Origin of the sequence: Paraburkholderia sp. EG304, assembly GCF_046543485.1 — a bacterium.
GTDB lineage: Bacteria > Pseudomonadota > Gammaproteobacteria > Burkholderiales > Burkholderiaceae > Paraburkholderia > Paraburkholderia youngii.
The window spans coordinates 1-57085 of sequence record NZ_JBKGUA010000030.1 but is presented as its reverse complement, the minus strand read 5'-3'; the positions used below and the strand labels follow the sequence as shown (position 1 = coordinate 57085).

Sequence of the window (57085 nt, the reverse complement as noted above, 5' to 3'; positions counted from 1 at the left end):
CGGCGACCTTGTGCAGCGACGCGCGCAACGCCTCGGCGGCCTGTTCGAGCGTGTCGGCCGCCGGCGCGCCGACGATCACGTGTACGCGCACCGCCGGCGTCGCGACCGCCGCGTGCGCACGACGTCGCCATGCGAGCCCGAGCGCATCGGCGAGCAGCGCCACATGACCAAGGCCGAGCGCGCAGGCGGCCGAGCCGAGCCGGTAGGCGGCGTCGCCCGCCTGCAGCGCTTCACTCGGGTCGGCTTTCTCCGGCTGATCGGCCGCGCGGGCATGGGCGGCGAGCGCCTCGATCGATGCTTCGGCGGTCTGCAGGAAATCTTCGTATGCGTTCGCGTTGACGCTCAGCACGCCGAGATCACGCGTGTGCGGCAGCGACTGCGCTTCGAGCGCGCGCGCCTCCCACAGCGCTTCCGACGACTGCGTGCCGGCGACGTGCCAGTCGACGGTCAAGCCGTAATCGTGCAGCACCTCGACCTGGTCGGCGTCTTGCGCGGCCGCGCCGAACAGCGCGTAGTCGCGCCACAGCAGCGCGAGCGTGGCGCGCACCAGCGAACGCGGCGCGCGCTCGATGCCGCGCGCGTGATCGGCGAGCGCCAGGTTGCAGCGCGCGTAGAAGCGCCGTGCGTCGATATCGCGAATTGCATGGCCGCGCGCGCGCAGCGCCTTCGCGCAGGCGCGCGCGAGCCGCCAGAAGTCGTAGGGATCGGGGCCGGCGAGTTCGGCGAAGACGGCGTCGAGCTCGTCGAGCGCGGCGTTGGTGACCGCAAGCGCCACCGCGCTACCCGTGTCGGCCTGCGAGCGCAGCACCGGCAGCAGAGCGCGCTCGTAGCGTGCCCGCAGATGCGCGAGCTGGTCGGCGGATTGCGCGTGCAGCGACGCGGGCGGCACCGGCCGCGCGCACAGCGCGAGGTCTTCGAACGCGACGGCGGCGCCCGGCGTGGGTTCGACGAGTTGCGCGCACAACTCGCGGTAGTGGTTGAACAGCGTCGGCGAGCAGCTGAGCTCACGCAGATTGTGACGTTCGAGCGCCGCGCGGAAGTCATGCAGCGCCGCGCCGAACACCGGCCGGGCGCTTTGCGCTTCGGCCGACTCGTCGCTCGCGAGCGGCGAGAGCCGCACCAGCGCGTCGGCGAAACGCTGCGCGCTGAGCCAGCCCGCCGTGCGCAATGCATGCGAGGCGCGCAGCAGCGCGGCACCGCTCTCGTGGCGCTGCTCGAATGCGAGCGACGCCTCGGCGAGCGCAAGTTCCGCGGAGCGGACAGCGCCGCCGCGCGGATTCGGCAGTGCATCGATGGAAACGGGTGCAGCGGATCGAAGAGTCATGGGCAGGCGACACGAAGCTGACGGCGCCGTCGCTTCGCGCCGCGTGCCGAGTGAGCGGCCACCGCGCGAACCGGCGACAGGACAATGACAGACTACCGTTGCGACACGACGCGTCCGGCGATGTTCCGCGCTAGCGCGCTCTGACAGGCGCCGGGCGCGCCGGACGCATCAAGCGATTGCAGCAATTGTGCGGTGGAGACACCGCTCACCTTCGGGATTGAAGCTCAGGGTTCAGGTTGGGTTGGGGACCGAACCTCGGGACCCCGTTTGGAGGCCGAAGCTTGCGGCGGCTTGCCGTGCTTCAGATCTGGACCATTTCGAAGTCTTCCTTGCGCGCTCCGCACTCAGGACACGTCCAGTTGATGGGCACGTCTTCCCAGCGCGTGCCCGGCGCAATGCCTTCGTCGGGCAAGCCGGCCTCTTCGTCGTAAATCCAGCCGCAAATCAGGCACATCCAGCTTTGATATTCCATTCTTTTGTCGCGTCGTTGAGTCCGTGGAAACGGGAGCCATGATGGTACCGTGTTGCCGCCCCCATGCCTAGCAATCGAAAACGCGCAATCGTAGCGTGGACCGGCCTTCGGCGGGGCGCCCACGCGCCGTGCCGGCGCCGCTTGCGGCGTCTTGCCACGCGTTGGGCGGGTGCCAGCGGCACCGTAGAGTGGGCCCTCGGGCAAGCTGCGCGAAAAAACGCCCTGTCAACGGTTTAGGCCGCATAATTGAGCCACTTGCGCACTGTGCGCCGAAATCCTGCTTTCCTCATCCATTTTCATGCCCAGCGACACGCCTCCGATCGTCCTCACCTTCGGCCTCTCCGATCCCACTGGCGGCTCCGGCCTGCAGGCGGACCTGATGACACTTGCCAGCATGGGCTGCCACGGCGTCTCCGTGCTCACGGGCTACACCGTGCGCGACTCGGCGAGCTGCGATGAAGTGACCGGCCTCGACCCGGACATCGTCGCGACGCAGGCGCGCATGCTGCTCGAGGACATGCCGATCGCCGCCTTCAAGGTCGGCGCGTGCACGCGCGCCGAAGTGGTCAGCGCGATCGCGGAAGTGGTGGCCGACTACGACGATGTCCCGCTGATCCTCGCCCCGGACTTCACGCTCGACGACGAACACGTGCTCGCCGCCGACGAACTGCGCGAAGCCATCGCCGATCTGCTCGCACCGCAAACCACACTGCTGGTCGCCGACGCGTCGACGCTGCTCGCGCTTGCGCAGCCCGACGGCGACGCCGAGGCGCCGAGCCTCGACGCCGCGATCTCGCACCTGCTGTCGCAGGGCTGCGAATACATTCTGTCGACGGAAACCGGCACGCACCGGCTCGTCAACACGCTCTTCAGCGAGGACGGCCAGTTGCGTCAGGACATGTGGGACCGCGCGCCCCATCGGCTGACAGGCCTGACCGATACGCTCGGCGCAGCGATCGCCGCGCTGCTCGCCAACGGCCAGGAGCCCGCGGAAGCGGTGCGCGAAAGCCAGGAGTATCTGTACCAGGCGGTGCGCAATGCGTTCCGACCCGGCATGGGGGCGTACATGCCCGACCGGTTCTTCTGGGCACGCAGCAGCGACGACGACGAAACCCCGCCCGCGCAAGGCAAGGGAGCAGCGCCCGGGGAAGCGCGGCACTGACCTGGTCATTCATCGGTAATCGATCGCGGATTCCACGGAACGCCTGCACAACGCTGGCACGTCGCGACAAGGCTGGCACTGCGAGTGAGCCAGAGGAGTCAGGAGAACTTTTACATGAAAGAGCCGCCCAGCTTCGTGCAACGCTTCCCCGGCAAGATCGCGGCGCAGGACCGCCTGCGCATATTCGATCAGACGCCCGCCACGATCTGGCTGACCGGCCTGTCCGGCGCCGGTAAATCGACACTGGCGTTCGCGCTCGAGGAGCGGCTGATCGCGCTCGGTCATGCCTGCTATGTGCTCGACGGCGACAACATCCGCCAAGGTCTGGCGAGCGATCTGGGCTTCGAGCGCGACGACCGGCGCGAGAACATCCGCCGCGTCGCGCACGTCGCCCAGTTGATGAACGACGCGGGTTTGATCGTGATCACCGCGCTGATTTCACCGCTACGCGAAGACCGCGCAATGGCGCGCGAGATCATCGGAGCAGACAAGTTCGTCGAAACCCACGTCTCCGCCTCGCTCGCCACCTGCGCGAGCCGCGATCCCAAAGGTCTTTACGCGAAGGCGAGGTCAGGCGAGATCAGCTCGTTCACCGGCGTATCGGCGCCCTATGAAGCACCGATCGATCCCGACCTGCACGTCGACACCGGAGCGCTGAGCCCCGCGCAAAGCGTCGCGCAGATCTTCCACTACCTGCGCGAAAAGTGTCTCGGAAGATCGGCTCAGCGTACGGCTCACGCCGCGGGCGCCTGATCCGAACTCAGGGCGTCCGGAAGCGCTCGCCGGCCGCCACATCAACCCCGACGCCCAAACGAAAAAACCCGCCTGAGCGGGTTTTTTCGTTTGGGGAAACGCCTCGCGGCGCACTCCCCCTCATGGACTTCCAACCGGGCCTCGTCCGTGATCCAGACGCGCGGCAATTCAACCACGCGACCGGACCACGAGGCCCGAGCGGAATTACATGTCCATGCCCATGCCGCCCATGCCGCCGGGCATGCCGCCAGGCATCGGAGCATCTTCCTTCGGCAGTTCGCAGACAGCTGCGTCGGTCGTCAGCAGCAGGCCAGCAACCGAAGCTGCGTTTTGCAGCGCCGTACGCGTCACCTTCGTCGGGTCCACGACACCTGCGTCCACCAGGTCGACGTACTCGCCCGTCGCTGCGTTGTAGCCGTAGTTGCCGTTGCCAGCAGCAACCGCTGCCACGACGACGCTCGCTTCTTCGCCACCGTTGGTGACGATCTGGCGCAGCGGCTCTTCCATTGCGCGCAGAACGATCTTGATACCTGCGTCCTGATCGGCGTTAGCGCCCTTCAGGCCAGCGATCGCCGTACGTGCACGGATCAGCGCGACGCCGCCACCAGCGACGATGCCTTCTTCCACAGCTGCGCGCGTTGCGTGCAGTGCGTCTTCGACACGTGCCTTCTTTTCCTTCATTTCGACTTCGGTCGCAGCACCGACCTTGATCACTGCAACGCCGCCTGCCAGCTTGGCAACGCGTTCTTGCAGCTTTTCCCGGTCGTAGTCCGAGGTCGCTTCTTCGATCTGCTTGCGCACTTGCTTGACGCGAGCTTCGATGTTCGCTGCTTCGCCAGCGCCGTCGATGATCGTGGTGTTTTCCTTGCCCACTTCGATACGCTTCGCCTGACCCAGTTCAGCCAGCGTTGCCTTCTCGAGCGTGAGGCCGGTTTCTTCAGCGATGACCTGACCGCCGGTCAGGATCGCGATGTCTTCCAGCATCGCCTTACGACGATCGCCGAAGCCCGGTGCCTTGACAGCAACGGTCTTCAGGATGCCGCGGATGTTGTTGACCACCAGCGTTGCGAGCGCTTCGCCTTCGACGTCTTCAGCGATGATCAGCAGCGGACGGCCAGCCTTCGCGACTTGTTCCAGAACCGGCAGCAGATCACGAATGTTCGACACCTTCTTGTCGTGCAGCAGCACGAACGGGTTGTCGAGCACGGCAACTTGCTTGTCCGGGTTGTTGATGAAGTACGGCGACAGGTAGCCGCGGTCGAATTGCATACCTTCGACGACGTCAAGTTCGTCTTGCAGCGACTTGCCGTCTTCGACGGTGATCACGCCTTCCTTGCCGACCTTGTCCATTGCTTCAGCGATGCGCTCGCCGATCGACGAATCGCTGTTCGCCGAGATCGCGCCAACCTGGGCGATTTCCTTGTTGGTCGTGCACGGCTTGCTGATCTTGCGCAGTTCTTCGATTGCGGCTGCAACAGCCTTGTCGATGCCGCGCTTCAGGTCCATCGGGTTCATGCCCGATGCGACGTACTTCATGCCTTCGCGGACGATCGATTGCGCGAGAACCGTAGCGGTCGTCGTGCCGTCGCCTGCGTTGTCGCTGGTCTTGGAAGCGACTTCCTTGACCATTTGCGCGCCCATGTTCTGGAGCTTGTCTTTCAGTTCGATCTCTTTTGCGACCGACACACCGTCCTTGGTGACCGTCGGGCCGCCGAAGCTGCGCTCGAGGACCACGTTGCGGCCCTTCGGACCCAGCGTGACCTTCACGGCGTTGGCGAGAATGTTCACGCCTTCGACCATCTTGGCACGGGCGGAATCACCGAATACGACGTCTTTAGCTGCCATCTTCTAACTCCTTGAATACTTTGGATATAACCGGGGAAGTAGCGACGTTGCGCTTACTTCTGCACCACGGCCATGATGTCTTCTTCGCGCATCACAAGCAGTTCGTTGCCGTCGACCTTGACGGTCTGGCCTGCGTACTTGCCGAACAGGACGCGGTCGCCGACCTTCACGTCGAGGGCGATCGCTGCGCCCTTGTCGTCGCGCTTGCCCGGGCCGACTGCGAGGATTTCACCTTGATCCGGCTTTTCCGCTGCGGCTTCGGGGATCACGATGCCCGACGCGGTCTTGGTTTCCTGATCCAGACGCTTGACGATCACGCGATCATGCAAAGGACGAAGGTTCATACATACTCCTCTCTGATTGAGACTGAAGAACGCTGAGAAAACCCGGCTGGACGAGCCAACCGGAGATGTTGTTAGCACTCTCGTGCAGCGAGTGCTAATTATATGGACGGGTAGTGACAAATTCAAGAAGTGCGGAGCAGCGACACCGCGGGCGGGGTTTTGCCCGACCGGCGGGGTGCGGGCGCATCGGCGCGGTCATGCGCGTGAGCTGCGAACCCGAGCAAAAACAAATACTTGCAGCGAGGTTCACGGCCTGTCGCCGCACCGAGAAGGGGCGGTATCGCAGACAAACAACAACCGCGCACCGTACTCCATCCCGTCGGATCTCCTATTTCCAGGGAAAACCCCCGTCCGGTCGAGCATAAGGTCGCAAGGCCCGTACGGCCCGCGACACCGACCGGCTCATCCGGTTCGACTCACTTCTGCGCAGGCGGGCGCAACGCATTACCTGCCATCCACTTGAGCCGTTCGCAATTGACCTTGATGCGCGCTGCGAATTCCTTCGGATCTCGCTCGCGCAGTGCGTTCATCCGGCTATTGGTGTCGTCGGCGCGATGCCAGCCCGCGTCCCAGCGCTGATCGAAATCGGTCGCTCCGGTCAGCACCTTTCGGAGCCGCTCCTTATAGGCGCCGATCCGCTCGGGCGACGCGCCGCAAAACGCCTGCGCGAAATTCGCCCGCTCGCCCGCCGTCTCCGCGCTCATGTTGGCGTCGCTCGCGCCGCTCGCGAGCGGCGCCGCGAGCGACAGCATCGACCAACAAAGCGCAGCGCAAAGCGGTCGATAGCGATACGATAGGTTCTTCATCTTCGACTCCTGACGATCCTTCGTGGCGACCAGGGATTGTCCCGATCTGCAACGCCGCCTTGCCGATTGTGTCCTGATTGCACTGCACGATGGCGTTTTCGCGCGCTATTCGATGCATCGCGCGGCCAAGCCGCGGTGCTACGCTCGTTAAAGCGGCATTCGCGACGTGCCCTTCCGGGGAGCCGTGGCACGAGCACCGCAACGCCACGGCCTATCGGCAGGCCGCGACAGAAACACGAGCGCCAGGCATCAACAACAAGCTCGAAACGACACGAAATCAAACACAAAAAGGCGAGACATCGCTGCGGGAGTGACTGCGATGGCATTTAAAACATATACCGTACTGACGCTATTGGTGACGAGCACAGCCGCGTTCGCGTGGCGGCCAGTCACCTATCCGATCCGAAGTCAGAGCCCTTACGAGCGCAGCATCGATAACGCGATGTGCTACGCCGAGGCGAACCGCGTGACCGGGGTCAACATGGCCCACGAGTCGCAGATTCCGCCGCGTCAGCCGCCGGCGGCCAAAGGTGCGTCGACCGGCGTACCGTCGAAACCCCCGCTTCCCCCCAGTTCCTTCTCGGCCACGCCGCTGCCGTGGAACGCGAGCGCGCCCGAAGCCGCGAGCGCGCCGCTCGCCGGCGCGCAAGCGCCTGGCGGCGCAGCGTCGGCGAAGCCCGTGAACGAAGCCGCGGCCGGCGCCAGCGCGCCTGGCGCGCCGGCCACCGCGGCGGCGAATGCACCGCCGAACGCATCGGCGGCGGCACCGGGCGCAACGGCGGCACCCGGCGCATCGGACGGAGCGGCCGCTTCGACGCAGGCCAACGCGGCGTCGAACGTGAAGCTGCCGCCGCTGCCCGCGCCCGAGCCTCCGATGACCCGCTATTGGGCCGCCTACGGCGCGTGCATGCAGGCGCGCGGTTACGTCGTCCAGTAGTTCGGCCGACGCCGCCTGCGAGCGTCGTCGCATTCATTCTTTTTGATGGCGCCGGCCTTCGGCGCCAGTGGAGCGACACGGCCATGCCGCGCGACTCGACTTCCGACCAGCCGTTTTTCCATCACTGCGCATACTGCGGCGTGCCGCTGCCGGGCCGTTTTTCGCCGTGTCCCGCATGCCATGCGCTACCGATCGATTCGTTCGATACCGACGACAAGCCCGGCGAGCGCGCCGCGCGATCCCGGGCGCTGAGCACATCGCGCGCGCAACTCGACCCGCTGCCAGCGGCCGCGAGCTTGCCCGCGGACCGTGCGTCGCGACGCTCTGCGCAAACGAAGATGAGCCCCTACGAACTGCTCGACGAGGCCACGTTCGAGCCGGGCGGGCGTCGACGGCGGCACCCGCTCGCGCTAACCGCGGCCGCGCTCGCGACGCTCGGCGCGGTGTATATCGGCTTCGCTCTTCTCGACGACGATGCGAACGTCGACACGCCGGTGACGGTCTTCGGCACGGTGCACCCGGACAACCCTAGGCAAGTCCCTGCGCAGGACGTTGCGCAGAATGCGGCGCCGCAGGTTGCCGCGGCGCCGACGCCCGTGGCGCCGCAGCCCGCGTCGATGGTCGCGCAAGCGCCGCGTCCTGTTGTCGTCGCGCGGCAGCAACCGGCGAACGTGCGGGCGCCTGTCGCGTCATCGGCGCCACAGGTCGTGGCGACCGCGCCTGCCGTGGCGCCCTCGGCATCGTCCGTCGTTTCGAACGGGCCTACCGTAGTGCGCTCGTCAACGCCAGTCGTGGCGGCGGCGCCGAACGTGGCGCCATCCTCGTCGCCCATCGTTGCGACGGCGCCGACCGTCGCAGCAACCTCACCGCCCCTCACGGCGACCGCGCCAACCATGACGCGGTCGTCCCCGACCGTTGTGGCGACCACGCCGACCGCCGCGCCATCCTCACCGCCCGCCGTGACGACCGCGCCGACCGTGACGCGATCGACGCCGACCGTCGTGGCGACCACGCCGACCGTCGCGCCATCCTCAACGCCCGCCGTGACGACCGCGCCTACCGTGACGAGATCGTCGCCGACTGTTGTGGCGACCACGCCGACCGTCGCGCCATCCTCAACGCCCGCCGTGGCGACCGCGCCTATCGTGACGCGATCGGCGCCGACCGTCGTGGCGACCGAGCAGACAGCAGCGCGCTCGGCACCGCCCGTCGTCGCGTCCGCGCCTACCGTGAGGCGCTCGGCACCGCCCGTCGTCGCGTCCGTGCCCACCGTGACGCGTTCGTCACCGCCCGTGGTGGCGACCGCGCCCACCGTCGCGGCTTCCTCATCACCCACCGTAGCGCGCTCATCACCACCCGTAGTCGCGACCGCACCCGTCCCAGCGCGACCGTCAACGCCAGTCGTTGCGACCACGCCGCCCGTCGTGCCATCGTCTCCGCTCGTCGTCACGACCGCACCCACCGCAGCACCAACGCCGAAATCGAGCGCGGCCGTCGCCGCGCCCACGCCGCGCGGTACGGCGGTCGCGTCGATCAACACCAACCCCAGCAGCAACACCGACACGATGGCCGCCCCGCTCACGCTAGCCGACAAACAGCGCGCCGATGCAGAGCGCAATCTGATCGCCGCGCGCGGCTACCTGCAACGAGGCAATCTGTCGGCGACCAAAGTGCGCATCGCGGCGGCCATCACCGCGCAGCCCAATAATCGCGACGCGCGCCGCATGCGCGCCCAGGTGAGCACGCTAGAGCAGCAGCGCGACGCGTTGCTGAGTCTCGCGCGCGGTTGCGGCAACGTCGGACATTGGGAGTGCGCGTCGCGCAACGCCAACGAAGCGTTGCGGATCGATTCGAGCAGCAAGGCCGCGCAGCGGCTCGCCGCGCTCGCGGCGAACGAGTCGGCGTGGCAGACCATGCAGCCGACGGCGGAAGAATCGCGCGCATTGCGCAATCTGCTGCGCCACCACTAAGCTAAGGATTGCAAGGGATCTCGCGAGATGGCGGCACGAAGATGCCGCCAATCACGCCCGCCCGCACGACACCCCAAAAAGACGCGCCGCGCGGTCGGCCGTGTCAGCCGGCGATGCTGTCGTAGCCGTAATAGCCGCCCTGATACCCCGAGCCGAGGAACGCGGCTTCCTGCGGCACGTCGGTGAGCAGCACGCCGCGCAGGCCGACGCCACCGTTACGCAGTCGTTTGGCGGTTTCGATGATCTCGTGCAGCGGCTGACGCCCATGCCGCACGACGAGCAGCGACGTCGCCGCGTATTTGCCGATCAGCGTCGAATCGGTCACGGCGAGCACCGGCGGCGTATCGATGATCACGACGTCGTATTGCGGCTTCAGCAGCTCGAGCATCGCCTCGAAGCGTCGGCTCATCAACAGCTCGGCCGGGTGCGATGGCAGCGTGCCTTTCGCGAGCACGTCGAGGCCGGGCAGCACGTCGCGCTGGATCATCGCATTGAGATCGCCGCCGCACAGCACGTCGGACAGTCCCGGCCGATGGCTGACGCCGAAATGCGAATGCACGTCGCCGCGCCGCATGTCGCCGTCGATGATCAGCACGCGCTTGTTCGCCGACGCGACCAGCGTCGCCAGATTCACCGACAGGAACGACTTGCCCGCATCGGGCCGCGATCCGGTGATCATCACGACGTTATTGGCCGCATGATCGAGCGACAACTGCAGCGACGTGCGCAGATTGCGCACCCCTTCCACCGCGAGATCCTCGGGCGCCTGCTGCGCGAGCACATGCTGCCCGCGCTGGCGCAGCGACACCTTTTCCTGCAGGCGCAATTGCGTCTGGCTGCGCGGCACCACCGCGAATACCGGCACGCCGAGCATCCCCTCGAGTTCGTCCGGGCGCTCCACGCCGCCGCGCATCGCGCGCTTCAGGAACACCAGCAGCAAGCCGAGCACGAGGCCGCCGCCGAGCGACATCAAAATCACCAGCATGCGCTTCGGCCGCACCGGATCGTCGGGCGTCTCGGCGAAGTCCACCACGCGCACGCCGCCCACCTGCCCGGCCTGCGCCACCCGCAGTCGCTGCACGCTGTTGAGCAGGTTCGTGTACAGATCGGTGTTCACGTGCACGTCGCGCTGCAGACGCAGCGCGGTCTGCTCGGTGTCGGGCATCGTCGAGACGCTGCGGTTCATCGTGCTCTGTGCGCCCTGCAACGCGGCGATCTGCGCATCGAGCGCGGCGACCGTCGGATGGTTCGGCGTGAACTTCTGCAATAGCTCCGCGCGCTGCTGCTGCAAATCGAGCAGCTTCGTCTTGTTGTCGACGATCTGCTGCAGCAGCAGCTTACTTTCTTCGCCGAGATCGACGGTGCCATGGGTATTGCGGAACTTGCCGTAGCGCTCTTCCGCATCGTCGAGCGCCTTGCGCGCGGCGGGCAGTTGCTGCTCGAGATACGCGAGCGTGTGATCGGACTCGCTCGAACGGCTCGCCAGATCCTGGCGCACGAACTGGCGCGCCACGTTGTTGACGATCGCCGCGGTCAGCGCAGGGTCGGCGCCTTCGAGGCTCACGCGGATCACGCCGGAGTCCTCGGCCGTCTCCTGCACGACCATCGTCTTCGCCAGCCGCTCCACCGTGCCGAGCGTCGAAGCGCGCGTCAGTTCGAAACGCGAGCCCGGTGCGCCGACCAGTGTGTCGACGTGCAGCGTGATCGGCCCCACCGCGGTGTCGGTCCGCACGGTCTCGCCGACGCGCCCCGACAGAATCGCGCTGCCGTGAGGATCGCGCAGCATGAAGGTGTTGCCGGCGCCCGCAATCAGCGTGAAGGTCTCGCCATACAGGTCCTTCGACACGTCGAAGCGCGACACCGCGATGCTCTCGTTGCCCCACGCGAAGCCGCGCAGGTTGATGAACGACGGCAGCCGGAACCACCAGTGCCCGTTCACGAGTCCCGCGATCTTGCTGCCGATCACCGGCAGATAACGCGGCTTCGCCGTGATGTCGAGGTGCAGCGCGCGGACCGCTTCCTCGGTGACGAGACGCGACTTCAAAAGCTCGATCTGCGCCGCGGTCGACGGCTTCGAGTCGTACGCGCCGGGAAGCGGCGATGCCGCATCCCGGCCGTTCGCATTGACGTTCGCCGCGTTCGCCGTCCTGTCCTGAACGTGAAACAGCACGTCCGAACGATAGACCGGCGGCGTGAGGAACGCGTACGCGCTACCGAGCGCGAGCGCGATCAGCGTCACGATGAGGATCGTGCGCCAACCGCGCACGACCGTGCGCACGTAGTCCGACAGATGCAACTGCCCCGGTTCATACACGCCGGCGTAGCGATTTTCGTAATTGATTGCCATGTTTTTCACCCAACAAGGCCTGCCGGTTCAGATATCGCGTCAAACCTGCGTCACTTCGACACGACGACTCCCGTCACCGCCGCGTTGATCGCCGGCAACAGCAGGTTCAGCACGCGGTTGAAGCGAACGAGACCGCCCTGGCCGACGTACACGATGTCCTTCGGCTGCAGCTCGAACTGGTTCGCGAGCAGCATCGCCACCGGCGAGGTCGCATCGAGGTGATAGATCTGCGGCGACTCGCTGGTCGAATTGCGGATCACGAACAGTTGCTGCCCCGAGGCCGTGTTCGAGTCGAAGCTGCCGCCGTCGGAGATCGCCTGCGACAGCGTCAGCGAGCCGTTGCGCAGCGGCAGCACCGTGGCCGGCTTGTTGACTTCGCCCATCACGTAGACGCCGCTGTCTTCGCGCGCATTCACGCGCACGGTATCGCCCGGCTGCAGATAGATTTCCGACGGATTGCGGCCGCGTTTGACGAGGTCGTCGATGTTCAGCCTATAGGTCGTGCCGTTGCGGATCAGATCGACGCGGCTGCGATCCGCGGTCGTGGTGAAGCCGCCGCCCAGGCCGATCGCGTTCGTCAGCGACATCGGGACGTCGTTGATCGATTGCGTGCCCGGCGTGCGCACTTCGCCATCGACATAGACCGTCGCGTTACGGAACGACGCGACGCGCACCGTTATCTCAGGCTTCTGGTACACCTTGCTCAAACGCTGATTCAATTCGCGCTGGATCTGCGAGACGGTCTTGCCCACGACGTGCAGTGTGCCCGCATACGGAAACTGGATGTCGCCGGTTTCATCGATCAGGAAGCCCGGCATCGCATCGCTAGGGCGTGAATTGCTCGGCGGCTGGCCCAGAGCGGCCGCGAGTTCCGGGTGATCCCACACGACGATCTGCAGCACGTCGCCGGGGCCCAGCTTGTACGGCGCCGGCTTGCCGAACAGTCCCGCCGTCTCCGGCGGCAGTTGGGAAGCCTTCTGATCGGCACCAATCTTCCTCAGCAGTTCCAGATTGATATCGGTGATCGGAATCTGCTTCTGCTGCGAAGCTTCGGTACTGAATTCGCCACCCGTGTCCTGAATCCCGGCCGGCGTGATCATCCGTTGTCCCGGCACGATTTGGCATCCGGAAAGCAATACTGCTGCACTAGCGAAAACCACAAGACTTCCTGTGCGAAAACCAAGTGAGCTCATGATCTTTACTCCTTCGCCCCGAGGCGTTGTTATGACTTTCTAATAAGCGTTTCGATGCACCAGTCCGGCGACAATCGTCGCGCCGATGATCCGCATATCGAGTGCGAACGACCAGTGACCCAGGTAGTACAGGTCATGTTCGACGCGACGCTCCATCTTCTCGATGCGGTCGGTTTCGCCACGGAAGCCGTTGATCTGCGCCCAGCCCGTGATTCCCGGTTTGATCCGGTAGCGATTGATATAGCCCGCGACCACCTTCTGATAGAGGTCGTCGTGCTCGAGTGCATGGGGACGCGGTCCTACGACCGACATGTCGCCACGCAACACGTTGAAAAATTGCGGCAGTTCGTCGAGGCTCGTGCGGCGCAAAAACGCGCCCACTTTCGTCACGCGCTTGTCGTTGCGCGTCGCCTGGCTCAAGGTGCCCTTCGCTTCGGTATGCACGCGCATCGAGCGGAACTTGTAGATCGTAAACACGCGGCCGTCCGCGCCCTTGCGCTTCTGTTTGAACAACACCGGTCCGCGCGACGAGAGCTTCACCGCGATCGCGATGCAAACGAGCAGCGGCGCGAGGGCCACGATCGCGGTGGCCGCGAACAGCCGGTCGAAAATTTCCTTCTTCAGCATCGCGTTGGCCGACAGCGGCGAGGCGACCAGATTGATCGCCGGCATGCCGAGCAGATCGACCACGCCGCTGCCTTCGAACAGCGCATGGCTGCGCACGTCCGGCATGAAGCGGATATTCACGAGGTCGTCGCGGAACTCGTCGATCAGCGCGCAGATCAGCGGCTCTTCGGACAGCGACAGCATCAGCCATAGCTCGTGCACGTCGTTGGTGCGGATGTAGTCGGCCAGCAGATCGACGCGATCGAACACCGGCACGCGCGGATTCGTCACGCCGGAGTCGTCCGGGCGCGTGTTGTAGACGGCGGTCGCGCGAAAGCCCGCGCTCGGCGCCGACTCGATGCGGCGCAGGATCGCATCGCACTGCGAGCCGCTGCCGACGATCGCAACCTGATGCAGGTTCATGCCCGCGCCGCGCGCCCGCGCGAGCACCGCGTGCGCGATCACCCGATTCGCGATCAGCAGGCCGCCCGTCGTCGCGGTCCAGTACGAGAACCACAGCCGCGACACGATATCGATGCGATGCAGCGAGTACATCAGCACGAGCGCGCAGGCCTGCACGATCAGCCACGCGAGCGACACCTGCCCGGCGAGCCCGAGCTTCGAGCGGCCGCGCCATGATTCATATACCCCGAACGCGGGGAAGATCGCGAGCGCGAACGCAGCCGAAAACATCACCAGCGCCCAGTAGAAACCCGACTGGCCGAGATAGTCGAAACGGATCCGCGACGCCACGGTCGCACCCGCCAATACCAAAGCGACATCGAAAATCCGCGCGAGCAGATCCTGAAACTTGCGCATTTTCCTTACCTCGTTCTGCCTTCCTGTACGCAAAAAGGGTGTACATGGGCTGCCTACGGGCAGCGGCCGTAGTTGTCGTCAAACCTCACGATGTCGTCTTCGCCGAGATAGGTACCCGACTGAATTTCGATGATTTCGAGCGGCACCCTGCCCGGGTTTTCGAGCCGGTGACGCGTGCCGAGCGGAATGTAGGTCGATTCGTTTTCGCTGAGCAGGAACTGCTCTTCGCCGCGCGTGACGAGCGCAGTGCCGCGCACGACCACCCAATGCTCGGCGCGGTGATGATGCAGTTGCAATGACAGCTTCGCGCCGGGCGTCACGACGATGCGCTTGACCTGGAAGCGCTCGCCGCGATCGATCGAGTCGTAGAAGCCCCACGGGCGCCGCACCTTGCGATGCGCGTCGGCCTCCGGCGCGTGCTGCGCCTTGATGCGCGACACGAGCCCCTTGACGTCCTGCACATGCGAGCGATCCACCACGAGCACCGCGTCGGCGGTCTCGACCACGACGACGTTGGCGGTGCCGACGCACGCGACGAGCCGCCCTTCCGAATGCGCATAGCAGGACACCGCGCCTTCGAACGTCACGCGGCCGCGCCCGGCATTGCCGTTCGGGTCCTTCTCCATCGCGGCCCAAACCGCGTCCCACGAACCGAGGTCGGACCAGCCGGCTTCGAGCGGGATCACGACGCCGGGCGGCATGTCTGCAGCCGGGCTTCGCGCTTGCGTCTCGCTCTGCGCCGCGCCTTGCGTTTCAGCGTTGCTCGCGCTGTCGCCTTCTGCCGGCGGCGGTTCGGTCAGGCGCTCCATCACCGCGTAGTCGATCGAATCGGCGGGCACGTCGAGGAACGCGTCGTGCGACGGCCGGAACACGTCGCCGTCCTGCTTGCCGCTCGCGAACGCGCTCGTGCACGGCGCATGCATGTCGGGCCGCAGCGACGCGAGCGTGTCGAGCCACACGCGCGCGCGCACGATGAAGATGCCGCTATTCCACCAGTAGGTGCCTGCCGTCAGGTATTGCCGCGCGATTTCCTCGGCGGGCTTCTCGACGAAGCCGTCGATCGCGTGGCCGCCAGCAGCCAATGCCGCGCCGATGCGGATATAGCCGAAGCCGGTGTCGGGACGCGTCGGCGGCACGCCGAGCGTCGCGATCGCGCCCTCGCTCGCGTGATGCGCCGCGCACGCCAGTGCGCGCTGCAGCGCGGGCACGTCGGCAATCGCGTGATCGGCCGGCATCACGATCAGGATCGCGTCGTCGCCGGCGGCGCACGCGAGCGAGGCCGCGAGTGTCAGCGCTGGCGCCGTGTCACGGCGCGCAGGCTCGACGATCAGACGCGCGTCGACGCCGTTTTCATGCAACTGTTCGGCGATCACGAAGCGATGCTCCTCGCCGCACACGACGATCGGCGATGCGTCGATGCTCCAGCCCGCCGGGAAGCCCTCGAGCCGCCGCGCGGTCGCCTGCAGCAGCGAGTCGGAGCCGACCACGTCGATCAGCTGCTTCGGAAAGTTTTCGCGCGACACCGGCCAAAGCCGCGTGCCCGAGCCGCCCGCGAGAATGACCGGGACGATGTGCGCGCAGCGCGCGCCAGCAACCCCGGCGCTTGCGCCGTTCGGCTCGACGGATCGGGCGCTCACACCTGCCTGCGTCAACATGTCTGGAATCCTCATCGGTCTGCAAGGTACAACGAACAACGGACCGGTCCCCGCCTGCACTGCGCGGTGACCGGGCTGGCTCCGTCGGCGCTACTCGCCCGCCATGCGGCGGCTTTGAATCCTGAACTCGGTCGGCGAAATCCTCATCCGCTTGCGAAACACTTTCGCGAGCCGGTCGCCGTTGCCCATCCCGGTGCGACGGGCGATCTTGTCGACCGGCAGTTCCGATTCGGTCAACAGGCTGCACGTCACCGCGAGGCGCTCGTGCAACAGGAAACTCGACGGCGTGATACCCATTTCCATCTTGAAGCGACGCAGGAAGTTGCGCTCGCTCATCGCCGCGAACTGCGCGGCATCCGCAATCGAAATCGCCTGCTGGCAGTTTTCCTGCAGCCAGCGCGCCGCAGCGCGAACCTTGTCGCCGGGACTCATGCCGCCGTCCTCGCCGAGCAGCGGCGCGAGGTTCGTGCACGAGTCCGACAGCAGCCGTTCGGCAGCCGAGCGCGCGGTCGCGTTGCCCAGATCGCGCTTGATCATCGCGAGCGCACTGCGCATCGATTCCAGCCGGTCGCTCAGTTCGACGGCGCCCTGCTCTGCGGGGCCCGCACCATTCCTCGCCACAGTTGGCTGGCGCAGGTCGCTGCCATCCTTGTCCTCGGGCAGCGCCGCCGCGTCGAGCACCGCGCGCCCTTCGGCGATCGAGCGGATCATCGAGGTGTTGCGGCGCACCCGGCGCAGCCATCCGAGCAGCCGCTCATCGCGCGCCGCCGACGCCGCGCCCTTGCCGCCCGCCACATAGAGCGCATCGAAGCCGACGTAATGGCGCGCGTCGAGTCCGTCGGTCCATACGCGCAACCCCGACGACGAACTCACCATGCCGCCGTCGGCGGATAAAAACGAAACGTCGTACAGCCACGCGCCCGAACCGGAAGTTGAGAGCTCGTTGGCAGCCTGGAACACCTCGGCGATAACTCCCGCTCCTTGCAGCGAGCAGTCGTTGAACAACAGAATCGCGACACGACGCACGCCCTTGTTCGGCGCATGCACCCAGCGCAGCATTGCAGACTCGAGACTCGCGCAGGTCATAGTCATCCTCTCGACAGAAAACGATCAACTACACCTTTTACGATCACGCACAATGCGAACTCCGCGCAGTGCATCATAGCGACGACCTCCGGCGCTCTGCCGCCATGTCCGAAAGTGCAGACATATTGGCACTATGACTACGTGATCGGCCAGTGCAATTCGGCTCAATACCGAAACGACCGTCTTTTCAATGGATTAATCGTCTATCCGCATATGGTTGAATATGCACTCGTGAATCTTAATGCAATTTAAAAAATGAATGCGTACGCCAGCGCACACTGCGGGGCTACTCGAAAAACGGCGTGTCTCCGCTTAATCCACCTGGCAGAGCGTATTTTAAAAGCGATTTTTTGCCGGAAGTCGCCGGCGATGAGTGGAACAAACTCCACCCTCTCATGTGAGGCCGGCTTCTCGGCAAGCTCCCGTAACCCATCGACGCAAGCACGGCGCGACCGCCCGTTCCACCGTTCAATACAAGCACTCAACGCGCCAGAAAAAATTATTTAAATCATTTTTATTGACGGCCGGAATATAAAGACGGCGATTAACGTTTCAGACCTGAAACATGGATATCGGACAACTTTAGCGTCACCGCAATAGGCGCGCCAATGGCGAAATACATCGGGTGCGACCGGGTGCATTTCCGCCAACCGATTGCGGAAATGCACTGTTCTTCGAAAGGATGGTCGCGGACAGCGAACGAAGTCCGCTTTCCCGTTACGCAACGACGGTGACACCATCGAGAACGCGCCGCGTCATGGCACGTTGCGACGATAGTTCGGCGTCGCCTGACAGGCTTACGGCGGGCAAGCGCACATAGATGTGATGTTGAACGGGTTACGATGCCCCCGACCAACGCGCTGGAACCGCACACATGAACGGCATTTCATGGATCACGCTGATACTTGCCACGATGATCGGCGGGTTCCTGTTCGCGATGATCGGCGTCGTGCTGCTTGCGCTGCTGCTCGGCAACGTGTCGGACCGGCTGTCGAGCAACGACGAGACTCGCCAGGACTCCTAAGGCCTGTCAGACCCGGGCTACTTCGAAATATCCTCGAGCGCGACATCGCGCGTCTTCGGCCCCAGCGTACCGATCGCGACCATGACGACCGCCATCGCCGCCGAGATGAACACGAACACACCGTTCACGCCGAAGCGGCCGAGGCAGGCGGCGATCACGAACGCCGAGAACATCGCCGAAATCCGGCTCCACGAATAAACGAAGCCCACCGCGCGCGCCCGGATGCCGGTCGGAAACAGCTCGGCCTGGTACGCGTGATAGCTGTACGAAATGATGTTGCCCGCGAGCACGAGGCACACGCCGAGACTCACGAGCAGCACCGTCTCGCGCGCCTGGCTGAACGCGAGTCCGCACACGACGTTGACCGCCGCCATCCAGATGATGACGCTCTTGCGCTCGAAGCGATCGGCGATCAGCAATCCCAGCAACGGCCCGAGCGGCGCCGCAATCGCGATGATGCTCGCGTACATCAGACTCGTCGTCACCGTAATGCCTTGCTTGATCAGCAGCGTCGGAATCCAGTTCGCGAAGCCGTAGTAGCCCATCGTCTGGAACACGTGAAAGAGGATCAGCATCAGCGTGCGCTTGCGATACGGCGGCACCAGCAGATCGCGAAACGCCGCCCGCGAGCGCACCGGTTCGGGCAGCGCGGGCTCGGGCAACGGCAGGCCGCATTGGCGCTGATACTCGCGCGCGACGCGTGCTTCGAGACGCGTCATCACCGCGTCGGCTTCTGCGAGGCGGCCCTTTTGCGCGAGCCAGCGCGGGCTCTCCGGCAAACCCCTGCGAATCCACCACACGACGATCGCGCCAATCGCGCCGATCAGCACGACCACACGCCAGCCATCGAGACCGAACACGCGTTGCGGCACCAGCAGATATGACAGGAACGCGACGATCGGCACCGCGCAGAAGCCGACCGCCTGCGAACACGCCGAAGCGCGCCCGCGAATCTGCTTCGGCACGAGTTCGGAGATATACGTGCCAATCGTGACGATCTCGACACCGATGCCGATCCCCGCGATGAAGCGCCAGCAGTTCAAGCCGAGCGCCGTGTGCTGGAACGCCATCACGACGTTGGCCGCCGTGTACCACAGCAGCGACCACGTGAAGATCGCACGGCGGCCGAAGCGGTCGGCGAGAAAGCCGCACGCCGCCGTGCCGATGAACAGGCCCGCGAACAGCGCGGCGATGAAACTCGCGACGCCGCTCGTGCCGAACAGACCACGCGTCGTGGCGGTGAGCAGGCCGCTGTGCACGAGGCCCGGCGCGATGTAGCCGGAGTACATCAGGTCATACAGTTCGAAGAACATGCCGAAGCTCAGCAGCATCACGAGCTGCCAGATCGTGCGGGTCGCGGGTAGCCGGTCGAGCCGCGCTGAAATCCGCGCGCCATCGAGCGCGATCGCGCCGGCGCGGTCCGGCGCTGACGCATCGGCGCCCGCGTCCGTGGGTGAGTCATCGAGCGCGCCGGCCGTCTCGCCGAGCGCAGTGGCGTACATCGCCTGATTCGACGATTTCATCGTCCGTCTCCAGAGTTTTTGGTCTATTGCCTGTTGCAACGGGTGCGGCGCGGCACGATGTTCATGCAACCGCTCATGCAGCCGCGCCCGGCGCCCGCGATTGCTCGGCACCGCTCAGCTCCGCGATCCGCGCGTCGTCGAAGCCGAGTTCGCGCAGCACGCCGACGGTGTGCTCGCCGATCTTCGCGATCGGCTGGCGCGGCCCGAGACGCGCACCGTCGAGCGAAATCGGCAGCAATGGCATCGCGGTTTCGCTGCCGTCGTCGAGCGTCAGCGGCACGAGGCCGCCGCTCGCATTCAGGTGCGGATCGTCGAACAGTTCTTCGGGCTTCGTGATCGACGCGAACGGAATGTGATTGCGCTCGAACAGCGGCACGAGCGTCGCGCCGTCGAAGCGGCTCAGGCTTTCGCCGAGCGTCTGCAGCAGCCAGCCGCGCGCGAGCACGCGGTCGTTGTTGGTCGCAAGGCGCGCATCGGCGAGCAGATCGTCGCGCTCGAGAATCGCGCACAGCGCGCGCCACTGCGCGTCGCCGGTCGCGGCGATGAACATCTGCTCGCCATGCGCGAGCGTGAACACGTCGTAGACGGCCCAGGCGCTGATGCGCTCGGGCATCGGCGCGGCGGCCACGCCGGTCGCCGCGAACTGCTGCATGTGCTGCGCACTCAGCAGCACGCAATTCTCGAACAGCGCGCTCTGCACCTCCTTGCCGCGGCCGCTCGCGTGCCGCTCGTGCAGCGCGGCCAGCACGCCGATCGCGCCGAACATGCCGCCCATGATGTCGTTGACCGAGCTGCCCGCGCGCAGCGGACGGCCCACCGGCCCGGTCATGTACGCGAGGCCCGCCATCATCTGCACGACTTCGTCGAGCGCCAGACGATGTTCGTACGGACCATTGAGAAAGCCCTTATGCGACACGTAGATCAGCTTCGGATTGCGCTCGCGCAGCGTCGCGTAATCGAGGCCGAGACTCGCCATGCGGCCGGGTTTGAAGTTTTCGACGAAGACGTCGGCGCTATCGACGAGTTGCTTCAGCGCGGCGAGACCGGCTTCGCTGTCGAGATCGAGCGCGACGCTTTTCTTGTTGCGGTTGAAGGTGCGGAAAAAGCCCGCGCCGGTGCCGAGCAGCCGGCGTGTGCTGTCGCCGCGCGGCGGCTCGACCTTGATTACTTCGGCGCCGAGGTCGCCGAGAATCATGCCGCAGGTCGGGCCCATCACCATATGCGACAACTCGATCACGCGGATGCCCGCGAGCGGCAACGTGCCTGGCTGCGGCGAAGACGTCGAAGACGAAGCGGAGGTAGCGGAGGAAAGCGGAGTCATTGCGGCACCTGCGGAATGGAACAATGGGGATCACGTACAGATTCGGAGGACCCGGCGGATTCGCGCGCGGCCGGTTGCGCGTGCGCGAACTGCTTCGGCAATCCCGCTCGCGCGAGATAGCCATACAGCGGTTCGCCCGGCAGCGCCTGGGCGAGCACCGCGCGCGAGGCGAGCAGCCGCGCGATGTCGATACCAGTGTCGTAACCCATGCTGTCGAGCATGAACACGAGGTCTTCGGCATTGACGTTGCCGGTCGCACCCGGCGCATGCGGACAGCCGCCGAGACCGGCCAGCGACGCATCGAACTCGCGAATCCCGTGCTGCAGCGCGACCAGCGTGTTGGCGAGACCGAGGCCGCGCGTGTCGTGGAAATGCAGCGAACGCAGTTTGTTGCCCGCGACGTCGCGCACCAGCTCGATCACCTCGCCGACCTGGCGCGGCGTCGCCTCGCCGGTCGTGTCACCGAGCGCGATCACGTCGGCGCCGGACTGCATCGCGGCGCGCGCAATCGCGGCGATATCCGCGTACGGCACGGCGCCTTGCAGCGTGCAGCCGAACACCGTCGACAAACCGGCGATCAACTCGACGCGGCGAGCACCAGCCGAAGACGCGCGATCGATCAGCTCACGCATCGCGGAGAACGCATCGATCATCTCGGCGGGCGTCTTGTGCACGTTCGCGACGCTATGCGCGACGCTCACCGAAATCGGCACGACGATGCGCTGTACACCGGCATCGAGCGCGTGCTGCGCGCCCTTCAGGTTCGGCACGAGCGCCGTGACGCTCAGATCGTCATAGCTACGGGCGTGCGCGACGACGGCGGCGGCGTCGGCCATTTGCGGCAGCAGCTTTGCCGGCACGAACGACGCGACTTCCATATGGCGCACGCCGGCCGCATACGCGGCGTCGATCCAGCGACGCTTGTCGTCGGTGGACATGATGCGGGCAATGCTTTGCAGACCGTCGCGCAGACCGACTTCGGTCACGACGACACGCTCGCGGGCGTCATTCATCGGTTTGAATCCTGGATGTGGACGCGGGTTTCGGAGACCCGCTGGGTACAAGTGATGCGCTAACTGGACCACAGCGTGCCCGCGTGCCGGCGCGCGGCAAAGTCTGCATTGACGACGCCCGACATCGCCGCTCGCGATGGCCGCCCAGGCCGAGGCGGCGGGCTTTCGCGCCCGCCTGGGTGAAATGCTTAGGGGTTTGTCTGGAGAGGTGAGGAAGGGCGTCGCCCCGGGGGTATCAGGGACTGTCGGTGCGAGTGACCGGGTGGGCTGTCCGTCTCACCTGGCGCCCAGTAAATGCTCGAGCAAACGCGCGGCCGCCAGCGTCAACGCCGCGCGATCGCGCATGCAAATAACGAAGCGCCGCTCGGCCCACGCCTCGCGCAAGGGCACGGCGACGATGCCGTACTCGTCGGCGGCATGGCGCGGCAGAGCCTCGCGCGGCAGGATCGCGACCGCGAGTCCCGCCTGAATGAAGCGGTAGGCGGCATCGAACGTCGATACATAGGTGCGGTAATTCAACTCGCCGCCCTTCTCCAGCGCGATGCGCTGCATCAGCGCATTGACCGACGCATTCGAGGCGAGCCCCAGATGATCGAATCCGAGCGTCTGCTCAAAGCCGACCTGCGTCTCACCCGCGAGCGGATGCGCACGCGGCACGATCAGCGCCAGATGGTCGGCGCGATACGGCAGCGTGTCGAGACTGCCGAGCGGCACCGTGTCGCGACAGATGCCCAGATCGGCGACGCCCTCTTCGAGCCCGCGCACGATGTCCGCGCTGACGCGCTCCTCGACATCGACCCGGATCGCCGGATTCGCCTGCAAAAACGCGGACAACGCCTCGGGCAGAAACTCCACCATCGACGATACGTTCGCCAGCACCCGCACATGGCCACGCGCGCCGGCCGCGTATTCGCTGAGTTCGGCCTGCAGGCGTTCGTGGCCGCGCATGATGAGCCGCGCGTGGCGCAACAGCGCTTCGCCGGCGGCGGTCGGGCGCACGCCGCGCTGGCTGCGCGACAGCAGTGCAACGTCGACGAGCGCTTCGAGATCGGCGAGCCGCTTGCTGACCGCCGACGGCGCGATGAACTCGCGCTCCGCCGCGCGCGCGATCGTGCCTTCCTCGCACACGGCGATGAACAAGCGCAGCGTGACCTGATCGATTTGCCACATCGGCGGAGCGGATTCGGGAGTTGGGAGTGGGGGAATTATGGTTCATCGCGGAAGGCCGTGGAGGGCTTCTGTCGCTTGCGGTGCGGCTATAACCACGGCTTGCCGGGCAGAAACAAGCAGTTGACGCTCGAATGGAAAGCCTCGCAAGGCGAGGCGACTCGTTTGAGGCGCGGTCGCCTTTCCTTAGCCTTCAGTGCTCTTCAGATCACTTATCCGCTCTTTCGTTATGCGCGCCATGCAATCCCAAAACGTCACATAACGCATCGATGCTTCGCCTAATGAATAGGTCTCAGCGTAACACTGATTGTCGCGATATTCGACCCATGCCCTTTGTCCATTCTCAAAGTAAGGCAATGCGACAGGATTGTTATCGGCCTTCAAATCAACATCGCCTTTGCTCAACTCAGCTTCCGACGTTTTGATTGTGGAATTCAATTTTGCGTAAATTTGCTCGAAATTCCTTTGGCTGCAAACAGCGATATCGGCAGTTGATGCGTGCTCACCAGTCCTGCAGAGGCGGTCGATCTCGTCGTTACTGCTGCTCAAAGCGCATCAGGCATTACACCACCTCTCTATGACCATATAACCTCTTTTGATTTCCCGAAAAATACCTGGCGAATTAACCATGCAAACAGAGGCGCGGTCACCCCCTATAATTTGAGACAAAATTTTCTTGACAGACATTAACGATTGCTCTGGCCATCTCATTTTTTGACGGATTTTTACGATATAACGACAAATCAAAAAAGGCGGCATTGAGCTGCAATACCGTTCAGTTGAACAACTCAGCGGCATTGTTGCTTTTCTCTGGCTAAAACCGTTGTAACCGACGCGGCGATATTAGCTTTCATCGCCATGCTGGCCGATCCGCTGAAGCGAATCATCGCGCGGTGAGTCTTACCCTCCACCCTTGCCCGCGATTTCCGGTCTGGCTATGCTGGAGAGTGCGCCCGCAGCCTGCAGGCGACTGCCCCAACCAGAACAACCGCTCGAGAACCTGCTCATGTCCACGACCAGTTTGTTTTTCACCGCTGCAGGCGTCGGGCTGGCGATCGCCGCGCCGGTCGGCCCGATGGGCATGCTGTGCATTCGTCGCACGCTGACCGGCGGCCCGCGCGCGGGACTCGCGATTGGCTTCGGCATCGCGAGTGGCGACGCGGCCTACGGGCTGATCGCCGCGCTCGGCCTCGTCGGCATTTCGCAGTTCATGCTCGCGTACGACCGTCCGCTGCATCTGCTCGCCGGCCTGTTCCTGCTGTATCTCGGCGTGCGCGCACTGCTGCAGAAACCGCCCGCCGAAAGCGCCGACGGCAACGGCAACAGCAATGGCAAGCTCGCGCAGATCGGCCGCGCCGGCGCACTGCGTGCGTACGCGAGCGCGCTGCTGCTGACGCTGACCAATCCGCAGACCATCATCATGTTCGCGGCGCTGTTCACGACGCTCGCACCGCGCGGCGCGTTCTCGCCAGCCATCGCGCTGACGACGGTCGGCGGCGTGTTCGCCGGTTCGATCGCGTGGTGGTGCTGTCTGGTGACGATCGTGTCGCTCGCGCGTCATGCGATCGGCAGCAGGCTGCGCCACGCGATCGATCGCGTGGTCGGCCTCATGCTCGCGGCGTTCGGCGTCGTCGAAATCCGCCGCGCGCTCTGAGCGGCGCCTCGCACCCGATGCGGCGCACCCGCGCCGTAGCCACCGAACGCGGCCCGTTGCCGGCCGCGACGCGCTCCCCTGAGTAAGTGCCGCACGCGGGCGCGGCAGTTTTGCGACAATAGCGCCTTTCGCCCCTCAGGCGTCGGCCGACGCGGCCGTGCAGCGCACCGCACACCGCCGCCGCCAGCCGCCCGGCGCGTCCGCCGGCCTTGCCGCCCAACCCTTCACCCGCGCTGCGTCAGCTGTCCGCTTAATGGCACTTCCCCACATCGATCTGCTGTACTCCGTCTCCGGCCTGTTCGTCGGCTTTCTGGTCGGGCTGACGGGCGTCGGCGGCGGCTCGCTGATGACGCCGATACTCGTCCTGCTATTCAACGTGCACCCTGCCACCGCGGTCGGCACCGACCTGTTGTACGCGGCCGCCACCAAGGCGACCGGCACGCTGGTGCACGGCCTGAAGGGCTCGGTCGACTGGCTGGTCACGCTGCGCCTCGCCGCCGGCAGCGTGCCCGCGGCCACCATCACGCTGATCCTGCTGCATCGCTACGGAATGGACACGCCGCGCGCGGGCCGGCTGATCCAGGTCGTGCTCGGCGCGGCGCTACTGGTTACCGCGATCGCGCTGGTGTTCCGTCCGCAGCTTGCGGCGCTCGGCGCGCGCAAGCTACGCGCGCCGAGCCAAGGGCGCACGCTAGCGCTGACGATGCTGACCGGCGCGATCCTCGGTGCGCTGGTGTCGTTGACGTCGGTGGGTGCGGGCGCGATCGGCGTGACGGTGTTGCTGCTGCTGTATCCGATGCTGCCGACCACACGCATCGTCGGCTCCGACATCGCGCACGCGGTGCCGCTGACCTTGCTCGCGGGTGCCGGACATTGGCTGCTCGGCTCGATCGACTGGTCGATGCTGCTGTCGCTGCTGGTGGGATCGCTGCCCGGCATCGCGATCGGCAGCTTTCTGGCGTCGCGCGCGCCGGAAGTGCTGCTGCGCAATCTGCTCGCGGCGACGCTGACGCTGGTCGGCGTGCGGCTGGTGTTGTCGTGAGCCGCCCGTTGAAGACGCGTCAAGCGCGCACGCGTGACCGGTGTCTATTTGAAAAACCGGCTGGTCAGATCCGCCTCGAACTGCCGGACCCACTGACCGTGGCCATCGCGATACGACCGTGACCAGTCGACACGCCGCACGGTGACGACGCGTTCGTGCGCCGGCTCACCGGGCGCCGCGCTCGCGCTGATGTCGAAATGCGCGGGCGCGAAACCGTGTCTTGCGCACACCAGTTCGAATGCCGCGCGATCGCCGATCGGCAGATCGATGTAGCGAAACTGCGTGGTTTGCATAAGCTTGGCTCCCCATTCCCTCCTCGTCACAGTACGCCCCGCGATGCGTCGGTACTGTGCCGCAGCGCACGAAGCCGGGACAGCCGCGCCTCGATCAGCACCAGTGAGTGCGGCAAGCCGCATTGCTGCGGTCCCGCAAACGTCGCAAGTGCCGCGCCCAAAACTGCGCACGAAAAAAAAGCTCCGGCGAAAATGCCGGAGCCTCCGAACTGATTGATAGACCTTCCGACGCGGGCCTTACGGCGCCGCGCTCGCGCGCACCGCTTACTGTTGCTTCGCCGTCAGCTTGTTCGTCACCGACGTCACGCCCTCGACGCCCTTGGCGGCTTCGCCGGCCTTCTCGGCCTGCCCCTGGTCCGGCACCGTGCCGGTCAGCGTCACTGCGCCGCCACGCGCGCGCACGGCGATGTGCGACACGTCGAGACCCTGGGTCTTGGTCAGCGCGTGGCGCACCTTACGGCCAAGTTCATGATTCGCTGCCTTGCCGGCCTTGACGGTGGCTGCCGCCGACGCCGTATCCGGAGCGTTTTGGGCGTAGACGCTGCACGCCGCCACCATTGCCACGACCGCACCCAGTGTTTTCAGAAAACCGACCGTTTTCATAGCTCTCTTCTCCTTGGTTTCACATTGGACCGCATCAACAAGCGGCTTCGTTACGACTACGGGCGGCCGTCATCGCGCGAATGCGCGCGTGCGCGACGGCCGTCAACGGTTGACACGATGTGCAAGAGACGAGAGAGGCTGATTACCGGTAATCGGCAAACCGCGAAGTCCGCCGACGTGCCCGGTTCTTGTCCGTCTTGCCGGGATATCGCCGCAAACGTTGGATCGCGGTAACGATGCACAATTTAATCTAGCCGGCACAGAAGCGCAAAGGGTTTAGCGCGCGGCGTGGCGCACCGACAGCGGGTGCGTCATGCTTGCCGGATAAAGACGGACACGCTACGTGGTCGCGCAAATTTTGCATGGACGTCATGCTGGCGCGCACCCGCGACGCTCACCATTTGTTACGCGTTTGTCGGCGTGACGGGCGGCTACGCGATTCGCGGCCGTGCCAATCTCAGGTACCATCGGCGCGACGCGTGCTGGCGCGCCGCCCAAGCCGCCTGCGCGCTTTCGCGCCCGACCGACCGCCGTTTTCAGAAGATCCGATGAAGCCTGACACCGGCCGCAGCCGCCCTACCCATCTCGTCGCCCGTTTTGTCGCGATCTCGTGGCGCGACCTGGCGGTCTCGTTCGGCCCGCTCGTGCTGCTCGTGATCGTCGGCATCTGGGCCGCCGTGCGGCTGATCCAGCCCGCTCCGCCGAATACGCTGACGATTAGCGCCGGCCCGGTCGGCAGCACGTTCTGGATCGCCGCGCAGAAGTACAAGGCGATCCTCGCGCGCAACCGCATCACGCTGAACGTGCTGGCCTCGCAGGGTTCGCAGGAAAATCTGAAGCGGCTGTTGGACCCGAAGGCCAACGTCGATGTCGGCTTCGTGCAGAGCGGCATCGTGCCCGCCGCGGTCGACAAGGACAAAAGCCTGATGTCGCTCGGCAGCGTCGCTTACGTGCCGCTCGCGATCTTCTATCGCGGCGCGCCGGTCGACTGGCTGTCCGGCTTCAAGGGCGAACGCCTCGCGATCGGCCCCGAGGGCAGCGGCACGCGCGAGCTCGCGCTCGCGCTGCTGAAGGCCAACGGCATCGTGCCGGGCGGCCCGACCCGGCTGCTGCCGCTGACGGGCGACGCAGCCGCCGACGCGCTGATCGACGGCACGATCGACGCAACCTTCCTCGCCGGCGACTCGGCGCAACCGGCCGTGATGGGCAAGCTCTACCGCACGGGGAATGTGCGCTTCTACGATTTTTCGCAGGCCGACGCGTACACGCGCCGCTTTCCGTACCTGACGCAGCTGAAGGTGCCGATGGGCGCCTTCGACCTCGGCAAGAACCTGCCGGCGAACTCGATCAGCATCGTCGCGCCGACCGCCGAGCTGATCGCGCGCGATTCGCTGCATCCGGCGCTGTCGGATCTGCTGATCGAAGCCGCGCGCGAGGTGCACGGCGGCGCGACGACGATGCAGCGCGCCGGCGAATTCCCCGCGCCGCTCGCGCACGATTTCCCGCTGTCCGACGACGCCGCGCGCTACTACAAGTCGGGCAAGAGCTTCCTGTACCGGACGCTGCCGTTCTGGATCGCGAGCCTCGCCGACCGCCTGCTGGTGATCGTCGTGCCGCTGATCGTGCTGCTGGTGCCGGCGCTGCGCGTCGTGCCGGGCTTGTACGCATGGCGCGTCAAGTCGCGCATCTATCGCTGGTACGGCGCGCTGATCGCGATCGAGCGCAGCGCGCTCAGCGAACACTCGCCGGCCGAACGCGCGTCGCTGATCGAGCGGCTCGACGCGATCGAAGACTCGGTCAACGGCATGAAGATGCCGCTCGCATACGCGGACCAGTTCTACGTGCTGCGCGAGCACATCGGCTTCGTGCGGCGGCGGCTCATGGCAAGCCGCGACACGCCGGCCGGGCTGGACGAAGCCGACGAGCAGGCGGCCGATCAAGTCAAAGGCTGAGCGCGCCGGCGACACCGCCTGAACCCGCACCCGCCGCCCGCCACCAGGAGATATCGACCGGTGCAAGCCGGGAGCGCACCGCGTAAGATCGCTACAATTTTGATGAGATAACGGACCCACCCTCCGCTCCGTCCGACACAGGCAATCCGGGAGACCTTTATGACCGTTGGCATCGACGCCCAACAGCCGCTGTGGTTTTACGATTTCGTCTCGCCGTTCACGTACCTGTTGCTCGAGCAACACGACAAATGGCCCGGCATGGACTTCGCATTCACGCCGGTCGTGCTGAACGATCTGTATCGCCACTGGGGCCAGCGCTCCGCGTACAGCGTGCCCGCCAAGCGCACCTTCATGTACCGGCATGCGCTGTTTCGCGCGGAGCAGCTCGGCATTCCGTACAAGATGCCGCCCGCCCATCCGTTCGATTCGATGAAACCGCTGCTGCTCGCAACCGCCGCGAACGGCGACGTGCAATTCGTGCGCGAGATTTTCCGCTTCATCTGGCGCGACGGGCGCGACCCGTCGAGCGACGAAGCGTTCGCCGAGCTGTGCGAGCGCGTCGGCAGGCCGGACGGCCCCGAGCTGATCCAGGACGAAGCGGTGAAGGCGCAACTGCAACGCAATACCGCCGATGCGATCGACCTCGGCGTCTATGGCGTGCCGACGTTTCGTCTGAACGATCAGCTGTTCTGGGGCGAGGACGCGCTGCCGATGGTGCTGTACTGCGCGCGCACGCCGAACTGGCTCGAATCGCGCGAAGTGAAGCGGATCAGTTCGCTGCCGTGGGGCCTCGCGGACAAGCCGGCACCGGCGCCATAACACGGCGGCGGCGGGCCGCGCTGCGGCTGCCGCTTCGGCCCGAGCGAAGCGCCGCCGGCACGCGCCGCGCTGATGCCGGCCATACCGCGCCCGCTATGCCGCCGACGCGCAAACGGGCCTAAGGTTATAAGCTTTCGCACCCCACGCGCGCGCCGCGCGGCGAGCCGATCGGCGGCGCCCGCGTCACCACGCTTCGACCATGGACGACACCGCCGCCTCACTCGATATCTGGCTCGTGCGCGTGCTGCGCACGCTGCTCGTCGAGCGCAGCGTCACGCAGACCGCGATGCGGCTGAACCAGACCCAGCCCGCGATCAGCACCGCGCTGCGCAAGCTGCGCGATACGCTCGGCGATCCGATTCTGGTGCGCGGCAAGTCGGGCATGGTGCCGACCGAATACGGCGAGTCGCTGCTCGCGGCCGCGCAGCGCGTGCTGCGCGATGTCGATTTCGTCGCGACGCCGCACGGCGATTTCGACCCGGGCCGCTCGCGCCGCACGTTTCGCGTCGCCGCGCCCGACTATCTGAACGACTTCTTCATGCCGACCGTGATCGCGCGATTTCGCGAGGCGGCGCCGCATGCGCGGCTCGAAATCGAGTCGCTGGGGCCGCTGCTCGATCATTCGGCCGCGCTCGACGCCGGCGAACTCGATCTCGTGATCGGCAACTGGCCGAAGCCCGATCCGCGCTTCGAGCGCAGCGACCTGTTCGCCGATACCGTCGTGTGCATGATGCGCGCGGACCATCCGCTGACCCGCGAGCCGCTCACGCGCGACGCCTATCTGGCCGCGCCGCATCTGGCGCCGACCCCGTACAGCGGCACGCGCGGCGGGGCGATCGATACCGGCTTCGCGCGCGCGAAGGCGAGCCGGCGTATCGTCGCGACGCTGCCCTACTTCGGGCTCGTCGCGCAGACGCTGCTGCAATCCGATCTGATCTTCACGACCACGCGGCGCTTCGCGATGCACTACGCGAGCATGCTGCCGCTCGCGGTCGTCGATGTGCCGATCGCATTTCCGCGCATCCGCTGCTATCAGTTGTGGCATCCGCAGCCGGATCGGCCGAGCGATGTCGGCTGGCTGAGGACGTTGATGTCCGAGGTGTCGAGTGAGCTGGTCGCGCGCAAAGCGCCGCGCGTGAAGACGCCGCAGCGGGGCCAACAACGAGTGTCCAGCGGCAAATGAAGAAGGGGGACGGCGCATGAGCCCCGTCCCCCTCGAACACTCGCGCAAGCCGTTGCGCCGTGTGGCCTAAGCCATGATCTGCTCCGTTGCGCGGATCTGGCTCGCGGCCCGTTGTGCCCTCAATCGCAGCAGTTGCGCGCACACCGCAATCGCGATCGCGGCGGGCGCCTTGTCGACGATGCCCTCGACGCCGATCGGGCATGTCATGTCCGCGAGCCGCTCCAGCTCCACGCCTCGTTCGAGCAGACGCCGCTCGAATTTCACGCGCTTCGTCTTCGAGCCGATCATGCCGAAATAGCTAAAATCGCGCCGTCGCATGATGCGCGCGGCCAGCGAAAAATCGAGCGCATGGTTGTGCGTCATCACCAGAAACCACGCGCCGGGCGGCGCCGCGTCGACGATCGCATCGGGCGTGTCGGTCGCTTCGACCTGCACGTTGGGCGGCGTTTCGTCGGGGAACAGCTCGTCGCGCTCGTCGACCCACTGGACCACGCACGGCAGGCTGTCGAGCAATTGCACGAGCGCATGGCCGACATGTCCCGCGCCGAACAGCACGATATGCATCGGCGCGGGCCGCGGCGCCATTTCGGATGCGACGCTACGCCGGCCGATCCGCACCGGCGCGCGGTCGTCACTGGCGCCGGTGCCGTTCACAGAATTGTTCAGGCGTACTTCCATATCGCGCTCCCGCTCGTCCGCCATTCGCATCAAGCCTGCCGCGCGGCCGTGGCCGCGGTGCGCACCGCGCCGACCGCCTTCAGGATTTCCTCGCTGGTCGCGGGCGCATTGAGCGGCGGATTGACCCGGTGGCCGCCCACCGCCGACACCGCGTCGCGCACTGCGAAGAACACCGAGAACGGCAGCAGCAGAGGCGGCTCGCCGGTCGCCTTCGAACGATGGATGCTGTCCTCCACGTTGCGGTTCTTGAACAGCTTCACGTTGAAGACCGGCGGCACGTCGTTGACGGTCGGAATCTTGTACGTCGACGGCGCGTGCGTCATCAGCTTGCCGCCCGCGTTCCACCACAGTTCTTCCGTGGTGAGCCAGCCCATGCCCTGGATGAACGCGCCTTCCACCTGGCCGACGTCGAGCGCCGGATTCAGCGATGCGCCGACGTCGTGCAGCGCATCGGCGCGCAGCACGCGCATTTCGCCGGTCAGCGTGTCGATCACGACTTCCGATACCGCCGCGCCATACGAGTAGTAATAGAACGGCCGGCCTTGCAGCTTCGACTGATCCCAGTAGAGCTTCGGTGTCGCATAGAAACCGTCGGACCACAGCTGGATGCGCGCGAGATACGCCTTCGCGATCACTTCCTCGAACGGCACGGCGACCTCGCCGACCACCACGCGATCATGCGCGAAGCGCACGTCGCGCGCGTTCACGCTGCCCGCGCCGTAGCGTTCGGCCGCGAAAGCGCCGAGCCGCTCGCGCAGCTGGCGCGCGGCGTCCTGCGCGGCCTTGCCGTTCAGGTCGGAGCCGGTCGACGCGGCCGTCGCCGACGTATTGGCGACCTTGCTCGTATCGGTCGCGCTCACGCGAATGCGCTTGAAGCCGACCCCGAGTTCATGCGCGACGACCTGCGCGACCTTGGTGTTCAGCCCCTGGCCCATTTCGGTGCCGCCGTGATTCACGAGCACCGAGCCGTCGGTGTAGATATGCACGAGCGCGCCGGCCTGGTTGAAGTGCGTGACGTTGAACGCGATGCCGAACTTGACCGGCGTCAGCGCGAGGCCCTTCTTCAGGATCTCGTTGTTCGCGTTGAATGCGTCGATCTCCTTGCGGCGCGCGCGATAGTCGCTGGTCGCTTCGAGTTCGTCGATCAGCTCGTGAATCACGTTGTCTTCGACCACCTGGCCGTACGGCGTCTGATTGCGTTCGGTCTTGCCGTACAGATTGCGGCGGCGCACGTCGAGCGAATCCATGCCGCACGAGCGCGCGACGTTGTCGAGGATGTACTCGATCGCGAATGCGCCCTGCGGGCCGCCGAAGCCGCGAAACGCGGTGTTCGACTGCGTGTTGGTCTTGCCGCAGAAGCCGTCGATCGATACATCCGACAGCCAGTACGCGTTGTCGAAGTGGCACAGCGCGCGCGTCATTACCGGGCCCGACAGGTCCGCGGAAAAGCCGCAGCGCGAGGTCATGTCGACGGCGACGCCTTCGATCACGCCGTCGTCGTCGTAGCCGACTTCGTACGTGTAGTGGAAATCGTGGCGCTTGCCGGTCACCATCATGTCGTCGTCGCGATCGGGGCGCAGCTTCACTGGGCACAGCAGCTTCCATGCGGCGAGCGCGGCGCAGCAGGCGAATAGCGCTGACTGCGATTCCTTGCCGCCGAACCCGCCGCCCATGCGCCGGCATTCGATCAACACGTTATGTGATGCAACGCCCAACGTGTGCGCGACGAGGTGCTGCATTTCGGTCGGATGCTGGGTCGAGCAGTAGACGTGCATGCCGTCGTCGTCTTTCGGCACCGCGTACGAGATCTGCCCTTCCAGATAGAACTGCTCCTGGCCGCCGAGCAGCATCGCACCGGTCTCGCGATGCGCGGCGCGCGCGATCTTCGTGCCGGCGTCGCCCCGCGCGAGCTTCATCGGCGGCAGCACGTACTGGTTCGCGGCGCGTGCCTGCTGCGCGGTCAGTACCGCCGGCAGTTCCTCGTAGACCACCTCGGCGCGCCGCGCGCCGAGACGTGCCGCTTCGTGCGAGCTCGCGACCACGATGAACATCGGCTGGCCGACGTATTGCACGACCCCGTCGGCGAGGATCGGATCGTCGCCATGAACGATCGGGGCAACGTCGTTGACGCCGGGGATGTCGTCGGCGGTGAAGACCGCGACCACGCCGGGCGTCGCGCGCACCTGGTCGAGTCCGATCGACACGATCTTCGCGTGCGCCTTCGACGACAGCCCCAGCGCCGCGTGCAGCGTGCCGGCGAGTTCGGGGATATCGTCGGTGTAGGTCGCGCGGCCGCTCACGTGCAGATGCGCGGACTCGTGCGGACGCGACACGTGCACCTGGGTGAAGTCGTCGAGATCCTCAAGCTCTTTCAGGAACGGTTCGGCTTGCTGGTTCATTGTTGGGTTCTCCGTATCCGTGGACGCGCGGCGCTCAAACGCTCGCGCCGGCCGGCGCGACCGCGCGCACATCGAGTGCGCTCTTCGGCAGCGGCTCCCGCGCGCGCGTTTCGAGCCAGAAGCGGTACAGCGTGTTCTTCGCCGCTTCGAGGCGGTAGTCGCTGCTCGCGCGCATGTCGGTGAGCGGCGCGTAGTCGTTGCCGAGCGCGAGCATTGCGGCCTGTGCGGTCGCCTCGTGCCAATCAGCATCGCGCAGCACGGCTTCGGCATTGAGCGCGCGCTTCGGCGTCGCGGCCATGCCGCCGAACGCGATACGCGGCTCGCGGATCACGTCGCCGTCGGCGATGAACGAGAACGCCGCGCACACGGCCGAGATATCCGAGTCGAAACGCTTCGACAGCTTGTAGGTGCGAAAGCGCAGGTTCTTGCGCGCGCCGCCGCGCGCGGGCACCTTCAGGCCGACGACGAACTCGTGCTCGGCCATGTCCTTCTTCTGATATGCGAGGTACAGGTCTTCGAGCGGCATCTCGCGCTCGATGTCGCCGCCGCGCACGATCACGCGCGCGCCGAGCGCGATCAGCCCGGGCATCGAATCGCCGATCGGCGAGCCGTTCGCGATGTTGCCGCCGAGCGTGCCGGCGTTGCGGATCGGCAGCGACGCGAAGCGCTGCCACATTTCGGTCAGCTCCGGATACTGCTTCGCGATCTCGGCGTACGCTCTTTCGACGCTGACGCCGGCGCCGATCTCGATCCAGTCGTCATTGGTTTCGAGCTTTTGCAGCTCGGCGATCTGCCCGACGTAGACGAGGTTGCCGGGCGCGCGCATCTGCTTGGTGACCCACAGGCCGATATCGGTGCTGCCCGCGAGGATGCGCGCGGCCGGTTCCTGCTCCTTGATCTGCGCGAGCGCCGCGACCGTGCGCGGCGCGGCGAAGCGCTGGCCCGCGTGCTCGTACTCGAACGTGTCGCGGCGCTCGAGCGTCGCGAGCGTGTCGGCGAGCGCCTTCACGTCGAGCGGCGCTGTCGGCGCGGGCGCGTCGAACATGCGCTCGGCCGCGTCGACGATCGGCCGGTAACCGGTGCAGCGGCAAAGGTTGCCGGTCAGCGCATTGCCGATCGCCTCGCGCGACGGCACCGTGCGGTTCGCGCAGCCATGCTCGTGGCCGTGCTTCTCGTAGAGCGCCCACATCGACATGATGAAGCCCGGCGTGCAGAAGCCGCACTGCGAGCCGTGACAATCGACCATCGCTTGCTGCACCGGATGCAGCGAGCCGTCCGGCTGGCGCAGGTCTTCGACCGTGAAGAGCGCGCGGCCGTCGAGCGTCGGCACGAACTGGATGCAGGCGTTGACCGCCTTGAAGTCGACGCCGCCCGCCGCGTTGCGCTCGCCGATCACGACGGTGCAGGCGCCGCAGTCACCCTCGGCGCAGCCTTCCTTGGTGCCGGTGCAATGCGCGTCCTCGCGCAGATACTGCAGCACCGTGCGGGTGATGGGCGCGTCCTGGATTTCGCGGATCGCGTTGCGGTGATAGAAGCGAATCGGCTCAGTCATGTCTCGATGCTCTCGTCTGTTCTGTGTTCGCGCGGACCCGCCGCGTCGATGGTTTGAAAGCTATCACCGTCAATAAACGCAACCCATAGCGTGAATCGCATGGGGGACATATTCGTCGCGCGATATGGAGATGGACTTGCGCGTGGCAACGCTTATGTTGATCGGACGTTTTTGCCGTTTTTTTAGATGTTTTGCAGGTGAAGTGACATGTCTTATCCCTGCAAGCCGCGCGAAACCGGACCTTTACCAAGTCGCGACCCGCCATTTATTCGTCCCATTTTTTAAGCAAGCCCTGCAAGGGAATCGGTTCCATGGGAGAATCACGGCTCTTCGCCGATTTCAAGTCTCGTTTTCCCGATGTCCACCGACTCCGCGCCCGCCTGCAGCGAATTTGCGACGACCCTGCAGATCATTCCAGTCGTCTTTTTCACCTTCCTTTGCTACCTCGCGATCGGAATTCCGCTCGCGGTGTTGCCCGGCTATGTGCACGGCGACCTCGGCTACAGCGCGGTGCTGGCCGGCGCGGCGATCAGCGTGCAGTACCTCGCGACACTCGCGTCGCGGCCGCTCGCGGGCCGTTCGGCCGACACGCTCGGGCCGAAGCGCACGGTATCGATCGGTCTGCTCGGCTGCGGCGCGAGCGGCGTGCTGCTGCTGCTCGCCGCGCTGGCCGATCAGTGGCCGGTGCTGAGCCTCGCGCTGCTGGTGTGCAGCCGCCTCGTGCTCGGTTTCGGCGAGAGCCTGTGCGGCACCGGCGCGATCCTGTGGGGGATCGGCCGGGTCGGCACGTCGAACAACGCCCGGGTCATTTCGTGGAACGGCATCGCAACCTACGGCGCGCTCGCGATCGGCGCGCCGCTCGGCGTGATGATCTCGCGCTCGATCGGCTTCACCGCGCTCGGCATTCTGGTGATCGCGCTCGCGGGGCTCGGCTATTACCTCGCGCGTCTGATCGCGCCCGTGCCGGTCGTGCACGGCGAGCGGATGTCGTATCGCAGCGTGTTCACGCGCGTGCTGCCGCACGGCATGGGTCTCGCGCTCGGCTCGGCCGGCTTCGGCTCGATCGCGACCTTCATCACGCTGTTCTATGCGGCGAAGCACTGGCCGAACGCGGCGCTGTCGCTGACGCTGTTCGGCACGCTGTTCATCGGCGCGCGCCTGCTGTTCGCGAACACGATCAAGACCTACGGCGGCTTTCGCGTCGCGATCGCATCGTTCTCGTTCGAATGCGCGGGTCTGTTGATGCTGTGGCTCGCGCCCGAGCCGCATTTCGCGCTCGCGGGCGCCGCGCTGACCGGCTTCGGCTTCGCGCTGGTGTTTCCAGCGCTCGGCGTCGAGGCGGTCGGGCTGGTGCCGCCGGCGAGCCGCGGCGCGGCACTGTCCGCGTACTCGGTGTTCCTCGATCTGTCGCTCGGCATCACCGGGCCGCTGGCGGGGTATATCGCCGGCGAGTTCGGTTACGGCTCGGTGTTCCTGTTTGCCGCGCTCGCGGCTGCCGCGGCGGTCGTGCTGTCGACGGTGCTGTATCTGCGCAACGCGAAAGTGACCAATCTGTCCACCGCGCAGTAAGCACCGTTCGCCTCGGCGGCTAATCCCGCTCCGCCGCCATCTCCTGCTTGATCGCCGTCTGCGAGCGCACCGCGATCTGGCCGTGATTGATCCGGCTCGCCACGTTGTACACGCCGATCAGCATGAACAGTTCGGTCGCGGCCACCGAGCACGCGGTGCCGACACCGCCCCAGAAGTAGATGCTGATCGGTGCCTGCACCAGATGAAACAGCGCGCCGTAGATATAGATCCGCTTCAGCAACGACTGATTGCCCGACGCGATCACCGTCAGCATCACCTGGGTCGTCGTCATGCCGACGATTGCCGGCACGAACACGAGGACGCGCAAAATGCGGAACGTCTCGCCGAACGCCTCGCCGAGAAAACGTCCGACGAACCATTCGCCGAGCACCGTGAAGCCGACCAGGATCAGCACCGCCGACGCCGCGAACGCGAGCATGAAGCCGCGGTTGACCTTGTGGATATAGCCGAAGTCGTTGCGCTCGTACGCCACGCAGATCTTCGGAAAGAACGCCTGGATGGCCGGCGCCGTGCACGCGCGCAGCGCGTTGGTCAGCCGCTCGGCCGCCACGTAATAGCCGACCGCGCCCGGGCCGCTGATCATGCGCAGCATGATCACGTTTGCGTACATGTACACGGACGTCAGCGCCGAGCCGAGGAAGATGTGATACGCCTCTTTCGCCTCGGCCATCACGTCGGCCCAGCGGACCCGCACGGTCAGCAGAATCTCGCGCTTCCAGATCAGCACGCCCATGAGGATCAACCCGCACACGAAGGTCGGCGCATATTGCAGCGCGGCCGCGAGCATCACGTCGTCGCGAGTCTTCACGAACAGGAAGAGCGGAATCAGCAGACCTACGCGCGTGGCGAGCAGCGTGCCCGCGAGCACCGGCAGGCGCTGCGTGCCTTCGTAGAAGCAGCCGGGCGTCAGCACGCCGCCCCAGATCACGAGCGAGCCGAGCAGCGTCGCAGCGCGCTCCTGCGGCGACATGTGAGCGGCGAACGCCCAGACGACCAGCACCAGCGAGCACAGCAACGCGAGAATCGCGCGGCCGATCGTGGTCGACCAGTAGATGCGGTTCACGACTTCCGGGTTGTCGATGTGGACCGCCACCTTGCGCGCGCTCGACAGGCCGAAGCCGAAGTCGACGATGACGAGAAGGATCTGCGAAATCGATTGCGCGTAACCGATCACGCCCAACCCGGCCGGCCCAAGTACGTGCGACAGATACGGCAACGTAACGAGCGGCAGCACGTAGTTCAGCGCATACACCGAATACAGCGCGATGATGACGTTTCTCGTCGACACAATCGTCCTGTTTGCAGTTAAAACTCAAGTCGAAAAAACAGAATACGACACGAAAGCAGGTTCACTTAGTGCGATATCGATCTTGTTGTAGCGATCGTCTTCACTATTTGCGTTCAACACCGCGCTCTTCACCGCATTGCCGATCAGATTGCTGACCACGGTCTTGTAGTTGGCATCGCTTGCGTCGGTTGCGAACAGGATTTCGGCGAGTAGAGCATGGCTGCGTGTGGCCGCACGCAACACCACGCGGCCCGAGGTCGAGCGCAGCACGTTGATCGAGATGCGCGTCGTCTCCTGCGACACCGTCTGGTTTCCGCAATGCAGTGCCGCCGCGACGCCGCCGCGTTCGTAGCCGACGCCGAGATTCAGCGCATGCACGAGGCTCGCGTCCTTGCCGCCCGCGATCGCGCCGCCGCCCGGATACGCCTTCGCGTAACCGACGATCGAATCGCCAGCGCGATCGCCGAAATTGCCCTGAATCGTGATGCCGTCGAGCGGCGTGCTGCCCGGCGCGGTGGAACTGCCGTACACGAACTGCGGGCCGTCGCAGCCGGCGTTCTCGTCGTCCTGGCCGGGACGGTAGCGATTGCCGACGATCGTCGCGCCCTGCTGGTAGTCGATCTGGATGTGGCAACTCTGACCGGGCGGCACATCGAGGTACGACGGATGGCCGCGCGTCGAGAACTTCCAGCGGCCGATCTTGCCGTCGCCGCCGCAACCGTTGCGCGAGAAGTAGTTGCCGTTCACCACCTTGCCCCAGTTGCCGCTCTTCATATAGACGGCGGCAAAGCCATTGCGATCGAACACCGCGCCGACGATCAGCGACTCCGCGCCGAGAATCACGCCATGCCGCGCGTTCCATTCCCAGCGTCCGCCGATCACCTGCCAAAAGTTGTCGACGATATCCGCGCCGGCCGTATGGCAGAACATGCCGATGCAGTTGATCAGCGAGCCGTCGGTATGCTCGGTCGCGTAGAAGCCGCGCTCGCACATGTACGCATAGCAGCGCTCGAGCGTCGACGTGACGCCGAGCTCGTAGCCCGCGCGTGAAAAACCGATCGCCGTGCAACGACTCGCGCCGGCCGACGTGCCGAAGTGGATGCCGATCGCCGTGTTGCCGGTGTGCGCCGGATAGTTGGCGAGGTAGTAGATGACCTTGTCGTAATGCGCGGGCCGCACCTGCACATGCTCGACGAACGCCGAGTCGCCGAGCTTCAGCGCCGCCGACGTCGGGCCGCCCGCGTCCTGTCTCTCCAGCACGGTCGCGCCCATCGCGATGTCGGTGATCACTACGTATTCGCCGCCGCCGTCGCCGCGCAGTCTCGAACCGTTGGCGGTGGTCAGGTCGCCGGTGTAACGCCAGATGCCGCGCGGCAGATAGAGCCCGCGCGCGCCGCTCGCGAACGCCTCGCGGAGTTCGGCGCCGACATCGTAGCCGGACGCGCCGCGCTGGATCGCCGCCAGCCTGCGCGGATCGACGAAGCGCGCGACGCTGACCTCGAGTCCCGCGACGATGTCGCTCAGCGTCTTCAGATAGCTCGGCGCCACCGGTTCCGATGCGGCACGCTCGGGCACGGACGCGGCGACGCGCAGGATGCCGCCTGCGCCGTCGTCCGCGCCGTTACCCGGAGTCGCGAACGCGCCGGGCGCGCGCGGCGCGTGCCCCGTCGCGCGCGCGATGCCCAGATCGGCTGCACTTGCACTGGCCCCGGCCAGGCCGCCGAGCAGGAACGTCTTGAGCGCCTGTCGCCGGGTTTTCATCTACTCCTCCCCCATTGCGTTACTCCTTCTTTTTTCACGTCGATACGGCGCGAGGCGTCACTCGACCGTGATGCTTTGCGCCTGCTCGGCGGCCGCCGGACGCGCGCTCACGGCGCTCATCGGGACCGGCAGCGCACGCGCCTTCGCGCCGCGAATCAGGCCCTGCACGCCTGGCGGTCTGAACAGCGGCACACGATACTTGCGGCTGAAGCGCCACAAGCTGTTCATATGCCGGCGTCCCGCCTTGCTGAGGAAGCCCGCTGCCGACGCACGCTGATGCTCGTGCGTGAGCCGCGCGCCCGGCACGCACAGCACGCGGTAGCCCGCCTGCCAGATGCGCGCGCAAAAATCGACGTCCTCCATATAGAGGAAGAAGTGCTCGTCCATGCCGCCGAGTTCGCCGAACAACGCGCGCCGCACGATGAAGCCCGTGCCCAGCACCCACTCGGCTTCGAACGGCGTGCCCGCGGCCCATGCTTCGCGCATCATGTGGATGTCGATGCGGCGCTTGAATACGCCGAGCCGCCCGAGCGGAGAACGCCGGCCGAGTATGTCGAGCACCGAATAGAAGCGCCGCGCGGAAAACTGCCGCTCGCCATCCGGATAGACCAGATCGAGACCGACGAGGCCGACATCCTTCTCCGTGGTGAACAACTGCACCGCCTTTTCGAGCGATGTATCGACGAAATAGGTGTCCGGGTTCAGCACGAGCACGAGTTCGCGCAGACAACCGACCATGCCGAAATTGACGCCGGCTCCGAAGCCGCGATTGATCGACGTTTTGACGAGTCTCACTCCTGTCGGAAGCGTCTCCCGCAGATAGGAAAAAGAATTGTCCGGTGAAGCGTTGTCCACTACGACGATGTCCTCCTTATCCGCAATCGAAAGTTCCAGCACGGAGCGCACGCAATTTCCGACCAGTTTCGGCGTGTTGTAATTGACGATCACCACGCTAAACATTCCCTTCAGGTTCATCCCCACCTCCTGCTTTGCATCAGGTGTTCGTGGAATTACCCCCAAACACGGCTTTCCAGTTCGTTCACCATGCTTCGCGCTCGTCGCGCGCACTATCGACTACCCACTGCTCGTCCGCGCGATGCGGACGATCTGGCATGCACTGCCTTGCGGTTCGCTACGCGTTGTTTCGACGCGGTCCGTCCACGTAATCGAACACTGGCAATGTCATCAGGATGAAGACAAACGGAATCACTTCGATCGATTGATAGAAGAGCGTTTGAAATAAAGCGGCCCAGACACACAGCGCAATGCGGCTTGCGCTGCTCACGAGTTTCGTCACCGATATCAGCACGCCGTAATAGAAGATCGCGCCCATCAGGCCGATATTCAGGATCTGCTGCAGCACGCTCGATTCGACGATGCCGAACTCCTGTTTCACCGGCTCGGGCGCCGAGTTCGTGACGAGCCCGAAGTAGGTGCCGGCGATCGCGTTGACCGGCAATACGAGCGACTTGGCCTTTTCCCATGCTTCGGCGCGGCCGTCGTTGCCTTCCGATTGCAGGTCGGTCGCGCCGATCATCCGTTCGGTGCCGACGTTGACGACACTATCGTTCTGACTGCTCAGCGCGACGCCGAAGATCATGATCGCCATCGTCGCAAGCACCGTGGCGACGATCAGCTTCGCGTTTCTGGTGATGAACTGGATCGGTCCCTGCACGAACGCGAGCCCGAACGTGCCGAGAATGATCAGCATGCCGCTGCGCGACAGCGCGGAGAAAATCGCGAAGCTGAGCACCGCGCATGCGAGGCCCGACAGCACGTTCTTGCGCACCAGATAATCGACGCCGCACAGCGACGCGGCAATCGCGACGAACAGCGGGTAATGCAGATAGCTGCCGGTCAGCGACGGCGCGCGCAGGTTGTCGAAGCCGTAAGTCGCGCCGGGCAGATCGATAGGGAACACGTTCTGCTGCTGCGCGAGCGCGACGCCCGCCTCGATCAGCGCGATCAGCACGAGCCCGACATAGGCGACGCGGGGCCGCACGAAGCGTCTTTGATAGTTCGAGATCGCGTAGAAATAGATGAACAGCGTGAAGATGAAGACGAAAAGATAGGACTGCCCGAGCTGATCGGTGACTGCGAGCGTCGCGACGATCGACAGCCCGATCGAGAACAGCATGCCCACCAGCAAGCCGAACGACAGGCGTCCTTCGTCGCGGAAGTAAGCGGCGATCGCCGTCGGCGAGATGTACCACATGAGCAGTCCGACGATGCCGCCGACCTGGATCAGATAGGCGGCGTCCTTGCCGATCAGATACTCGAGCACGCCGCGCGATGCGCACAGCACGACGGCCAGCAGATAGGCGATGGTCGCGATCATGGCGTCACGCCTGATACGCCACGGAGGCGTTGACGTTGACCGGTTCCCCGCGGTAGATGCGCTCGATCACGTGCTGGAACTCATCGATCTCGCACACGTTGAGCAAGGTGCCGTCATGCTCGACGCCTTCCGCGCCGAGCGGCGTCGACACGACCGGCAGTTTCGCCGCGAGCATTTCGAGCGTCTTCAGCTTGACGCCTGCGCCGGACAGCAGCGGCACCACGCCGATATCGGCGGACTCGAAGTACTTGCCGGGATTTTCGACGAAACCGGTCACGCAGATATCGTCGCTATTCAGCCGCTTCACGCGCTCGCTCGGATCGGAACCGACCACGAACAGCTTCAGTTGCAGACCGCGCTGGCGCAGCGGCAAGAAGATCGTGTCGATGAAATTGAGCAGCGCTTCTTCGTTTTCGCGGCGCTGCATCGCCCCCCAGAACAGGATGTTGCCTTTCTCGATCGTGTCTTTGGAGCGCCGCACTTCCTTCAGAAACGCCGGCAGCGAGATCGGCACGACCTGCACCGTGCCGACCCCGGGATACAGCCCGTTGATCAGCTGCGCGTCCTTGCTCGACAGCACGAGCACCTTGTCGGCCAGCTTCAGCAGACGCTGTTCGAGCATGAAGGTCTGCCGGGTAAACAGCCATCCTTCGATGGACTTGATGCGCAGCATGACCTGGATCTGCACGTCATGCGCGCACATCACGATCTTCACGCCGTCGTGGAAACGCTCGCGCAGGTTCTGTGCATACGTGAAGCATTGTGAGAACTCGAGCCGCACCGTGTCGTAACGGTGCCTGTCGACGAGCTCGCAGAGGAACTTGCCGATCGCGGGTTTATAGCGCGAGTACAGGCGCGGTGAAAACGTCAGCGGATTCGCGAGGAACGACGGAATCAGGTCGAACCGGCTCACGTACTGGATATAGACGTTGCGTACGTTCGCGCGGAACTCGATGTCTTTTTCGTCGACCGGCACGCGCGACACGATCAGCACGTCCAGCTCCGATTCCGCGCTCAGTTTGATCAGGTAGTCGTAGGCCAACCGGTGGCCAGCTTGCGGCGCGTTTTTCTGAGGCAGAAAAGGCGTGACAAATAGCTGTTTCATCCGAGTAGTCCCTTGCCCGTACGGTGTGCGCTCGGCAAGCGCGGCCGTAAGATCCCTTCGCATTGCTATGTTGGTTTTCTGATCGGTCCATTCGGGCGCTACGCCCCGCACCGCGGGAGCGTCGCGAACCACGCGCCCGGGTTCATCGGTCGTACGGTTTGTAGATGTAGGCCGCGTAGCGATAGCGTCCGTAGCCGTAGCTGTAGCGTCCCGGCCGCATCTTCAGTCCGTTCATGATCACGCCGCGCACCGGCAGGCCGACCTTCTGCATCTGGCGGACCGACTCACGCAGTTCGCCGATGCCCGTCACACCCTGACGCGCGACGAAGAACGTCGTGCCTGCCACGCACGCGAGCCGCACCGCATCCGCGGCGAGCAGCACCGGCGGTCCGTCGAGCAGCACGACGTCGTAGCCGGTCGCGACCTGGCGCAGCACCGACTCGAGCCGCGCGTTCGACAGCACGTCGCTCGGGCTCGCCACCTGGCGGCCGCTCGCGATGAAATCGACACCCTGGAAACGGGTCGCGCGAATCAGCTCTTCGGGGCGGTACGCGCCCTGGATCAGATCGGACAGGCCGGGACCGCGATCGCCGCCGAGATGCCGATGCAGGAAGCCGCGGCGCAGGTCACCGTCGACCAGCAGCACGCGCTTGCCGGTCGCACCGATGACCGCGGCGAGATTCAGCGACACGAACGACTTGCCGATGCCCGGCGTCGGGCCCGTGATCAGCACGATATGGTTGCGCGCCTTGGTCATCGTGAATTCGAGCGCGGTGCGAAAGCCACGCAGACTTTCGATCGCCGGATCGATCACCGCTTCGCCCGCGAGCACGAGCGCCTTCGATTCCGGACGGCGACGGCTGTGCGCGAAGCGCTCTTCCTGACGGCTGAACGGCACGCTCGCGTAGACCGGCAGACCGGTGCGCAGCTCGACTTCGTACGGATCGTCGATCGCATCGAACAGACGCTGACGCACCAGCGCGATCACCGCGCCGACGAACACGCCGAGCATCATCGCGCCGATGATGATCAGGAGCGGCTTGGGCCGCACCGGCGTATCGGGCGCGACGGCGCCGTCGACGATGCGCACATTGCCGGCCTTGCCCGCCTTGATCAGCTTCAGCTGTTCGAGCGTATTGCGCAGCGACGTGTCGAGTTCGGTGCCGACCTGCACGTCGCGCTGCAGGCGCAGCACGTTCTGTTCGAGCGGCGGCAGCGACTGCGTCCGGCTCGCGAGATCTTTCGCTTCCTGTTGCGCCGCACGCAACTGCGCGTTGACCGACTGCACCGCCGGATGCTGGTCGGTGAAGCGCGACAGCAGTTCATTGCGCTTCTGCTGGAGTTCCGCGAGCCGCGTCTGCGCCTGAACCGACAGTTGAAGCAGGTTGGTCGCTTCCTCGCCGAGATCGACGGTGCCATGCTTCGCGCGGAAGTCGTTGAAGCGCGTTTCCGAATCCGAAAGCTGCTGGCGCATTTCCGGAAGCTGCATTTCGAGGAAACGGATCGAACGCTCCGCTTCCTCGGATTTGCGCTTCAGGTTCTGGCTCACGTATTCGCCCGCGATGGTCCCGAGAATCGCGCTGATCTTATTCGGATCGCTGCCCTCGAGCGACACGCCGAGGATGTCGGACTCCTTGCCTTTTTCGGAGATCGTCAATTCCTTGCGCAGCTTTTCGGTCGTCGTCAGCGCGGACTGGCGCCGCAATTCGAAGGTCGCGCCGGGCTTCGCGTCGATCCGGTCGACGACGAGCATGAGCGGCCCGTAGTTGGTCGTCGCGGTAAGCGCCTGGCCGACCGTGCCGTCGAGCTTCAGCTTGCCGTATTGCAGCTCGTAGCTCGAACCCTCGCCCATCCTCAGCACGAACGGACGGTCGAACAGCTCTTCCGGCACGTCGAATTTCGACACCGTGATGCGCTCGTTGCCGTACACGTAGCCGTGCGGTCCCGGCGTCGACAGATGATCGGAATGGCGGGCGAGCCAGCGGCCGAACAGCGGGAAGTAGCGCGGCGCCGCTTCGATGTCGAGATTGAGCTTGTCGACCGCGCGGCCCACCACCATGCGTGAGCCGATCACCTGGGCCTCGCCGGACGTCGCGGTCTTCACGTCGAACATCGCGGACACGTCGCCGATCACGCTCTTGGACGAGGTTCCCGCGTTCTCCTCGACCTGCACCAGGATGTCCGCGCGATAGACGGGTTGGGAGAACACCGAATAACCGATGCCGAGCGCGACCGCGATGGCCGTCGTGATGGCAATCAGCTTGCGGTTGTCATACAGCGCATCCAGATAGTTCGCGAAGCCTGCCGGCGGATGTTCGCTGTTGTTGTTCCGGCTATCGAATGGTGCACTGCTTTGGTTCATGCGAGTTCTCCCAAAGTCTCGACGGTTTCCCACTACTTCGCGGCGCCCGGACCGGCACGTCGCCGCATCCAGTCACGCCCGTGTCCGTCGAGCCGACCGCCTCGATCGGACGGGGTAGCTGATTTACGCCACATCGGCTACCTTGTGTGTAACAGCACCTATGCGAGCTCGGCTCTTTTCCCTAACATCGCACCACTCGCTTTTTTACGGAGACCGAAATGAAAAAACTTCTTGCCGCCGTATTACCGGTATTACTGACTGCCCAGGTGGGACACGCCCAGAGCATCGTGTCCGCCTCCTCTTCCGCTTATGCGCCGCGTTATGTCGCCAAGCACTCGCAACTCGACGCGATGACGCCTCATGCGGCCAGTTCCACGACGCTTTACGGCTCCCCGTCGGATTTCGCGTACGCAAAAAAGAACCGCTATGTCGCGCCCAACGTGTACACCCAAACTAAAAACAGCCTTCCGAAGCAGAAACGTACAAGCGTTGCGCAGCCTGTCCGCGGCAAGAACTCAGCGGACCCCTACGGCAGCGATTTGTGGAATTCAGACCAGACCTACGCCTCTCCCGAGACCTCTGATCCGTACGGCGTGCGCTGAGCTTTAGCGCACCACCGTCTGGATCCCCCGTATCGCTGATGTGGCCGCGTGCGGCCACATTCTGTTTGGGTTGAGCTGACTGCCGGGCCCGGTAGCGAATATTTCCCCGATTAGCCGCGTCTCGTCCGCCGTTTTTCCACGCAAACGCTCACGACCTGCACATGCTCTTGTTCTGATGAGTCTGCGGTTTGGTCGGCCATCGAGCCGATCATCGCCAGCTACGCGCCCTCGCTTACCCTGTCGAGCCGCGCGCTTCAATGCTCGAAAAAAAGCCTTTCCTTGGCGATCATAATATTCAGAGAGCCCGTCCTTACAACGTTCGGCAGCGCACACAAAAGCCGATTGCTACAGGATTGCTTCAGACAAATCACGCAATAAAAAACGCATGTTTAAAGCGACGATAACCGTGCGGATATACACGCCGTTTGCCACAATCAGCACCGACTATTTTCAGGGCGCCGGACGCGGATTATCTGCATAGCGCGCGCGCCGGCGCGACGGTGCGATGGGCGCCGAGCTTTCGCCGATGTGCATGATTTCTGCCAGACGCCGCGCGTAATGCTCGGGCAGATATTCGCCGACGTCGTACTTTCTGTGCTCATCGGCCAGATGAACGGCCAATTCGCCGAGCGCCTGTTTCAGACTGCCCGGATCGAACTTGAACTTGATCTTGTTGCCGACCGATTCCGCGGTCACCGCCATGCTGCCGCCATCGCGAATCAGCACCGGCAGGCCGAGCATCGCCGCCTCGACGACGACGAGGGGCGCGTTCTCCGCGCCCACCGACGGCACGACCACCGCATCGGCGAACTCGCGCATCGCGGGAAACAGCTGCTGCTGCGGCATCGTGCCGAACAGGATCAGCTTGCGCTCGGCGATCAGCGACGCGTAGCGCTGTTCGATCGCCGCGCGATCCGGCCCGTCGCCATACACGCCGATGCTATTGATGCGTTCGAAGCCCGCCGCCTCGCAAAGCGTCAGAAATTGCAGCAGACCTTTCTCCGGCGAGATCCGTCCGACGAACGCGATGTTGAAGCGCTCCTTGTCACGCACCGTGACGATCGGCATCGCACTCGGCACCGCCGACGGATTGTGCACGATCACCGTGTTCTCGATGCCCACGCGATGCAGCGCCTGCTGCATGAACAGGCTCGGGCACAGGATCTTGTCGAACACGCGCGCGGGCTGATAAGCCGCGCGGACCGCGTGCCACCACGCCTTCGTCATCAGATCGTGCACGAGGCCCTTCGGCGTCGGCCGCAACGTGAAAACCGCGCGTGTGCGCAACACGTCGAGCGGCAGAATGATCGGCCGCTTGTCCTTGTCGAAGTACTGCAGCGACGGGTTGTAGTAGACGAGGTGATAGTCGTGGCAGGTGTGATACGCGCGGTAGCCGAACTGACGCTGGTTGCGCGCGATCACGCTGAGAATCGAAGGCGATAGCACGTTGTGGTAGTTGTGCACCATCAGCCGATGCGGCCGGAAACGGTGCAGCGCCTTTTCGAGCGCGCGCGCGGCGGTCGTGTTCCAGGAGCGCGTCAGCATCGTCGAGCGGCCGGAGAACTGGCTATCGTCGAAACGCTCGACCTCCACGCCGCGCAGCGTGCCCAACAGCTCGGCCGATTGTTGATAGACCACTTCCGCGCCGCCCATGTGCGCGTAATCGTTGATCACCAGTACCCTGCAGCGCTGCATGTTCCCCTCCTGTTGTCTGCCTCTCGAGCCGTCTCGCGAAGAACCCGGACGGCTTTGCCCGGACCATTCGCGTGGTCCGGGCGCTCCCTCTGTTCAAAACTGCGGAAACTTGCCGCGCCAGCCGCCGCCCTCGCGCAGATAGCGCAGGAACAGTGCAATGCCGCTCAATTGCGCCGCGAAGCGCAGCGTCGACGCCGTATCGTCGATGATGATGGTGCGCAGCCGGTACGGATCGGTGTGCTGATCGTTCCAGCCGATGTCGCAGGTACGCGCGGTTTTGAAGCCCGCCGCGCGCACGAACTCCACTTCGCGCTCGCCGTAATTGCCGTTCGGATACGCGAAGTGCTCGCACGGCTGTTGCAGCAGCGCCGCGATTTCATGGCGGCTGTCGCTGATTTCGGCCTGGCTTTCAGCGTCGCTGCAATGCGTGAGGATCGGATGGAAGCGCGTATGCGCCTGGAAGTCGATGTGCTCGCGCATCGCCTGCATCTGTTCGATCGACAGGCCGGTCGGCCGGTCGTCGTCGTCCTGCTGGAAGCCTTCAGCCGCCAGCGCGGCGAGGCGCTCTTCGTTCGTCATGCGCTTCAGACGTTCATGGCCGACGCGCAGCGAACCCGGATGCAGCCACCAGTGACTGCGCGGCCGTCCGACGATGCGGCTGCACAGGAAGATCGTCGGGCGCACCTTGTGCTTGATGAACACCGGCAACAGCTTCGCGTTGCCCGCGTGGCCGTCGTCGAGCGTGATCGCCACGCGCGGGCGGCCGCGGCCGGGCGCGCTGACGTCGGTCAACGGCACGAACTCGCACAGCTTGCTCAGATAAGTCAGATGACGGTCGAGCGTGTCCGGATCAGGATCGTGATAAAGCAGCACGGCCACGCGATCGCGCCACAGTAGCTTGCGCGTGCACCACGCAAGACCCGACCACAACACGAAGCCCGCGAGCATCTCTTTCACGAGCGCCTTGTAGCGCTTCATGCGGGGTCCGCGGTAGCTATCGGAGAGGCGCGAGCGGAAAGAGGCGCCCGTTGTTTGGGTCTTATTCACCTGAGCGCTCCGGCATGGGTGCATGGACGACGGGCCACGCGCGTTGCCGCGAGCCCGCTTTCAACGAGCCGATCAGGTGCCGCGCCACGGTCGGCGACGCGTGCTTGGTTCCATAGACGAAGCGCATCACGGGCCCGAAGCTGTGGGCGGACGCCGGACCGATCACATAGAGGCCGCGCACGCGCGTTTCGTAGTGCGAGTTCAGGTCGGGCATGCCGCCCTGATTCGAAATCGCGTCGGCCAGATCTTTCGACAGGAACGCGTGCTGCCGCATGTCGGTTTTGAAACCGGTCGCGGCGATCACGTGATCGGCGCTCACGCGCGCTTCCTTGCCGTCGGTCAGCACGTTCAGGACGACGCGGTCGTTTTCGATCGCGGCGGAGCGCACCACGGTGCGATGCGAGATCTGTACCTTGCCGACCACGCGATCGTGCAGCCACCATGCGCCGGACGCGCCATAAGTGTGCTCCATGATCAGCTTGCGGCGTCGCGGGTCGAGCATGTGGAACACGCCGGGAAACTCGGACAGGAACAGGGAGCGCCAGCCGCGCCCGAGCCCCGCGTCGGGTCTCTTGATGCGCGACAGGATGTTGCGCCCGCCGTGCGGCCGCTCATGCCACACCACGCTGCTCTCGCGCATCAGCACGTGCGCGCGTGCGCCGAGCTCGTTGAGCAACGCGGACAGCCCGAGCGCCGACTGCCCGCCGCCGACGATCGCAATGTCCTTGCCGCGCGCCCATTCGAGGTTCCCGTACAGCTCCGAATGCGACGCATACTGCGGCGGCAAGTCCTGCAGCGCCGGCGGAGTTTGCGCGAAGCCCTTCAGGCCGAGCGCGATCACCACCCGGCGCGCGGCGAGCGAGCGGCCGTCGCTCAGCGATAGCTGGAACTGATCGCCGACGCGGCGCAATGCGAGTACATCGACTGGCTGGATTTCGCCGACCAGATTCGACTGGAACCACAGCCCGTACTCGACGAAGGTCTCGAGCGGCAGCGCCATGCCGAGCGGCCGGTAAGGCAGCCCTTTGAGGCGGCAGTAGTCTTCGACGGTAAAGCCGCTGCGCGGCGCGTGCATGCTCGACGCAAAAGCTTCGGAGCGCAGCAGCATGCCGGGCGGCATGTAGTTTCGCCACGCTCCCATCGGTTCGCCGAGGATCTGGTGATCCACGCCGGCGGCCTTCAGATGCGCGGCAAGAGATGACCCGTACGGCCCCGCGCCAATGATGATGGTATCGGTCAAAGACATTGCTGGTCTCCAGGGGAACGGCTTTTTTGTCGTTAGCGTCAAGCTTTGGCCTGACGCGACTCGGGCGCCCTGATCGCTTTTTTCCAGCTGCGCTTCATGCGTCGCAGCGGATTCATCACGACATAGTGCTGCAACGCTGGCAACGGATCGTTCCAGCGGAAATAGCCATCGAAAATTTTGGTGCGCTCGCTCAGCAGTTCGGGCGGCGGCCGGTCGGAAAACGTCGCGCGCCACGCGACCGGTACCCGGCTCAGGCGCTCGACAGGTAACGGCAGGCCGAGTTCATGGCGGTACGCGGCAAGCGGAATGTTGACGCCGCACAGCGTCGCGATCTCCTCCTGCCAGTCCGTGCGGCCGACCGTCGGTTCGACCATCACGAACTCGTTGTAGTTGTCGTCCCACTTGTACTCGATGCTGCCCATGCCGTCGAAACCGGCCGCCTCGGCGAAGCGCCGCGTCAGCGGTTCGAGCGTCCCGCGCGCTTCGGGCGCGGCCACGCAGATGGCGGTGTTGCCGACGCCCGGGGGCGAGCTCAACACCTTGCGGCCGGTGAACATGCTGACCATCTTGCCGTCGGCGCCGCGATAGAACAGCGTGAAGTGGATGTTGCTGTCGGGCCCCTCGATCCACTCCTGCGCGATGATGCCGCCTGGCGTCGCCAGCATCGCGATCGCGCGATCGCGTGCATGCTGCAGCGTGTCGACGCGCACCGCGCGTTCTTTCTCGCCACGCAGCACGTTGCGCTTGTCATCTGGTTTCAGCACGCACGGGTAGCGCAATTCGGCCAGCCGTTCGATGTCGGCAAGCTTTTCGAGCACGACCGAGCGCGGCACCCGAAAGCCATGGCTCTGTGCGAATTCGTGAAAGCGCGCCTTGCTCGACAACATCTTGACGGTGTCGTCGGCGGGCAAACGGAATCGATACCAGTGCGACAAAGCCAGCCGATTTTCCGATACCGCATGCACCGCGTCTTCGTCCGTCAGAATCAGAACCGGCAGACGATCGAACCGCTTGCCGAGTTCGATCATTTCGTCGACGAATATTTTTCCAACGAAACTTTTTACCTGATGCGCGTGAACGTGTCGGCACCACGTCGCCGCGCGGCTCCTCGTATCGACTGCGACAACCGGAATGCGGGCCTGCGCGAGCGATCGCGCCACCCCCAGTCCGTTCAACTCTGCTCCAACAATAACCGCTGCCGATTGACCTGAGTCGTATGCGCTCGCCATAGTGTCGATTTCCTTGCTTCGTACGTGCATGGGCCCTCGAAGACATGCTTCGAGACTCCACGCGATCGAACTATCGAATCGGATAGAAATCCTTTTTATCGCCTCGCGGGGGGCTTGGGCGTTAAAGCTATGTTTCGGCGGAAAGCATGCATGAGCGCGGCAGGCGCGTCCTGGCACGCGCCGTGTGTCGAATCATGGTCTTGCGATTTACCGCAGCGAGCGCATTGCGCTGCTCTCGCCGTGACCTACTTTACGTTTCCGCCTGATCTGGATACGTGCGCCGCCGCACAGAGGACAATAGAAAGTAAGAAGAGAAAAAAACCCTTTAGAAAGGCGCAGAGCCTTATTCCGTAAGGGTTTCAGCGATGCCGCAATTGTTATGTAAAAACCTTGCGAAGCATTAATTTATTGCAACGCGATAATGGCGGAAAAAAACTTTCTAATGGGACTATAAAGTGCTGGATCGCACAAAAAATATGCGCTACGAATGCTATTCGTAGCGCGTCGTCAAATGCCTTATTTACCTTCGCTCAATCCGCGCTCGAGCGCCGCGACGCCCGCCGGCAAATCGACCTTGACGCCGAGATCGACCATCGTGCGGCCGAGCGCGTGCACGGTGCGAAACAGGTTGTGCTCGCGGCACTGCTCGCCCATCTGGCCGATCCGCACAATCGGCAAACCGAACGAGCCGGCGATTTCCACCTGATGCTGTCGCGAGATATGCGCGCAGACGTCGGCGGGACTCAGGCCGTCCGGCACCTCGATGCCGATCACCGAGTTGAGCCGGCAATTCTCCGGCGCATACAGTTGCAGGCCCATCGCGGTGACGCCCTGCTGCAACGCGAGCGAGCATTTCAGATGGCGCGCGAAACGCTTCTCCAGTGTTTCCGCGCAGACGAGCCGCAGCGCCTCGTGCAAAGCGAGTACGCCCGACACCGGCGCCGTGTAGTGATAACCAGCGTTGTGCCAGAAGTTTTCCGCCAGCGATGCATCGAGGCACCAGTGCGTGTTGGGCACCGTGCGGCCTTTGACGCGCGCCCACGCCGCGTCTGAGAACGCGATCAGCGACACACCCGGAATCGACGACAAGCCCTTCTGCCCGCCGGTAATCACCGCGTCGATGCCCCAGTTGTCCATTTCGAGCGGCATCGTGCTCAGCGTGCAGACGGCGTCGACGATCACGAGCGCGCCGGCTTCCTTCGCGAGCGCGACGATGTCTTTCAGATGATGGTTCCACACGGTGTTCGAGGTCTCGCCCTGCACGACCGTGACGACCTCGGGACGCTCGCGGCGCAGCGCTTCGGCGACCTGATCGAGACTCGCGACCGTGCGGTCCGCGACTTCGAGCGTGGTCACCCTCGCGCCGACACGCCGGCCCATTTCGCCCATGCGGTCGCTGAAGAAGCCGTTCTTGATGCACAGCATGCGCGTGCCTTCCCACGCGAGATTGCAGATCGCCATCTCCATCGCGCCCGACCCCGGTCCCGCTACGCCGAGCACCCACTTCGACTGCGTCTGGAACACGTAGCGCGCCATCGTCTTCACCTGGTTCACCACCTTCGCCATCGTGCCGCCCAGATGGTTGATCACGATCGCATTGGCCTTCGCGACCGCGGCGGGAATCGGCACGGGGCCGGCGCCCATCATCAGCAGCGGTTCTTCGGGAAGGATGGCGTCGAGCGATTCGACAACCGGACAGGGGACGGAAGCAGCAACGGTAGTAGGAGTTGAAGTCGGCATGATCGGTGTGTGAATGTGAAGCGCAAAGGAGCGAACGGCCTCGCCGCAGATACGCCGCTCGAGGCCGTTCGTCCGATCATTCACCGAACCGCGCGATTGCGCAAGTTTTTTGGCCAGGGTAGCCGGCGCGCTAAGCGCGCGTCCGAATGCCCGACAGTTACTCTTTCCTCGCGAAGTCGCCTAACATCGTGAGAAAGATAATCTGCTGTTTGACCCGTTTCTTGCCGCATGTTTGTGCATTCGATATTGCAGTTCGGCACATCTGTCACTGTTATTCATTTACGAAAAACCGACTTCGTAAATCACGTCTAAGCACGCTACTCCGGAGCCTCATATGCGCACGATCCTGTTCAGCAGCCGTCAATACGACGTCGAAACATTCACCGAAGCCAATGCCGCGCATGGCTATGAACTGCATTTCCATGAATCCCCTCTCGACAGCGAGACCGCGATCCTCGCGCATGGCTACGACGTGGTCTGCCCGTTCGTCAACGACAAGGTCGACGCCGCCACGCTCGAACGGCTTCATGCGGGCGGCACGCGCATGATCGCGCTGCGCTCGGCGGGCTTCAATCACGTCGACCTCGCGGCGGCCGAGCGGCTCGGCCTGCCGGTCGCGCGCGTGCCGGCCTATTCGCCGTATGCGGTCGCCGAACATGCGGTCGGGCTGATTCTCGCGCTGAACCGGCGCCTGCCGCGCGCGGTCGCGCGCACGCGCGAAGGCGACTTCTCGCTGCATGGACTGCTCGGCTTCGACCTGCACGGCAAGACGGTCGGCGTGATCGGCACCGGCATCATCGGCCGGGTATTCGGGCGCATCATGGCGGGCTTCGGCATGCAGGTGCTCGCCTACGACCCGGGGCCGCACGCCGACGAACTGATCGCCCTCGGCGCGCGCTACGTGCCGCTCGATACCTTGCTCGCCGAATCGGACATCGTCAGTCTGCATTGCCCGCTGCTGCCCGACACCTATCATCTGATCAACCGCGCCGCGCTCGCGAAGATGAAGCGCGGCGCGATGCTGATCAACACCGGGCGCGGCGGGCTCGTCGAGGCGAACGCGCTGATCGGCGCGTTGAAGGACGGCCAGCTAGGCCATCTCGGGCTCGATGTGTACGAGGAAGAAGGCGGCATCTTCTTCGAGGATCATTCGAATCTGCCGCTGCAGGACGACGTGCTCGCGCGTCTGTTGATGTTCCCGAACGTGATCGTCACCGCGCACCAGGCGTTCTTCACGCGCGAGGCGATGACCGAGATCGCGCAGACCACGCTCGCGAACATCGCGGCGTGGCAGGCGGGCACGCCGCGCAACGTCGTGCAGGCGGGGTAGCGGTGATAACCGGGGTCTATGCGAGTTGCCGCGGACCGCGAAACTCAGACGTCGCTGTCGCTCAGTGGGGTCGCGCGAATCTCGGTGCGGGCATCATCGGCCGCACCGCACAGCTCACGCAGCAATGCCGCCTCGCGCTCGTGCACTTCGACCGGACACCAGCGCGCGCCCGCGTCGGCCAGGTAGCGCGCGCGATGCTGGCCGTTGCGAAACGCGACCACCCCCTCGCGCTCGATGCCGAACCAGCCGAGCAATCCCGGCGCGCGACGCGTGGAGATCGTCACGTAGGGCATCTGCGGAATGCGCGCGCTGTCGGGATCGAGAAACTCGCGAATGCCGCGGATCTTGCCCGCGTGCCATTCGGCGACCGGCTTCAGCACGTAATCGGTGTTGTCGCGATTCGCGCAGACGAGCAGCTTGCGCAGATCGACGAGCACCACCTGGTGACGGGTGCCGTCGGTAACGAATACGCGCTTCAGACGCACGTGGTCGTACCATGAATGCTCGCGCAACGGCACGATCCAGACCGTTTCGGCGCTGGTCGGTGCGGAGGCCGGCGATGAATTGGGCAAAGGCAGGGACAAAGGCACACTCGGCAAGCTGGCGGCGGGACACCAGCGCGTTAATAGAGCGCTAACGCTACGAGCCGGATGTGACGAAAACATGACGGCCTACCGGATTAATCGCGCTGCATGAGCGGTTGGCAACACTTCCTGATCACCACGCGAACTCGGCGTTTCAGATACCCGTTCAAGTATACCTAACGATGATAGCCACCGAACATTTCAATCATCATGTGCGAATCGAGTCGCATGACGTCAACGGCGTCGCGACGATCGTGCTGGACAGGCCCGCGCGGCGCAACGCGGTCGACCGGCAGGTGGCCGACGCGTTGAGCGCCGCGTTCAGCCGTTTCGAGACCGAGCCCGCATGGCGCGCGGCCGTGCTGTTCGGAGCGGGCGGCACGTTTTGCGCGGGCGCAGACCTGAGCGCGCTCGCCGACGACACGCGTCGCAACGAACTGCACGCCGACGGCAGCGGCCCGGGTCCGATGGGACCGACCCGCACACGCTTGAGCAAGCCGGTGATCGCCGCGATCGCCGGCTACGCGGTCGCGGGTGGACTCGAGCTTGCCGCGATGTGCGATCTGCGCGTCGTCGAGGAAGACGCGGTGCTCGGTGTGTTCTGCCGGCGCGTCGGCATTCCGCTGATCGACGGTGGCACGATCCGGCTGCCGCGGCTGATCGGTTTGTCGCGCGCGCTCGATCTGATCCTGACCGGCCGCGCGGTCGATGCGCACGAGGCCCTAGGGTTCGGGCTCGCCAATCGCGTAGTGCCGAAGGGCGAAGCGCGCGCGGCCGCCGAGCAACTGGCCGCGGAGCTCGCCGCGTTTCCGCAGGCGGCGCTGCTCGCCGATCGCCGTTCCGTGCTCGAGAACAGCACGCTTAACGATCTCGCCGAGGCGTTGCGGCGCGAAGGGGCGGGCGGCTACGCGGCGGTCTTCGCCGAGGGCGTGGCGGGCGCGGCGCGCTTTGCATCGGGCGCGGGCCGTCATGGCGACAGGTTCGACGCAGATCAGCCGGCGCAGCCCAATCGTTGAGACATCCTTACCTGACACGTATAAGAGGAACTGCGATGGCTACGATCTACCGGGAAATTGCCGTGGAAACCGCCGCGGCCGATGCATGGGCGGCGCTGCGCGATCCCGCCGACGTCGCCCACGCGTTCGCGGGCGTGCTGACCGAGGCGCGCATGGAAGGAGAACTGCGCTGGGTCACGTTCGCCGACGGCACCGTGGTCGAGGAACGGGTGATCGCCGTCGACGATGCGCACCTGCGGCTCGCCTACTCGGTGGGCGGCGGACGCTTCGAGCATCATCACTCGACGTTGCAGGTCGTCGCCGACACGCCCACGCGTTGCCGCGTGATCTGGATCAGCGACTTCAAGCCCGACGAGCGCGCCAACGTGGTCGAAATGCTGGTGGATGCGGGCTGCGCGGCGCTGCAACGCAACCTCGCGCGACGCTGAGCGCGCTTTCCTCAAAAACAACAGCTTTCCTGACGGCCTGCAAGGCAGAATTGACTTAGGGCATTGCTGATCAAGTCCACCGCATAGCTACTCGGAGCGTTATAGAGCGGAGTGGATAAGGAAGGCAGAACAGGATGAAGCAGCAGACGCTGGCGATGGAAGCTGACGAAGGTGCGGGTTTC

General features: G+C 65.0%; 48 protein-coding genes (1 of these 48 cut by a window edge). 15 read left to right on the top strand and 33 right to left on the bottom strand.

What is annotated here, in order from left to right:
• On the bottom strand, positions 1–1324 hold the 5' portion of the coding sequence (locus ACLFKU_RS28690) for a hypothetical protein (protein ID WP_368585857.1). The gene continues 83 nt to the left of window position 1, outside the view; the window shows 1324 of its 1407 coding nt (coding positions 1–1324); the start codon lies at positions 1322–1324; its stop codon lies off the left edge, out of view.
• Between the two features lie 301 nt (positions 1325–1625).
• Positions 1626–1796 carry a rubredoxin gene (locus tag ACLFKU_RS28685; RefSeq protein ID WP_006047743.1) on the bottom strand — a complete coding sequence of 57 codons (171 nt, stop codon included), beginning with the start codon at positions 1794–1796 and terminating at the stop codon, positions 1626–1628.
• Positions 1797–2094: 298 nt separating this feature from the next.
• On the opposite strand from ACLFKU_RS28685, the gene ACLFKU_RS28680 reads away from it, so the two are divergent.
• Both ACLFKU_RS28680 and cysC read left to right on the top strand, forming a co-directional pair.
• On the top strand, positions 2095–2958 hold the full coding sequence (locus tag ACLFKU_RS28680) for a hydroxymethylpyrimidine/phosphomethylpyrimidine kinase (protein WP_368585856.1): 864 nt from the start codon (positions 2095–2097) through the stop codon (positions 2956–2958).
• Between the two features lie 114 nt (positions 2959–3072).
• Complete coding sequence (cysC, locus tag ACLFKU_RS28675; RefSeq protein ID WP_368585855.1) at positions 3073–3711, top strand: adenylyl-sulfate kinase; 639 nt, start codon at positions 3073–3075, stop codon at positions 3709–3711.
• A 204-nt stretch (positions 3712–3915) separates the two neighbouring features.
• Here the strand turns inward: cysC and groL are convergent, their stop codons facing one another.
• From groL to ACLFKU_RS28660, 3 genes are all read right to left on the bottom strand, one after another.
• The gene (groL, locus tag ACLFKU_RS28670) at positions 3916–5556 is read right to left on the bottom strand and encodes a chaperonin GroEL (RefSeq protein WP_008923886.1); all 1641 of its coding nucleotides are present in this window, start codon (positions 5554–5556) and stop codon (positions 3916–3918) included.
• A gap of 53 nt (positions 5557–5609) precedes the next feature.
• Complete coding sequence (gene groES, locus ACLFKU_RS28665) at positions 5610–5900, bottom strand: co-chaperone GroES (RefSeq protein ID WP_008923887.1); 291 nt, start codon at positions 5898–5900, stop codon at positions 5610–5612.
• A 416-nt stretch (positions 5901–6316) separates the two neighbouring features.
• Positions 6317–6706, bottom strand: coding sequence for a hypothetical protein (locus ACLFKU_RS28660; RefSeq protein WP_410851322.1), 390 nt, complete (start codon positions 6704–6706; stop codon positions 6317–6319).
• A gap of 319 nt (positions 6707–7025) precedes the next feature.
• Between ACLFKU_RS28660 and ACLFKU_RS28655 the strand changes: the two genes are divergently transcribed.
• Positions 7026–7643 (top strand): hypothetical protein, encoded by a 618-nt coding sequence (locus ACLFKU_RS28655; RefSeq protein ID WP_368585853.1) that lies wholly within the window; start codon positions 7026–7028, stop codon positions 7641–7643.
• A gap of 346 nt (positions 7644–7989) precedes the next feature.
• On the opposite strand, the gene ACLFKU_RS28650 is transcribed toward ACLFKU_RS28655, so the two are convergent.
• A complete protein-coding gene (locus tag ACLFKU_RS28650; protein ID WP_410851321.1) occupies positions 7990–9207 on the bottom strand; it encodes a hypothetical protein in 1218 nt (405 codons plus the stop codon).
• Between the two features lies 1 nt (position 9208).
• Between ACLFKU_RS28650 and ACLFKU_RS28645 the strand changes: the two genes are divergently transcribed.
• Entirely contained in the window at positions 9209–9613 is a 405-nt protein-coding gene (locus tag ACLFKU_RS28645; protein ID WP_410851320.1) for a hypothetical protein, read from the top strand.
• A 103-nt stretch (positions 9614–9716) separates the two neighbouring features.
• Here ACLFKU_RS28645 and ACLFKU_RS28640 read toward each other — a convergent pair whose 3' ends face one another.
• The 5 genes from ACLFKU_RS28640 to ACLFKU_RS28620 all read right to left on the bottom strand — a co-directional run bounded on the left by ACLFKU_RS28640 (position 9717) and on the right by ACLFKU_RS28620 (position 17319).
• On the bottom strand, positions 9717–11960 hold the full coding sequence (locus tag ACLFKU_RS28640) for a polysaccharide biosynthesis tyrosine autokinase (protein WP_410851319.1): 2244 nt from the start codon (positions 11958–11960) through the stop codon (positions 9717–9719).
• A gap of 50 nt (positions 11961–12010) precedes the next feature.
• The gene (locus tag ACLFKU_RS28635; protein ID WP_368587666.1) at positions 12011–13153 is read right to left on the bottom strand and encodes a polysaccharide biosynthesis/export family protein; all 1143 of its coding nucleotides are present in this window, start codon (positions 13151–13153) and stop codon (positions 12011–12013) included.
• 39 nt (positions 13154–13192) lie between these two features.
• A complete protein-coding gene (locus tag ACLFKU_RS28630) occupies positions 13193–14578 on the bottom strand; it encodes an undecaprenyl-phosphate glucose phosphotransferase (RefSeq protein WP_410851318.1) in 1386 nt (461 codons plus the stop codon).
• A gap of 53 nt (positions 14579–14631) precedes the next feature.
• Positions 14632–16233 carry a sugar phosphate nucleotidyltransferase gene (locus ACLFKU_RS28625; RefSeq protein ID WP_410851317.1) on the bottom strand — a complete coding sequence of 534 codons (1602 nt, stop codon included), beginning with the start codon at positions 16231–16233 and terminating at the stop codon, positions 14632–14634.
• A gap of 90 nt (positions 16234–16323) precedes the next feature.
• Positions 16324–17319: a GlxA family transcriptional regulator gene (locus ACLFKU_RS28620; RefSeq protein ID WP_368587676.1), complete on the bottom strand. Its 996-nt coding sequence runs from the start codon at positions 17317–17319 to the stop codon at positions 16324–16326.
• An 874-nt stretch (positions 17320–18193) separates the two neighbouring features.
• Here ACLFKU_RS28620 and ACLFKU_RS28615 point away from each other — a divergent pair.
• Positions 18194–18343 carry a hypothetical protein gene (locus tag ACLFKU_RS28615; protein WP_176109418.1) on the top strand — a complete coding sequence of 50 codons (150 nt, stop codon included), beginning with the start codon at positions 18194–18196 and terminating at the stop codon, positions 18341–18343.
• Between the two features lie 17 nt (positions 18344–18360).
• Here ACLFKU_RS28615 and ACLFKU_RS28610 read toward each other — a convergent pair whose 3' ends face one another.
• The 5 genes from ACLFKU_RS28610 to ACLFKU_RS28590 all read right to left on the bottom strand — a co-directional run bounded on the left by ACLFKU_RS28610 (position 18361) and on the right by ACLFKU_RS28590 (position 23916).
• The gene (locus ACLFKU_RS28610) at positions 18361–19866 is read right to left on the bottom strand and encodes an MFS transporter (protein WP_410851316.1); all 1506 of its coding nucleotides are present in this window, start codon (positions 19864–19866) and stop codon (positions 18361–18363) included.
• Between the two features lie 73 nt (positions 19867–19939).
• The gene (locus ACLFKU_RS28605; protein WP_410851315.1) at positions 19940–21187 is read right to left on the bottom strand and encodes a CaiB/BaiF CoA transferase family protein; all 1248 of its coding nucleotides are present in this window, start codon (positions 21185–21187) and stop codon (positions 19940–19942) included.
• The gene (locus ACLFKU_RS28600; protein ID WP_410851314.1) at positions 21184–22200 is read right to left on the bottom strand and encodes a hydroxymethylglutaryl-CoA lyase; all 1017 of its coding nucleotides are present in this window, start codon (positions 22198–22200) and stop codon (positions 21184–21186) included. The genes ACLFKU_RS28605 and ACLFKU_RS28600 overlap by 4 nt, the downstream gene beginning before the upstream one ends.
• Before the next feature lie 276 nt (positions 22201–22476).
• A complete protein-coding gene (locus ACLFKU_RS28595; RefSeq protein ID WP_410851313.1) occupies positions 22477–23370 on the bottom strand; it encodes a LysR family transcriptional regulator in 894 nt (297 codons plus the stop codon).
• A 183-nt stretch (positions 23371–23553) separates the two neighbouring features.
• The gene (locus ACLFKU_RS28590) at positions 23554–23916 is read right to left on the bottom strand and encodes a lysozyme inhibitor LprI family protein (protein ID WP_410851312.1); all 363 of its coding nucleotides are present in this window, start codon (positions 23914–23916) and stop codon (positions 23554–23556) included.
• Positions 23917–24373: 457 nt separating this feature from the next.
• On the opposite strand from ACLFKU_RS28590, the gene ACLFKU_RS28585 reads away from it, so the two are divergent.
• Together ACLFKU_RS28585 and ACLFKU_RS28580 are read left to right on the top strand one after the other, a co-directional pair.
• Positions 24374–25021: a LysE family translocator gene (locus tag ACLFKU_RS28585; RefSeq protein ID WP_410851311.1), complete on the top strand. Its 648-nt coding sequence runs from the start codon at positions 24374–24376 to the stop codon at positions 25019–25021.
• A gap of 253 nt (positions 25022–25274) precedes the next feature.
• A complete protein-coding gene (locus tag ACLFKU_RS28580; RefSeq protein WP_368624144.1) occupies positions 25275–26063 on the top strand; it encodes a sulfite exporter TauE/SafE family protein in 789 nt (262 codons plus the stop codon).
• 44 nt (positions 26064–26107) lie between these two features.
• Here the strand turns inward: ACLFKU_RS28580 and ACLFKU_RS28575 are convergent, their stop codons facing one another.
• Together ACLFKU_RS28575 and ACLFKU_RS28570 are read right to left on the bottom strand one after the other, a co-directional pair.
• The gene (locus ACLFKU_RS28575) at positions 26108–26356 is read right to left on the bottom strand and encodes a hypothetical protein (RefSeq protein ID WP_176109425.1); all 249 of its coding nucleotides are present in this window, start codon (positions 26354–26356) and stop codon (positions 26108–26110) included.
• 264 nt (positions 26357–26620) lie between these two features.
• Positions 26621–26959, bottom strand: a complete 339-nt coding sequence (locus ACLFKU_RS28570; RefSeq protein ID WP_176109426.1) for a BON domain-containing protein — start codon at positions 26957–26959, stop codon at positions 26621–26623.
• A 548-nt stretch (positions 26960–27507) separates the two neighbouring features.
• Here ACLFKU_RS28570 and ACLFKU_RS28565 point away from each other — a divergent pair.
• The 3 genes from ACLFKU_RS28565 (at position 27508) to ACLFKU_RS28555 (ending at position 30913) form a co-directional block, all read left to right on the top strand.
• Positions 27508–28911, top strand: a complete 1404-nt coding sequence (locus ACLFKU_RS28565) for a TAXI family TRAP transporter solute-binding subunit (protein ID WP_410851310.1) — start codon at positions 27508–27510, stop codon at positions 28909–28911.
• A 159-nt stretch (positions 28912–29070) separates the two neighbouring features.
• On the top strand, positions 29071–29730 hold the full coding sequence (locus ACLFKU_RS28560; RefSeq protein WP_368585374.1) for a 2-hydroxychromene-2-carboxylate isomerase: 660 nt from the start codon (positions 29071–29073) through the stop codon (positions 29728–29730).
• Between the two features lie 199 nt (positions 29731–29929).
• On the top strand, positions 29930–30913 hold the full coding sequence (locus tag ACLFKU_RS28555) for a LysR substrate-binding domain-containing protein (protein ID WP_368585375.1): 984 nt from the start codon (positions 29930–29932) through the stop codon (positions 30911–30913).
• A gap of 66 nt (positions 30914–30979) precedes the next feature.
• Here the strand turns inward: ACLFKU_RS28555 and xdhC are convergent, their stop codons facing one another.
• Genes xdhC through xdhA form a run of 3 tightly spaced genes read right to left on the bottom strand, consistent with a single transcriptional unit; the run spans position 30980 to position 35542 of the window.
• A complete protein-coding gene (xdhC, locus tag ACLFKU_RS28550) occupies positions 30980–31591 on the bottom strand; it encodes a xanthine dehydrogenase accessory protein XdhC (RefSeq protein WP_410851309.1) in 612 nt (203 codons plus the stop codon).
• A gap of 29 nt (positions 31592–31620) precedes the next feature.
• Positions 31621–33990, bottom strand: a complete 2370-nt coding sequence (gene xdhB / locus ACLFKU_RS28545) for a xanthine dehydrogenase molybdopterin binding subunit (protein ID WP_410851308.1) — start codon at positions 33988–33990, stop codon at positions 31621–31623.
• A gap of 34 nt (positions 33991–34024) precedes the next feature.
• Positions 34025–35542: a xanthine dehydrogenase small subunit gene (gene xdhA, locus ACLFKU_RS28540; RefSeq protein ID WP_410851307.1), complete on the bottom strand. Its 1518-nt coding sequence runs from the start codon at positions 35540–35542 to the stop codon at positions 34025–34027.
• Between the two features lie 357 nt (positions 35543–35899).
• On the opposite strand from xdhA, the gene ACLFKU_RS28535 reads away from it, so the two are divergent.
• A complete protein-coding gene (locus tag ACLFKU_RS28535; RefSeq protein WP_410851306.1) occupies positions 35900–37111 on the top strand; it encodes an MFS transporter in 1212 nt (403 codons plus the stop codon).
• A gap of 19 nt (positions 37112–37130) precedes the next feature.
• On the opposite strand, the gene ACLFKU_RS28530 is transcribed toward ACLFKU_RS28535, so the two are convergent.
• From ACLFKU_RS28530 to ACLFKU_RS28505, 6 genes are all read right to left on the bottom strand, one after another.
• Positions 37131–38420, bottom strand: coding sequence for an oligosaccharide flippase family protein (locus tag ACLFKU_RS28530; RefSeq protein ID WP_410851305.1), 1290 nt, complete (start codon positions 38418–38420; stop codon positions 37131–37133).
• A gap of 24 nt (positions 38421–38444) precedes the next feature.
• Positions 38445–40181, bottom strand: a complete 1737-nt coding sequence (locus ACLFKU_RS28525) for a hypothetical protein (protein WP_410851304.1) — start codon at positions 40179–40181, stop codon at positions 38445–38447.
• Between the two features lie 57 nt (positions 40182–40238).
• Positions 40239–41156: a glycosyltransferase family 2 protein gene (locus tag ACLFKU_RS28520; protein ID WP_410851303.1), complete on the bottom strand. Its 918-nt coding sequence runs from the start codon at positions 41154–41156 to the stop codon at positions 40239–40241.
• Between the two features lie 157 nt (positions 41157–41313).
• A complete protein-coding gene (locus ACLFKU_RS28515; RefSeq protein WP_410851302.1) occupies positions 41314–42519 on the bottom strand; it encodes a hypothetical protein in 1206 nt (401 codons plus the stop codon).
• A 4-nt stretch (positions 42520–42523) separates the two neighbouring features.
• Positions 42524–43624 (bottom strand): glycosyltransferase, encoded by a 1101-nt coding sequence (locus ACLFKU_RS28510; protein WP_410851301.1) that lies wholly within the window; start codon positions 43622–43624, stop codon positions 42524–42526.
• A 142-nt stretch (positions 43625–43766) separates the two neighbouring features.
• Positions 43767–45986, bottom strand: coding sequence for a GNVR domain-containing protein (locus ACLFKU_RS28505; RefSeq protein ID WP_410851300.1), 2220 nt, complete (start codon positions 45984–45986; stop codon positions 43767–43769).
• 218 nt (positions 45987–46204) lie between these two features.
• Between ACLFKU_RS28505 and ACLFKU_RS28500 the strand changes: the two genes are divergently transcribed.
• Complete coding sequence (locus ACLFKU_RS28500) at positions 46205–46588, top strand: hypothetical protein (RefSeq protein ID WP_368585386.1); 384 nt, start codon at positions 46205–46207, stop codon at positions 46586–46588.
• A 450-nt stretch (positions 46589–47038) separates the two neighbouring features.
• Here ACLFKU_RS28500 and ACLFKU_RS28495 read toward each other — a convergent pair whose 3' ends face one another.
• The 5 genes from ACLFKU_RS28495 to ACLFKU_RS28475 form a co-directional block, all read right to left on the bottom strand.
• Positions 47039–48283, bottom strand: coding sequence for a glycosyltransferase (locus ACLFKU_RS28495; protein ID WP_410851299.1), 1245 nt, complete (start codon positions 48281–48283; stop codon positions 47039–47041).
• A 93-nt stretch (positions 48284–48376) separates the two neighbouring features.
• Positions 48377–49261 carry a polysaccharide deacetylase family protein gene (locus tag ACLFKU_RS28490; protein WP_410851298.1) on the bottom strand — a complete coding sequence of 295 codons (885 nt, stop codon included), beginning with the start codon at positions 49259–49261 and terminating at the stop codon, positions 48377–48379.
• Positions 49262–49322: 61 nt separating this feature from the next.
• The gene (locus ACLFKU_RS28485; protein ID WP_410851297.1) at positions 49323–50576 is read right to left on the bottom strand and encodes an FAD-dependent oxidoreductase; all 1254 of its coding nucleotides are present in this window, start codon (positions 50574–50576) and stop codon (positions 49323–49325) included.
• 38 nt (positions 50577–50614) lie between these two features.
• Positions 50615–51805 (bottom strand): carboxylate--amine ligase, encoded by a 1191-nt coding sequence (locus ACLFKU_RS28480; RefSeq protein ID WP_410851343.1) that lies wholly within the window; start codon positions 51803–51805, stop codon positions 50615–50617.
• 516 nt (positions 51806–52321) lie between these two features.
• Positions 52322–53545, bottom strand: a complete 1224-nt coding sequence (locus ACLFKU_RS28475) for a pyridoxal-phosphate-dependent aminotransferase family protein (protein ID WP_368585391.1) — start codon at positions 53543–53545, stop codon at positions 52322–52324.
• A 334-nt stretch (positions 53546–53879) separates the two neighbouring features.
• On the opposite strand from ACLFKU_RS28475, the gene ACLFKU_RS28470 reads away from it, so the two are divergent.
• Positions 53880–54875: a 2-hydroxyacid dehydrogenase gene (locus ACLFKU_RS28470; RefSeq protein ID WP_410851296.1), complete on the top strand. Its 996-nt coding sequence runs from the start codon at positions 53880–53882 to the stop codon at positions 54873–54875.
• Positions 54876–54919: 44 nt separating this feature from the next.
• Here ACLFKU_RS28470 and ACLFKU_RS28465 read toward each other — a convergent pair whose 3' ends face one another.
• Positions 54920–55540 carry a plasmid fertility inhibition factor family protein gene (locus ACLFKU_RS28465; protein WP_410851295.1) on the bottom strand — a complete coding sequence of 207 codons (621 nt, stop codon included), beginning with the start codon at positions 55538–55540 and terminating at the stop codon, positions 54920–54922.
• A gap of 101 nt (positions 55541–55641) precedes the next feature.
• On the opposite strand from ACLFKU_RS28465, the gene ACLFKU_RS28460 reads away from it, so the two are divergent.
• Together ACLFKU_RS28460 and ACLFKU_RS28455 are read left to right on the top strand one after the other, a co-directional pair.
• A complete protein-coding gene (locus ACLFKU_RS28460) occupies positions 55642–56475 on the top strand; it encodes a crotonase/enoyl-CoA hydratase family protein (RefSeq protein WP_410851294.1) in 834 nt (277 codons plus the stop codon).
• Positions 56476–56510: 35 nt separating this feature from the next.
• On the top strand, positions 56511–56903 hold the full coding sequence (locus ACLFKU_RS28455) for an SRPBCC family protein (protein WP_410851293.1): 393 nt from the start codon (positions 56511–56513) through the stop codon (positions 56901–56903).
• The last annotated feature ends 182 nt before the right edge of the window (positions 56904–57085 follow it).

Excerpts from the sequence above, each read along its gene's own strand:
- ACLFKU_RS28525 (WP_410851304.1), bottom strand. The coding sequence starts at position 40,181 with ATGAAAACCCGGCGACAGGCGCTCAAGACGTTCCTGCTCGGCGGCCTG.
- ACLFKU_RS28505 (WP_410851300.1), bottom strand. The coding sequence starts at position 45,986 with ATGAACCAAAGCAGTGCACCATTCGATAGCCGGAACAACAACAGCGAA.
- ACLFKU_RS28490 (WP_410851298.1), bottom strand. The coding sequence starts at position 49,261 with ATGAAGCGCTACAAGGCGCTCGTGAAAGAGATGCTCGCGGGCTTCGTG.
- ACLFKU_RS28600 (WP_410851314.1), bottom strand. The coding sequence starts at position 22,200 with ATGAATGACGCCCGCGAGCGTGTCGTCGTGACCGAAGTCGGTCTGCGC.
- ACLFKU_RS28535 (WP_410851306.1), top strand. The coding sequence starts at position 35,900 with ATGTCCACCGACTCCGCGCCCGCCTGCAGCGAATTTGCGACGACCCTG.
- ACLFKU_RS28595 (WP_410851313.1), bottom strand. The coding sequence starts at position 23,370 with ATGTGGCAAATCGATCAGGTCACGCTGCGCTTGTTCATCGCCGTGTGC.
- ACLFKU_RS28495 (WP_410851299.1), bottom strand. The coding sequence starts at position 48,283 with ATGCAGCGCTGCAGGGTACTGGTGATCAACGATTACGCGCACATGGGC.
- ACLFKU_RS28645 (WP_410851320.1), top strand. The coding sequence starts at position 9,209 with ATGGCCGCCCCGCTCACGCTAGCCGACAAACAGCGCGCCGATGCAGAG.
- xdhB (WP_410851308.1), bottom strand. The coding sequence starts at position 33,990 with ATGAACCAGCAAGCCGAACCGTTCCTGAAAGAGCTTGAGGATCTCGAC.
- ACLFKU_RS28575 (WP_176109425.1), bottom strand. The coding sequence starts at position 26,356 with ATGCAAACCACGCAGTTTCGCTACATCGATCTGCCGATCGGCGATCGC.
- ACLFKU_RS28680 (WP_368585856.1), top strand. The coding sequence starts at position 2,095 with ATGCCCAGCGACACGCCTCCGATCGTCCTCACCTTCGGCCTCTCCGAT.
- ACLFKU_RS28510 (WP_410851301.1), bottom strand. The coding sequence starts at position 43,624 with ATGAAACAGCTATTTGTCACGCCTTTTCTGCCTCAGAAAAACGCGCCG.
- ACLFKU_RS28610 (WP_410851316.1), bottom strand. The coding sequence starts at position 19,866 with ATGAAATCGTCGAATCAGGCGATGTACGCCACTGCGCTCGGCGAGACG.
- ACLFKU_RS28460 (WP_410851294.1), top strand. The coding sequence starts at position 55,642 with ATGATAGCCACCGAACATTTCAATCATCATGTGCGAATCGAGTCGCAT.
- ACLFKU_RS28640 (WP_410851319.1), bottom strand. The coding sequence starts at position 11,960 with ATGGCAATCAATTACGAAAATCGCTACGCCGGCGTGTATGAACCGGGG.
- ACLFKU_RS28625 (WP_410851317.1), bottom strand. The coding sequence starts at position 16,233 with ATGTTGACGCAGGCAGGTGTGAGCGCCCGATCCGTCGAGCCGAACGGC.
- ACLFKU_RS28455 (WP_410851293.1), top strand. The coding sequence starts at position 56,511 with ATGGCTACGATCTACCGGGAAATTGCCGTGGAAACCGCCGCGGCCGAT.
- groES (WP_008923887.1), bottom strand. The coding sequence starts at position 5,900 with ATGAACCTTCGTCCTTTGCATGATCGCGTGATCGTCAAGCGTCTGGAT.
- ACLFKU_RS28605 (WP_410851315.1), bottom strand. The coding sequence starts at position 21,187 with ATGACTCCGCTTTCCTCCGCTACCTCCGCTTCGTCTTCGACGTCTTCG.
- ACLFKU_RS28465 (WP_410851295.1), bottom strand. The coding sequence starts at position 55,540 with ATGTTTTCGTCACATCCGGCTCGTAGCGTTAGCGCTCTATTAACGCGC.
- ACLFKU_RS28485 (WP_410851297.1), bottom strand. The coding sequence starts at position 50,576 with ATGTCTTTGACCGATACCATCATCATTGGCGCGGGGCCGTACGGGTCA.
- ACLFKU_RS28515 (WP_410851302.1), bottom strand. The coding sequence starts at position 42,519 with ATGATCGCGACCATCGCCTATCTGCTGGCCGTCGTGCTGTGCGCATCG.
- ACLFKU_RS28560 (WP_368585374.1), top strand. The coding sequence starts at position 29,071 with ATGACCGTTGGCATCGACGCCCAACAGCCGCTGTGGTTTTACGATTTC.
- xdhC (WP_410851309.1), bottom strand. The coding sequence starts at position 31,591 with ATGGAAGTACGCCTGAACAATTCTGTGAACGGCACCGGCGCCAGTGAC.
- ACLFKU_RS28635 (WP_368587666.1), bottom strand. The coding sequence starts at position 13,153 with ATGAGCTCACTTGGTTTTCGCACAGGAAGTCTTGTGGTTTTCGCTAGT.
- ACLFKU_RS28480 (WP_410851343.1), bottom strand. The coding sequence starts at position 51,805 with ATGGCGAGCGCATACGACTCAGGTCAATCGGCAGCGGTTATTGTTGGA.
- ACLFKU_RS28565 (WP_410851310.1), top strand. The coding sequence starts at position 27,508 with ATGAAGCCTGACACCGGCCGCAGCCGCCCTACCCATCTCGTCGCCCGT.
- ACLFKU_RS28475 (WP_368585391.1), bottom strand. The coding sequence starts at position 53,545 with ATGCCGACTTCAACTCCTACTACCGTTGCTGCTTCCGTCCCCTGTCCG.
- ACLFKU_RS28620 (WP_368587676.1), bottom strand. The coding sequence starts at position 17,319 with ATGACCTGCGCGAGTCTCGAGTCTGCAATGCTGCGCTGGGTGCATGCG.
- ACLFKU_RS28570 (WP_176109426.1), bottom strand. The coding sequence starts at position 26,959 with ATGAAAACGGTCGGTTTTCTGAAAACACTGGGTGCGGTCGTGGCAATG.
- ACLFKU_RS28585 (WP_410851311.1), top strand. The coding sequence starts at position 24,374 with ATGTCCACGACCAGTTTGTTTTTCACCGCTGCAGGCGTCGGGCTGGCG.
- ACLFKU_RS28580 (WP_368624144.1), top strand. The coding sequence starts at position 25,275 with ATGGCACTTCCCCACATCGATCTGCTGTACTCCGTCTCCGGCCTGTTC.
- ACLFKU_RS28655 (WP_368585853.1), top strand. The coding sequence starts at position 7,026 with ATGGCATTTAAAACATATACCGTACTGACGCTATTGGTGACGAGCACA.
- ACLFKU_RS28660 (WP_410851322.1), bottom strand. The coding sequence starts at position 6,706 with ATGAAGAACCTATCGTATCGCTATCGACCGCTTTGCGCTGCGCTTTGT.
- ACLFKU_RS28685 (WP_006047743.1), bottom strand. The coding sequence starts at position 1,796 with ATGGAATATCAAAGCTGGATGTGCCTGATTTGCGGCTGGATTTACGAC.
- ACLFKU_RS28500 (WP_368585386.1), top strand. The coding sequence starts at position 46,205 with ATGAAAAAACTTCTTGCCGCCGTATTACCGGTATTACTGACTGCCCAG.
- ACLFKU_RS28615 (WP_176109418.1), top strand. The coding sequence starts at position 18,194 with ATGAACGGCATTTCATGGATCACGCTGATACTTGCCACGATGATCGGC.
- ACLFKU_RS28630 (WP_410851318.1), bottom strand. The coding sequence starts at position 14,578 with ATGCGCAAGTTTCAGGATCTGCTCGCGCGGATTTTCGATGTCGCTTTG.
- groL (WP_008923886.1), bottom strand. The coding sequence starts at position 5,556 with ATGGCAGCTAAAGACGTCGTATTCGGTGATTCCGCCCGTGCCAAGATG.
- ACLFKU_RS28470 (WP_410851296.1), top strand. The coding sequence starts at position 53,880 with ATGCGCACGATCCTGTTCAGCAGCCGTCAATACGACGTCGAAACATTC.
- xdhA (WP_410851307.1), bottom strand. The coding sequence starts at position 35,542 with ATGACTGAGCCGATTCGCTTCTATCACCGCAACGCGATCCGCGAAATC.
- cysC (WP_368585855.1), top strand. The coding sequence starts at position 3,073 with ATGAAAGAGCCGCCCAGCTTCGTGCAACGCTTCCCCGGCAAGATCGCG.
- ACLFKU_RS28520 (WP_410851303.1), bottom strand. The coding sequence starts at position 41,156 with ATGAACCTGAAGGGAATGTTTAGCGTGGTGATCGTCAATTACAACACG.
- ACLFKU_RS28555 (WP_368585375.1), top strand. The coding sequence starts at position 29,930 with ATGGACGACACCGCCGCCTCACTCGATATCTGGCTCGTGCGCGTGCTG.